Below are 44,667 nucleotides of genomic sequence, written 5' to 3'. Positions count from 1 at the left end.
CGCGGGATCACCGGCCCGAGCTCGTCGGCGCAGACGACCGTCGCACCATCGGGCGGACTCGTGTAGAGGCCGATGATCCGCGTCCTTTTCCCTCAGAGTCCGGGTCCTTCGACCGTGTCCAGGAGCGGGTGCGGCGCCAGCGCACGCCCTCGGCCAGGAGAATCCTGCGGACCTGGGAGCGACCGACCTCGATCCCCAGCATGCGGGCCTGTTCGGCCAGGCCGTCCAACGTCCATTCCGGCGGCCCCGCCGCATCCTCGGCGACAAGTTCACCGTCGGCCCCCGTGGTCAGCCGCCCCGGCGGAGACCGCTTGACCAGACCAATGATCGTCGAGCGCTCGGCCTCGGTGATCCGCCGCTTGCGGCCCTGACCTCCCAGATCCTCCAGACCTTCCAGCCCCATCCGGTTGAAGCGGTGCAGCCAGCACCGCACCGTCTTCTGGCTGCAGCCCAACTCAGCGGCGATCGCAGGCACCCTCCGGCCGGACCAGCTCAACTCGACCATGCGGGCCCGCATCACCAGGTCCCGCGGCGCCTTCCGAGCCCGCGCCAGCCTGCAGACCACCGCCTGCTCGTTCTTGTCACGGCTCTGCCGTGCCCGTAACACCACCGACCAGCACCCGCCCCCGAGTACCCTAATCACCCCGCCACCAGGACATATACCCAACCAAAGCGGAATCCAGCACTAGGCGTGTCAGGGGCTCGGCGGGTTCTCGGCGCTCGGCTGGCCTCCTGGGCCCGGATTTCTCGGCGCCCGGCGGGTCTCATGTACTGGGCGGCCTTCCAGCGCCCTACCGGTCCCGTGGCCCCGGCGGATACGAGTGCTCGGCAAGCCTCATGGACTCGGCGCGGTCAGGTACCGCTGGATCGTCGGTGCCAGCCATGCCACGATCTCCGCCCGCGCCAGCCCCACCGCCGGTGGCATTCCCAGCACGTACCGCGTGAGCGCCAGCCCCAGCAGCTGCGACGCCATGAGTGCCGCCCGTGCCGGGACCTGCTCGGGGTCGGGGCACACCTGCCGGGCGACCGGCAGCAGCTGGTCCCGCAGGATGCCCTGCATGCGCTCCGCCCCGGCCTGGTTGGTCACGCCGACCCGCAGCAGGGCGGTAAGGACCTCGTTGTTCTCCCACATGTCGAGGAAGTGCTCGACGAGGATCCGCCCCGCGTCCTGCCGGCGGTCCGCCCCGCTCACGTCCGGCAGCCGCAGGTCGATGGCGACGGCCGCCGCGAAGAGGCCCTCCTTGTTGCGGTAGTACCGCATCACCATCGACGGATCGATGTTCGCGTCCTTGGCGATGGCGCGGATGGTGGCTCGCTCGTAGCCGTCGGTCGCGAAGCGCTCGCGGGCCGCCGCGAGGATCGCGCCGCGAGTGGCGTCGGAGCGGCGGGGGGCGCCGGAGCCGGGAACCGTGGAGGTGCTGTCGCTGCCGTTCATGCCAACAAGCGTAGGCCAACGGACGTAGGTCAACAAGTGTTCGCCAACAGTTGTTTGCCAACGACTGTTGACATCGTCCTTGGCGCCTCGCTATCGTCGTCAACGAGCGTTGGCCAACAGTTGTTGGCAATAGGCGATGGCAAGCAAGCGTTGGCAACAGGAGGCCACCATGAACGGCACCGCCACCCACCGCACCGTGATCGTCGTCGGCTCCGGCCCCACCGGCCTCCTCCTCGCCGGTGACCTCGCCACAGCCGGCGTCACCGTGACCCTCGTCGAGAAGCGGCCGCGCAAGATCAGCAACCTCTCCCGCGCCTTCGGGGTGCACGCCCGCACCCTGGAGCAGCTCGACGCCCGCGGCCTCGCCGACGAACTCCTCACCACCGGCGACACCATCACCGGCCTGCGGCTCTTCCGCCGCCTCTCCCTCGATCTGAGCACGCTGCCCTCGCGTTTCCCGTTCCTGCTCATCACCCCGCAGTACGAGGTCGAGCGGCTCCTGGAGCGGCGGGCCCGGGAGGCTGGGGTCGAGTTCGCGTACGAGAGCGAGGTCGTGGGGCTGCGGCAGGACGACGAGGGGGTCGACCTCGACGTGCGCGGCGCGGACGGTGCGGTCGTCACCCGCCGGGCGGCCTATGTCGTCGGCGCCGACGGTCACCGGAGCGCCGTGCGGGAGGCGATCGGCCTGGACTTCCCCGGTGTCTCCGTCATCAAGTCGCTGATCTTGGCCGATGTCCGGCTGGCCGAGAAGCCTGAGGGCGTCCTCACCGTCAACGGCCGCGGCGACGCCTTCGCGATGATCGCCTCCTTCGGCGACGGCTGGTACCGGGTCATGGGCTGGAACCGCCGCAACGAGGTCTCCGACGACGCCCCGCTCGACCTCGACGAGGTCAAGGAGATCACCCGCCGTGCCCTGGGCGCCGACTACGGCATGCACGACGCCCGCTGGCTCTCCCGTTTCCACAGTGACGAGCGCCAGGCACCGCACTACCGGGTCGGGCGGGTCTTCCTCGCCGGGGACGCCGCGCACATCCACTCCCCGGCCGGCGGGCAGGGCATGAACACCGGCCTCCAGGACGCCGTCAACCTGAGCTGGAAGCTCGCCGCGGCCGTCCAGGGCCGGGCGCCCGAAGGGCTCCTCGACAGCTACGAGGCCGAGCGCCACCCGGTCGGCAGGGCGGTGCTGCGCAGCAGTGGCGGACTGGTCCGGCTGGCCCGCGCGCGGAATCCGCTGCTGCGTGCCGCCCGCGCCCTTGTCTCCGCGTTCGTCGACATGGCCCCGCCCGTCCAGCGCAAGGCCCTGGGTCAGATCACCGGGATCGGCTACGCCTACCCCGCCCCCCGCGGCGCCCACCGCCTCACCGGCACCCGCGTCCCCGACGTCGCCCTGAAGGACGGCCGGCTCTACGAGGCGCTGCGCGGCGGCCGGTTCGTGCTGATCACGCCCGGGACGTACGAAGGCCCCGGTGTCCGTGAGGGGTGGCTGACCGTGGAGCGCTGGGCGGGCGACCGCCGGACGACCGTCCTGGTACGGCCCGACGGATACGTGGCCTGGGCGGCGGAGGGTGCGGACGCGGCCGGGATCGAGGAGGCGGTGGCCCGGTATCTGGGCTAGGCCCTCTCGGCTGGATCATCCCGGCGTCGCGGGGTCAGGGCGGTCGAGAGGCGAGTCATCTCGACGGTCACACTGTGTGATCGTCAAGGCTGTTCAGGATTCACATCGGCAAGTCGCACGACGACCTCCACGACGCTATCGAGGGGCAGGAGCCCGTGGAGCTGGAACGGCATCCGGCTGCGGGTGACAGTGGGACGCGAACGCCTCTGATGAGGGCGTGCGTCGGCTTCCAGTCCCCGACACCCGCGTTGACGGGGACGTCACCCCCATAGCTCATCAAGAGGCGCACCACGCGCGCTTTCCGGTTCTGATGGAACCAAATAGATATCTTTGGTGCGAGGTATACATGAGGCCGGGTAGCGAGGAGCGCTTCTCACATCACGGGCGCGTGGGCGATCAGCCTGCGGAGATGGCTGTCCAGTTTCCTTCGACGGCGTCAGTTGGGGAAGTGGCCGCAAACATATCTCCCGGTCAGTGGGCAGTGATTGTGGATGAGGGTGGCAGGCCAACTGGGGCCGTGCTTCCTGTGACGCTGTCGGGCTATCCGCAAGATCGCCCGCTTACGTCGATTTTGTCTGAGTTGCCACCGACCGTCATCGCTCCCGCCGAAGCGCCTGTGGGTCTGTTGGCCAGTTCCTGGATGATCGAGGAACTGGAACCCGACTCGCCTGTCATCGTGGCTTACCCGGACCACCTCAGCGTATGGAGCGGTCCGGCTCTGCACAGGGCATTGGCATCTCTTGCAGGAGAGGCGGAACTGTACGGTGACGAAGATATCGATGATCTCGCCAAGAGCTGCGAGTACCGCGAGGATGACAGCATCTGCACGCACCGGGAACACTTCGTCGCTCGACCGACCGAAATGCCCGAGTGTCCGAATCCCGAATGCCTGAGCGACCACGATTTTACGTGGTGAAGTAATGTTCGGCACCCTCGTCGACAAGGCCACTGGTTGGCTGTCCAGTGAACTGATCACAACGATCCTGCTGCCTGTGCTGGCGTTTGGCGCCGGGCTCGGGGCACTCATCGCCACAGAAGTCGGCTGGGCGGAGGTCGACAACTGGTGGAAGAGCCTGACCGGTCTTCGACAGGTGCTCGTTTGTGGTGGCGCGGTCACCGCGCTGCTGATCGCTTCATGGCTTGTCGAGATTACCCTCCCCCTGATCATCCGGGCTTACGAGGGCTACAGGCCGTCGTGGATGGCGCGTCCTGGCGTGCGGTTCCAGACATGGCGGAAGCAGAGGCTGGAGTTCAAACTCAACCTACGGAAACGCCCCTCTGGGCTCCTCTGGCGTTATATGAAACGGGAAGAAGAAATCGAGAAGCGCAATCGCAAGTATGCGCGCTACTATCGGACGTTTCCGCTCGTCGGCTCTGTGCTGCCAACACGACTTGGCAATGTGATGCGTGCTGCCGAGCGCTACCCCAACCATCGCTACGGCGTGGACGGGGTGTACTTCTGGCCTCGGCTGTACGGCCTGCTCCCCGATGCACTCCTTACTCCGCTCGGTGCCGCGCGCAACAGCATCGAGCGGATGCTCGTCCTCTCGTCACTCTCAGCCCTCTTCGCGGTAGTCGCCGCAGTGTTCGCCTTCCTGACAGTCCCATTGGAGGCGTGGCTGCCGTGCGTGGGTGGCGCGATCCTGCTGAGCTTCCTGGCCTACCGGGCGGCGGTCTCGGCAGCCGTCGGATATGGGGAACTCATCCGAGCCGCCTACGACACTCACCGGCGGGAACTCTGGGCGAAAGTTGGGTGGGAAACGCAGGAGGCGTTCGACAAGGAGCGCGCGTCCTGGAGGCGAGTGAGCCAAGTCCTCTATCGCGGGGAAACAGACACTGCCCAGCCCACGATCTCTCTCCCCAGGAAGCCGCAGAATGGTGGGACCGCGTCCAAGGCCCCGCAACAAATCGTCGCCTCCGAACCTACAGAGTGGCCGGATGGCCATTCCGTCCCGAAGCGTTATTGGACAGTGGGCGCAACCGGCCTGGTGCTCGGAGGGCTCATTGGTGCACTGGGAGTGAGGCGCGTTCTCGAGCGCTGTTCCAAGTTGTCGGCATACCTGCCGTCGTCCGCACGACGGCGACGCTGACCAGAACTGCGATGAAGAGCCACAATGAGCATCTGATCGACGGGGACCAAAGGTTCCGGGTGCAGCGGAAGATCCTGACCCTGTCCATCCAACGCGCGCCCAATCCCAGGCAGAGCCGATCCAGGGAACGGCACTGGGGCGCGTGGGAGTGCCCGTTCCCGGGCTCAGCAGACAACGCCGGGTGCCGACACGGATGTTCACCGCTACGGACAGCGAGCATTGCTCACAGAACGCCGGACTTGCGCCTCGACTGCATCCTCAGCCGACAGTGCGCATCGAGTCGCGGACCCTGCAGCTGCTGTTGCGTCGGCTGATCATTAGCAGAACCATCCGCCGAGACGTCTTCGTTGGTCACTGTGAGTAGCGGGCCGGCGGGCTTGGAAACTTGGTATCCATGGTCGTGAAGCGGTGCAGGTAGTCATGTACGCCCCAGTCGAACTCCGCCAGGTCGAACCCGACGGCACCGCGCCCCATGACGTTCTGGTCCTGCAGGGTCAGCAGCGCCGCGAAGCGGAAGTCCCAGTCCTCGGAGGCGAGATCCGGACACGGCCAGCATCAGCACGTCGATGAACACCGCGGTGGCGCCATTGGACAGGTCCAGGTCGTGGCTACCGCCGGAGAAGATGTTGCTCACCGACCTATGATGCGATCCCGGCCCTCCACCTGCTTGGAGAAGACGCATGACGGATGCGAGCACCGGCAAAGTGGTCGTGAACAGGGTGATGTCCCTCGATGGGTTCATCGCCGGTCCCGGCCACACGATGGACTGGATCTTCGAGCACATGACGTCGGCGACGTTCCCGGAGGTCATGGCGGCCACGGGCGCCATGCTCATCGGCCGGGGCACGTACGAGGTCGGCAAGCGCATGTCCGACGAGAACACCGACTACGACGGCGGGGCGCAGTTCGTCCTCACCCACCGCCCGCCCGACGAGCCGGACCCCAACGTCACCTTCCTCACCTGCGACATCGAGGAAGCCGTGGCCACGGCATGCCGCGCCGCCGGCGACAAGAACCTGGAGATCCTCGGCGCCGACGTGGCCGCCCAGTGCCTGCAGCGCGGCCTCGTCGACGAGATCCTGGTGTACGTACTGCCGGTGCTGCTCGGCGACGGCGTCCGCTTCGCGCCGCCGGGCCTCGACCGGATCGACCTGGAACCGTTCAGCAACGTCCAGTCGGGCGGGGTCACCATGCTGCGCTTCCACGTGCGCAAGTAGGCACGGTCGCAACTACTAGCCTGCTGTCATGGCCCCCATCCCGTGGGGCAAGTTCCCCACGCTCGCTGAACATCAACTGGCCCGACGGTGGCTGCAGTTCATGGCGAACATCGGTCGGGCTTCCAACACGATCGACGCGTACGGGCGGGCGGTCGAGGACCACCTGCGGTTCTGTGCAGTTGAAGGCACAGATCCCGTACTGGCCGGTGCGGACACGGTTGCCGCCTGGATCGGGGACATGCTCGACCGTCCCCGCCAGCGATCAGCGAAGGCGCCACTGCATCCGGAGACGGGACTGGCGAACGTGACCGTCCAGCAACGTGTGGTGGCCGTGCGGTCCTTCTACGAGTACCTGGTGGAAGACGGGCTGCGCGAACGGAATCCCGTACGTCGAGGGCAGTCGAGCCGCCGTGGCCGTCCTCCTCGGCAGGGGCTCGTGCGGCGCCTCGAGCAGGCACCTTGGATCCCCAACGAGGACGTCTGGCAGCGGATCCTCTTTGCGTGCGCCGAGCAGTCACTACGCAACAGGCTCATGGTCACGCTCGCCTATGACGGTGCCTTGCGCCGAGAGGAGTTGGTCCAACTCGATGTCGGGGACTTCGAGCACGCGCACCGCCTGATCCATCTGCGGGCAGAGACGGCCAAGTTCCAGAGGGCCAGGGAAGTCGCCTTCGGCGTCACCTCGTCTCAGCTGTTCTTGGCCTACCTCAACGAACGACGCGGCATGTTCGGCCGTATCGACGGACCGCTCTTCCGATCCGCCTCCAACCGCAACTACGGCAAGCCGCTGGGGCCTTCCACCTGGTCAAAGGCCGTCGAAGGCATCGCCCGCAGGGCTGGTGCCGCACGGCTGTCCACAGGATCGCGGTGATCGTCCTGGCCGTGCTGCGGCACGACCAGCGCCTGGCCGACATGGCCGGCGGCAACGACATCTCCGCCACCACCGTGCGCCGCTGGCGCGACGAGCTGATCCACCTACCGGCAAGGCGAACCGCCCGAACTACTCCGGCAAACACCACCGCCACCGCCTGCACGTCCTCGCGCTGACCGACGGGCGGGGCCGTCTGATGTGGATATCGGCCGCCCGGCCCGGCCGCACCCACGACATCACCGCCGCCCGCCGCGACCGCATCCTGGCCCACCTGCGTGCTGCCAGCCTCGGCGCCCTGGTCGTCACCGGCTTCAAGGCCACCCGCGCACCCGCAGGCTCGCATCCGCCGAGAAGGAGGCCAACCGGATCCCGGCCGCCGGACGCGTCCCCGTCGAACGCGGCTTTGCCCACCTGAAGAACTGGCGGATCCTCACCAAGCTCCGTGCTGACCCCGCCCGCGCCACCCACCTGTTTGGCGCGCTGCTCGTCCTGACGAACACCGCGGCCACTACCGACAATTGATCTCTACCGCGGTAGCCCACGACCAGCACAAGCACCGCGGAACAGCGTCACCGGACCGGGATCGGCTGAGTGAGGTTCACCGGGTTGCCGTCGGGGTCCCGGATGTGGGCGACGCGCTGTCCCCACGGCATGTCGTTGGGGCCGCTGCGGGCCGAGCCGCCCAGCGCCACCACCCGGCCGAGCGTCTCGTCGACGTCGTCGACACCGATGCTGAGCAGGATCCGCGACCCCGCCCCAGTCCCCGGGTTCGCCTTGGCCACCAGCCCGAGGTCGGTGTCGCCGATGCGCAAGCCGAGGTAGAAGGCCGGGCCTTCCGCCGGTACCCGGAAGATCTCCTCAGCGCCGAACAATTTCGTATAGAAGCCGAGCAGAACGTCCTGGTCGGCAGTAATGATCACTGGCTGGATGGTGGACATGGCACTCCTGTCGAGAACGGTCGTGTCGCTGGGTAGACCGTTCGAGGACGGTGAACTCATCGGCAAACCACCCCGCCGGACGATCTACAACACAGACTGCCGCCCACGACCAGCACGAGCACCCCGAAACGAGGTCACGCCACCCCGCTGACCAGCCACTTCAAGATGGCGGAGCTTCAGTGAAAGCCACCTAGTTGGACTCCGTCAGGGTCTCAACCGGTTGCTTGCAAGAGATCTTGGGGATCTCGCGGGCCACGGCCTCATTGCTCGTGCTGGGTGGCGTCGGAGCTGTTGCCTAGGACTTTATCGATGTAGGCCGCGAGCGAGGCCCGCAGGCATTCGGGGGCCGTCTTCTGATCGTTGATCAGGTGCACCACAAGGTCGGCTCGGATGGCGGCCAGCAGTGCGTGGGCGGTGAATTCTGCGTCGTGGACGCCGGGCACTTGATCCAGTGCCACGCGTAGGGTTTCGTGCCACCAGCCGTAGTGCGCGGCCTGGTACGGGTTGCTGAGTCCGGCGTCCTCTGCGGCCGACATCAGCTGCAAGTTCTCGATCTTGAAGCGCAGTGAGGCGTCGAGGAGGTCCCTCACCCGCTGCCGCGGTGAGGACCGGCCTACGTCCTGCGCTTCCTGCACGGCTTGTTGCAGGGGTTCGAGGCGGGCGGCGATCACGGCTCCGATCAAGCCTGCCCGGTCGCCGAAGCGACGGAAGAGGGTGCCCTTGCCCACACCCGCGGCCGCGGCGATGTCGTCCATCGACACGCTGTGGGGGCTGCTGCTGTCAGCGAAGAGGGCGTCGGCGGCAGCCAGGACGGATTCTCGGTTGCGCAGGGCGTCCGCGCGCTCCGTGCGCTGGGCCACGGGTCCTCCTTGGTCTTCAGGCCGTCCCGGAGAACCGGGACGAGGGGCGTCGTATTCGGTGGTCTGGGTGTGTGGTTCGCACCCGGCGGCACTTCCCCAAGGGTAGTGGCGGCAGCCGGGCGATCCGCGTGACGCGAACAGGTCAGATCGTGTCGTCGAGCCAGTCAAAGATGCGCGCTACCGCCAGACGGAGGGCGCCCGGGTGGCAATGGGCGTCGCCGCCTTCCTCCTCGGTGAAGCTCAGGAGCTTTTTCGGTGCGGTGACGTACCGGTAGAGCTTGCGCGGATCGGATTCCTCGGTGACGGAGTAGAACAGGTCGGCGGTCGCCTCGCACACGAGCACGGGGCAGGTGATCTTCTCCGCGCTCCCGTCCTTGAAGCTGTAGCGGGCGTACTCGGCCAGGAACTCCCGGTCGGTCGAGGTTCCCGTGACGTAGCGGCCATGGTCGCAGGCCCAGCGCACGATCGGGCTCTGCGCACGAACGTCGGCGATCATACGGTCCATCTCCTCGTCGTGCTCGGCTGCCGCGCGCCGGACCGCTTCGTCGTGCGGCAGCGGGAGGTGCGCGGTCACAGCGGAGACGGCGTCGAAGACACCGTCGACGGCCACGACGGCTGCCAGGCGCGGCTCATAGGCCGCCGCACGGGGCGCGAGATAGCCGCCGAGGCTGACGCCGAGCAGCGCGATACGGACCGGATCGACGCCCGGGTCCAGGATGAGGAAGTCCAGGACGGGGCCGACCACGTTCTCCCAGTCCGGCCGGAAGGTCCGCCCGTCCAGGTGGATGGCCGCGGGCTGCCCGGGGCCGTCGAACGTCAGGACGTGGTAGCCGCGTTCCTGTCCGCCGATGGCACCAAAAAAGTGCAGTTCCTCCGCTGCGCCGTCGAATCCGTTGTGCATCACCACTGCCGGCTTTGGGCCCTTGCCCGCAGCCCGGTAGAAGTAGCCGCGCAGCACGGTGTCCTCGTAGGGGATCTCCACGGGCGTGACGTCGGGGAAGTGGGCGATGGCGTCGCGGAAGCAGGCGACACTGCGCTCGTAGGCGTGGTCGATGCGCGGGTCGTCGGGGTTGCCGTGCAGGAAGAACTCGGCCGCCCGGTAGTAAGTGGAGGCGCGCAGCAGTCCGTCGCGTGCGCTGATGGGGTGGCTTGCGCGGGCCTCGGTCTCCAGGCGCTCGGCGGTGGCCCGCCAGGCGTCGTGCCAGCCGTCGTAGTCGCCGGGGGTGACGCGGGAGGCGGTGGCGATGACTTCGCCAATGTCCGACCCGCCGTAGACGGCGAGGCCTAGGTTGCGCAGGGTCTCGAACCAGAACGGTGGGTCGTCCTGGAACATCAACTGCTTCATCACACCTCCCTTTCAACGAAGGCGCGGAGAGTGCCCGGAGGGCGGCCGGTGATGCGCTGGACGGTGTCCGACGTGCGGTCCTCGGCCCCATCGGCGATGGCGCGGTCCATGCCGGCCAGCAGGCTGGCGAACTCCAGCGGTATCTCGGCCGCCCAACGGTCGCGCAGCTGTTCAAACGTCAGATGCCGGTGCACCACGGGCCAACCGGTTGCCTCGGTGATGATCGCGGCGACATCGTCGTAGCTCAGCGTCTGCGGCCCGGTGAGGATCAGGTCGGTGTTGGGGGCCTGTTCGTCGGTCAAGGCGTGTACGGCGACGGCGGCGATGTCCTCTGCGTCGATGAACCCGACGCGGCCGTCTCCCGCAGCGGTCAGGATGGCGCCGTCCTCGCGAATGCTGCGCGCGTGGGGAGTGGAGCCGGTGAAGTTCTGCATGAACCAGGAGGGCCGCAGCACCGCCCACTGCTCGAACAGGCGGGGCAAAGCCTGGTGGACCTGTCCCACCGCCGGACCGCCGGCGGGGATCGCCGATGAGCTGAGTAGCACGGCGCGGTGCACGCCTGCTGCGTAGGCCTGGCGGAGGAAGGGCAGCATGACCTCGGCCGGGGCCGAGGCGCCGATGGGCGGGATGAGGTAGACGCGGTCGGCGCCGTCGAGGGCCTCGCCGTAGGTCGCTGGCTCGTTCCAGTCGAAGCGGACAGTCTGTGTGCCCTCGACCGGGGTGGCACTCCGGCTGGCGGCCTTGACACGGTAGCGCTTGGCGATCAGTCCGGCCGCGACGCGGCGGCCGGTGGTGCCGGTGGCCCCGATGACCAGCGTTGCGGCGGGGGTATTCATCGGTTCGCTCCTGCGAAGTCGGCGCCGGGCTGCTGGACGGCGAGGGGGTTCCAGTAGTCGCGGTACGACGTGATGCGCCCATTCTTGACGGTGACCACAGCGATGTAGGACATGTCGAAGGGGCTGTCCGTCTCCACCAGGCGGCCGACTCCGCGCATCTCGACCACGATTGCCTCGGGGGCGGTGGTCTGGTGGATCTTCACGTCGGGGAAGTCGTGGACATCGACGTGGTCGGGGTAGTGGCGCATGTACTCCGCGACGGCCTGCCGGCCCTGCAGCCGCTCGGGCCAGCCCTGGGGGGCGAAGGGGAACTCGAGGACGCCGTCCTCGTCCCACAGGTCCACCCAGGCGGGGATGTTCTTCTCCAGCAGCAGTTGCAGACCGTGGCGGTACAGCTCCGCAGGCGTCATGGGCATTGTCATGATCAAGGTTCCGTCCTACTTGAAGGCGCATCGATCCTGGCGCGTCGGGTTACGGCCTCTCGTCACGAGATGTGCGGTATCTCCAGTGATGGCGATTCTCATGACGGGGCACCCCACACAAATACGGACCGTCAGTCCGCTTGGAAGGATCATACGGACCGCCGGTCCACTTTGTAAACCCGAGTGCGGCCGGTACTACAACCAGCCGTTCAGCGGCCTGCTGGGCAACTCCGCGACCTCGCGAATCGGGGACCGGGCAACCGCGGTGAAACAGACTCCTTGGCCGCGGCCGCTGATTTGGCAGGTGCGTCAGGGGGACCTGGGCGACACGTAGCTCGACACGACTATCAAGATGGTGCCGTGCCCCCCCGGACGCGAAGGGCTTCGGCGTGTTCCCGCGCAGATAGGTATGAGAACGATCTTGGTCGTGGTGATGCGCGCCCGACTGCACTGCCAGGACCACGAAGGAATGCCCGCGGTCAGCGAATCGCTGATCACGTGGGCCGCGATCACGCTCATGACCCGGCGGCTCACCCGTCGCAAGGCCTGTCCCGCCGACCGGGGCCGTCCGGGTTCTCAGGGCAGGGGCCTGCATCGCCAATACTGCGTTTCTTCGCGGCGACGATGGCGCCGTGTGGCTGTGCTGTTTCTCAGCCATGCCTGCCAACAGGGGCACGCCCGGAACTGTGATTTCCGGGCGTGCCCCTGCTGATCAGTGTGTGGGTCAGCCTCCCTGGGCGGCTGCTTCGGCTTCGGAGTTCTCGATGCCGAGGTTGGCGTAGGCGACGGGGTTGGCGTACTCCCAGACCTTGACGACCTTCCCGTCCTGGACGTCGATGCGGAAGATGTAGACGTTGTTGTAGACGAGCTTCTCCGCGGTGGACAGGATGTCGCCGTTGGCCTGCAAGAAGACCGAGCGGGCGTCTTCGCTGACGGTCCACACCTTGTCGAGGAACGCGACGTGGTCGAACTTCGCCGCGACAGACTCGATGTAGCCCAGCACGCTCTGCGGGCTGTCAAAGACGTACCAGGGCTCAGGGGTGCCCTCGATCGACAGCGGGATGGTGAAGGTGGCGGTGGGCGCGAGCAGGTCTGCGACAGCGTCGCGGTCGCGGCCCTCGAAAGCGGTGATGAAGCCCTTCGCAGTGTCGAGGGCCTTCTGGTGGGTGGTGTCCATGATGACTGCCGTTCTCTACATAGGGCGCGGGGCGCATTCGGTCCGTCCGAAGCGCCGTGCTCCGACCCGGCAACCACCACGCTAGGCTCGCCGGACACCGTGTGCCTGGCACGTGCTGTGCCTGGGCCTGCTAGTACCACCCACATCTGCGGCACGCGAAGCACACTGGGGGCATGACCTCCCAGCCCCATGAGTTCGCCCAGCTTCTGCACGCCTGGCGCGACCGCGTCCAGCCGGGCGACCTGGGCCTGCCAACAGGCGGGCCGCGCCGGGTGCCCGGGCTGCGCCGCGAAGAGCTTGCCGCGTTCTCCAACCTCTCGGTCGACTACATCGTGCGCCTGGAGCAAGGACGGGCGGAACCCTCTGCCAGCACGGTGGCGGCTCTTGGCCGCGCCCTGCAGCTCTCTTCGGCCGAGCTCAGCCACCTCTACCGGCTCGCTGGCCATCTGCCGCCCTCGGACCTGGTCGTCCCCTCCCACATCTCCCCGGGCGTCCAGCGGCTGCTCACCCGCCTCGCCGACACCCCGATCGCGGTGTACGACGCCGCATGGACCCTCCTGACCGGCAACGAGCTGTGGACCGCGGTCTTCGGCCACACACCCGCCGGACGACAGGGAAACGTCGCCTGGACAGCCTTCACCCGCTCAAACCCCGCCATCCTGGTCGAACAGGAAGAACTCGAACGCTTCCAACAGGCCCTGGTCGCCGACCTCCGCATCACCCGCGGCCGCTACCCCCACGACCCCTTCCTGCAACAGCTCGTGACCGACTTGACCGACACCAGCACCCTGTTCGCCACGCTGTGGGACCAAGGCACAGCCAAACCTTTCACAGCGGAACGCAAAACCATCCACCACCCCACCGTCGGACAGCTGCACCTGGACTGCGACGTCCTCACCGCCGCCGACAACGACCTGCGCATCGTCGCCTACACCGCACCGCCCGCCTCCGACACCGCCAACAAACTCCAGCTCCTAGCCGTCGTAGGCCACACCACCCCCGCACGCTGAGCTTGACTCTGTCGGGGATCTTGGGGTTTCCCAGTGCGGCTGCATGATCAACGGGCATGCTCGGGCTGTTCCGAAGATCGATACATGCCGAGGTGTCTGTTGTCGCTCCGTCTCGTTCCGGTGAGCAAGTTCCGTCTCTGACCGCGCAGATCGCGCGGGCGAGCAAGCCGGGCGGTACGACGGCGATGTGGGTGAGAGACCGCCTTGACGGGTTGTGGCATGAGGAGGACTTCGCCGCTGGTATCCGCGTGACGGGCGGCCGGGCCTCTCGCCCGTCCAGCTGGCCACTGTCTGTGTGCTGCAGTTCCTGCTCGGTCTGTCGGACCGGCAGGCTGCGCTGCCGCATCGACTTCAAATACGCCCTGGCCCTGGAGCTAGACGGCCCCGGCTTCCACCACAGCGTGCTGGCCGACTTCCGCGAACGCCTCGCGCAGGACGACCGGGCCGATCGTCTCCTGGACCTCGGGCTGGCCCGCCTCAAGGAGGCCGGGCTGGTGCGTGAACGCACCACGCAGCGCACTGATTCCATCCATGTCCTGGCTGCGGTACGCGACTTGACCCGGCTGGAGCTGGTCGCCGAGGCGGTGCGGGCCGCACTGGAAGAGCTCGCCGACACCGTTCCGCATCTGCTGGATGGGCGCTGGTCGACCAGGAGTGGGAGCGCCGCTACGGCCGCCCTGTCCGGCTGGGCAAGAACCCCACCCGGCCCAAGACCAGGATTCTCGCCACCGGCGAGGACGCCATGCGGCTGCTCGAGCAGCTCCGCCGGCTTGGAGCAGGTCGCGCGTTCGGCCCCCCGGTCCAGGCCCTGCGGCAGATCATGGTGCAGAACTACTACCGCGACGCGGCGGGCCGCCTGCGCTGGCGGACCGCCGACGACGGCGGGCTGCCGACGACGGCGGGCTGCCGCCCTCCTCCTCAGCGATCGTCTCCCCCTACGACCCCACGGCCCGCTACGCCCGCCGCGGGCAGATCACCCGCTGGAAGGGCTTCCTCACGCACCTCACCGAGACCTGCACTTCCGACGGCACCAACGTGATCACGGACGTGGCCACCACCCCGGCCACCACATACGACGCCCAGGCCCTGCCCGGCATCCACACCCGCCTGGCCCGCCGCGGGCTGCTGCCCGCCGAGCACCTGGTCGACGGCGGCTACACATCCCTGGTCCACCTGGAACAGGCCGCCCAGAAACACCAGGTCAGGGTCACCGGACCGCTGCCGGGCAACCCCACCCGCCAGCATCGCAAGAACGAAGGCTTCGGCCGCGACGACTTCCACATCGACTTCGACCGCCAGCAGGTGACCTGCCCCAACGGCCAGGTCAGCAAGGGGTGGCACGGCCCCTACCCGACGTCCTCACCCACCGCGGCCCCGCTGATCGTGGCACGCTTCACCAAGAGCCGGTGCCGCCCGTGCCCGGTCCGCACCCGCTGCACCGCCACCTCCGACAGCGCCCGCACCGTGGGCTTTCCTCCGCGTGAACTGCGCGACCTGCAACTCCGCGTCCGCGCCGAGCAGCAGACACCCGACTGGCAGGCCCGCTATGCGATTCGCTCCGGAGTGGAAGGCACCGTCAGCGAATTCGCTCATGGACACGGCATGCGCCACTGCCGCTACCGGGGACAGTCCAAGGCCCACCTGCAGCACATCCTCACGGCCATCGCCGTGAACATCGAGCGCCTGAGCGCTCTGACGGCCACTAGCGAAGCACCCCCGCCCAGGCCGCCGACCGCCTTCCAGGACTTCCTGGATCAGCACGGGATCCCTCGTCGGAAGTCCTGACGGACCGCCAGCGACTGACCTTGACGGCTACAAGATCCCCGACAGAATCAAGCTGAGCGGTCCGCACCGTCCGACGGGTCTTGATCGCTCCCTGCGGGCGGCCAGGAGCAAAAGGGTAAGTGGGGCCGTGACTCGGAAGTCCAGCGGCTCCTCGACCAACTCATCGCGGCCCTGCCCGCCGAGGGCTGACCCCTCGGACGGGCTGACTCGGTCCGCGGTTGGTACGCAAGACTGGCGTGCCCCTGGCGTAACGTCGCGTCGTCCGCCTGGGGGCTAGAGGATCACTGCCGTCACAGCATTGCACTGGATTCGGCCACACAACAGGGTCGTGACTGGAACAAGGTGTTCGCCATCACAGCCCAGAAATGGCGGGAAGGCGAGCCGGCCCGAGTACTGGACTTCACGCCGAGCCGTAGAAGGCCGCGTCCGTGGACGCTCGGGTGCTTCGGAGGCTGGCTGACGAGCTGGCCGGCCGTTGTGCAGGTTCAGGCAGCCGCGCGATGGAGCTGCGAGAGGGGTTTAACCCTGCTGACCCGTAGGGGCCGCCGCCTGCACGAACGTGCAGACGCCTCCGTGGGGGGATGGTCGCGTAAGTGGCTGTGAGCCGAGCTGACCGGAGGTAGAGGGCATTGTTCTGCGAAAATCTTGCAGATGATGTTCTCTGACGTCGTGTATGCCGCCTTGGGAGGAGGCGCTCTGGCCGCGGCTGTGCTGCCACGGCTGGTGTTCCGCCGTCCTTTGTCGATGCCGATGGTGTTCTTGGCCGCCGGCGCGGCTGTGGCGCTCTTGCCGCTGCCGCTGCCCGTGGTGGATCCGGTGCAAGACCGTCTGTGGGTGGAGCACGCGACGGAGGTCTGCCTGATCGTTTCGCTCATGGGTGCGGGTCTGGCACTCAACCGTCCCTTCGGCTTGGGCCGGTGGGCAGGGCCATGGCGTTTGCTGGGCCTGGCGATGCCGCTCACGATCGCCACGACCGGCCTGCTTGCCGTCGTTCTGCTGGACTGGCCGCCGGCTGCCGCGCTGCTGGTTGCGGCCGTGCTCGCTCCCACCGATCCGGTCCTCGCCGCGGAGGTACGAGTCGGGGAACCCGCTGATTCCGAGCGCGACGACGACGAGGTGCGCTTCACCCTGACCGCAGAGGCGGGACTCAACGACGGCCTGGCGTTCCCCTTTGTCCTGGCCGCCGTCGCCATGGCCGCTGCATCCGGCGGCGGCTGGTCCGCCGACTGGATCGGCCCGTGGGTCCTGGGCGACCTGCTGGCCAAGACCGCGATCGGCATCGTCGCCGGCCTGGTGACCGGGCGTCTTCTGGGATGGATGTTCTTTCGCGCCAAGCCTTCCGCCGTCCGGCTCTCCGAACACCTGGAAGGATTCGTGGCCCTGGGAGCAACCTTCGTCTCCTACGGCATCGCGGAAATCGCGCACGGGTACGGCTTCCTGGCAGTGTTCGTCACGGCTTGCTCCGTACGGGCCGCCGAACGCAGCCACGGCTACCACAAAGTGCTGCACGAGTTCACCGAGCAGATCGAGCGACTGCTGACCGCGTTCCTCCTGTTCCTGCTGGGCGGCTACCTCGTCAAGAGCGGCTTTGACCACCTCACCTGGCCCGCCCCCCTCTTTGGACTTCTACTGGTCCTGGCCGTCCGTCCGGTCACCGCATGGGTGTCACAGATTGGCCTGTCGACCGGACCGCGGGAGAAAATTGTCACCTCCGCATTCGGCGTCCGCGGTATCGGGTCGCTGTTCTATCTGGCCTACGCCCTGGGGCACAACGACTTCAACGGCCTCGCCGATCAGATGTGGTCGCTGATCGCCTTCACCGTCCTCGTGTCGGTCGTCGTGCACGGGATCACGGCGACCCCTGTCATCACCCGCCTGGACCGGCTGCGCCGCACGTCCAGGAAGCCACCGTGAAGCGGTGGATCCGTTCGCGCGCCAGCGGCCCGGACGGCGCTCCGCTGCTGGTGACGGAGAGAGCCAACTGGCGCCGGTGAAGGACGAAGGAGTTGAGGACCCTCGGCATTGGACCGTGCACCAGCCCGCCCTGGCCGTGGGGGGCCGCGGGTGTGTCGTGGATGGCCGGGAAGGAGCCGGCTGCAACTACTCCGGCCCCCCAACAGTCCTGCGGTGTGTGACCTCGAACCTGCGGCGCCGGGCCGAACGGCGCTGCCTACGCCTTTGGCCCCTCGGCACCGTCTTTGTTTTTCGCCCGGTGGGACCTGCTTGGCGCCCAGGCTCTCAAAGCCCGACGGCCTGGCGTTCCCCTTTGTCCTGGCCGCCGTCGCCATGGCCGCTGCATCCGGCGGCGGCTGGTCCGCCGACCTATTGGCCAAGATGTCAAGACCGCGATCGGCATCGTCGCCCGCCTGGTGATGGCGCGTTCTGGGATGGATGTTCTTTCGCGCCAACCTGATGAGGTCCTCGGCTAGCTACTTGCCCCTGAAGAAGTCGGGGCTGTCAGTGGTGTGACGCTCTGGGGAGAGCTGGTGCGGGCGGTCGGTGGGCCGGGACAGTTGACGCGGGTCTTCGGCCGCCGGGGGTGGTGGCGATGTTGCGTGTCGCGGGAGTGCCGGACACGTGGTGGGAAGTGCTGCCGGAGCAAGCACAACAGTTGCCCGCCGAGCTGGCCAGGATCGATGCGTTCTTGGACGACGAACGGTTCATCGTTCCGTGGCGGACGGTGTTCGCCGAGCGGCTGGGGCGCCCCTCGGTCCCGGTCGAAACGCTCTTGCGTCTGCTCTACCTCAAGCACCGCTACCAGCTCGGCTACGAAACGTTGTGCCGCGAGGTGGCCGACTCGCTCAGCTGGCGGCGGTTCTGCCGGATCCCGCTGACCTCCCCGGTGCCGCACCCCACCACGCTGATCAAACTGGTTCGCCGCAGTGGCCCGCAGACCGTGGAACACCTCAACGCCGCGCTGCTGGGCAAGCTGGTCGAGGACAAGCTGCTGCGGTCCCGCAAGCTGCGCATCGACACCACCGTGGTCGAGGCCGATATCGACCACCCCACGGATGCCGATCTGCTGGAGCACTGGGTGCGCAAGCTGGGCAGGCTGGTGCGGCGGATCAAGGCCGCGGGCGCGGCCGGGCGCACCCGTTTCCGGGACCGCAGCCGGTCAGCCGGCCGCCGCCTGAAGGAGATCTCCCGCACCCTGCGGCGCCGCACCGGCCAGGCCATGGGAGAGATCGACCGGCTTACCGGCGAGATTGCCACCGTGGCCCGCGCGACACTTCGGGAGGTGACCGCAGTGGAGCGCAACGCCCGTCGGACACTGGGCAAACGGCCGTCAGGACGGCTCGCGCATGTGCTGGGGGAGCCGTGCGGTCATAGACGTGGAGCCCGTCACCGGATGACAGCGATCTCCGGAAGAGGCTGCTGCCATGCACCCAGATCCGCAACGAGAACCCGGCGGGCCAACCGCCGGGCCAGAGCCCATCCCTCATCGGTGGACAGCGCATCTTTTGTCCATCGATCAGCGTTCTCTCCACCGCTCATCCCGCTAAGGATCACATCGATCTCCTGCAGGTCGGCCACGACTCCGCGGTCGAGTCGCCCCTCGGCCACCCGGGCCTCGGCCATGCGGAAGGCGTGATCGAAGTCCAGGGCGATCTCGTCCGTCATCACGCCATGCTTGTCCAGCCAGGCCACCTGGGTCTGGGCATCAGCCGCCAGCACGGTCAGCGACTCGATCAACAGGCGCCGACGGAACGAAGGATCAGGACTCTCCACACGACGATCGTCGCACGCGCCCAGTTCTCCCGAGCGCACAGGCGAACATTCGGCTGAGCACGTTCATCTGTACTTACTTGAGCACTTTCGCAAGTACGCCGACATCCGCGTCGGTGGGATAGCAGCGGGCAGCCGCTGCGACGGGCGCAAAGTGTGCGCGTCTGGCATCGGGTGGAGACTGGTGACGCGGGACTGGGCGGTGAGGACCTATGCGAGCGGCTTATCACGAGGAGCTGGCGTCGATCAGAGACAGCCTCGTGGAAATGGCACACCTGGCCGGTTCCGCCATGGGCCGGGCCACCAGCGCTCTACTCGATGCGGATCTGCAGCTCGCGGAGAGCGTGATCTCGGCCGATGTCCAGGTCGATGCTCTTCAGCGGGATCTGGAACACCGGGCGATCGCACTGCTCGCGCGGCAGCAGCCAGTCGCCACAGATCTCCGTGTCGTGGTCACCTCACTGCGCATGAGCGCGGATCTTGAGCGCTGTGGTGATCTTGCCCAGCACGTGGCCAAGCTGGCCCGGCTTCGCCATCCCGAACATGCGGTGCCCCGCGATCTGCGCCGCACCATTTTGGAGATGGGCCAGCTTGCACAGCGCCTGATGGCGCAGGCCGCCGAAGTGCTCATCACCCAGGATGTCGACGCGGCGCTGCAGCTGGAGAAGGACGACGACCGTATGGACGAGCTGCACCGCATGATCTTTCAGCGCCTGATGGACGACCGGTGGCAGCATGGGGTGGAAACGGCCGTGGACGTCACGTTGGTCGGCCGCTATTACGAGCGTTTCGCCGACCATGCCGTCTCGGTGGCCCGCCGCGTGGTCTACCTGGTCACGGGCCAGTACGCGGACGAACTGGCCAAGGACCTGCCCGAGCCTGCGTAACCACGCCGAGCCCCCGGACAGCAGCGTCGGGGGAATTGCGGGACGCAGTTGAGCGGCCGCAGACGTGGAAAGGCCGGAGTCCATGGCTCCCTGCCCCACCGGGAAACTCCCCGCGTCGAACATTCACCGTCGCCGCCTTGGATGCTCAGGGCAGCATCCTTGTGATCTCGAAGGTGTACGCCTCCTCGCCAAGAATCCTATGGAGGGCGCGATCAGCCTGGCCCGGGCTTTGTATAGCCCCTCGGGCGCCTGGACCACTGGGCAACCGTTCCGCAGGAAGGACCACCTCATAGGGCTCGCCCACCCTGAAGTCCGCCAGCAACACCTCACGCCTGGCAATCTCCGTGCCCCCCTTCCACCATCCGTGCACGACCTTCAGACCACGACGGCGTCACCTGTTACCCGGAACGTCAGCACAGCCCGGCATTCCGCACCAAGAGGCTGCTGTCCGGAACAGCAACTACGGGGGCAAGCTGCGTGCGCGGTGAGCGTTTTTCCGCTCGGGCACGGAGTCCACCGTCCTCCGTGCCCGAGCTCCGCCACCCTCACCGCGCGGCCGCTCAGCCGCACCCCCACGAGTCCCCCTGACGACTGGGACGAAACCCGTCAGCCACGATCAAGAGACCTGAGCGTTCACGCGGCCGTCGCTGTCCGCGCCTCCTGGACAGCGGCGGCCGGGCTGTCCCGGAGATGTGTACGCCAGGGCGCCCCAGGCGTTTCACTGGTTGGCTTCGGCCGAGCTGATGTCGCCCAGTGGGGAGCCGGAGTCGCGTTCGACGGCGAGGTCGCCGAGGGAGACGATGCCCACCGGACGGCCGTTCTCGATGACCGGAGCCGGCGTACTGCCCGTTGCCTCATCAGCTGCACGGCGCGGTCGATGTCGTCGTCGGGTGAAGCGGAGACCAGGTCGGCGCTGCAGGCCGCCGACACGGTGGTGTCGTTGATGTTCTTCCCGTCGGCAAGGACCCGCAGCACCAGGTCCCGGTCGGTGACCAGACCGCGCAACTGTTCGTCCTCCACGACGAGGACCGCCCCGATGTCTTCCTCACGCATCCGCCGGGCGACCTCGGTCACTGACGTCTGCGGTCCCACCGCGGCGGGAGTTCCCGTCATGATCTCGCGAACATGCTGAGCCATTGTTCCACCCTTGATCGGCAAGGAAATCCGGCCCGCACAGCGAGCCCGCTGGTCGGGTACCCCCACCACGCAATCCACGCCCCGAAAAATGGAAGCCGCCGCCAGAAGGCCCGCTGTGAGCGGAAAGCCCAGCAGGCCCGGCCCGACGGAGGGGAGCCGGGGCCTTCAGCACGGGAGAGAACCTGGAGGAGCCACCGCTCCCGCGTTCCGCGGACACTACAGATCCCTGGATGACTGACCACAGGCAGCCGCGGGTTTGCGACGAACAATGATGCTGCGAAGCCCAGGGCACTCCTGATGCCCAATCAGGTGCCGCCTGCGTCCTGGTCATGAGGCCCACGCCGCTGATGGCGGCTTGGGACACCGTTCCGCGACGCCTGCCGTTCGCGGTAGGCGCGCACCCGGCGCCGCGGCGAGCAGCACCAGGGACGGCGGTCGAGGGGAAAGCCATGCTGATTCGCCCGACGTCGAGATCAGGGCGCCGCTTCCAGGACACCGAAAAGTACGGTGCGCAGGCTTTGCAACTGACGAGCCGTGGAGAGTAGGCCCAGGCCGTGCTCGTGGACCTGGCCTGGACAGTGGACGTCGGTGCCTGCGTCGACCTTCACGTCTCCGCCGGACCCCTCCATGCGCAGGCGTGGCATGGGCACCGGCCCGTCGCAGCCCTGGGAGGAATGTGCGGCACGGCGGGCGAGCCCACAGGCAGGGTGGCTCCCGTTGGGGTGCTAGCCCGCTCGAATATCCTGCTGCCCGCTCGGCCCCCACTGACCGCAGCACACCAGCACCGGACCACCGGGGCCCCGAAAAGCGCAAAGAGACTCACTCAGGGGAACTCGCGCACTACGACACACACCACCGCGGCGATAACGGTGGCCACGGCGATGCCGATTCCCCCGGCGCGTCCGCCCCGCGACGTCAGCCGGACTGTTACGTGTTGGCGCTTGGCGACAGCGCTCTCGTGGTCGGGCCAGGGCTGGCGCCAATAGGCCGCCAGCAAGGCCGGACCTGCCGCGGCGTCATCACGGTGAACATCCATGCGCTGCCCAACGAGTGACAAAAGGTTCAGAAACATTCTCTCGGGGGCGGGGGCACCGTCAGCCCGCCGTTCACAGCTTCGAGCCGGATCTCCAGGACACCGCTGGTTCCGACGGTGCGGGTGGCTTCGTCGCAGGTGCAGCACCATTCACCGTGGGATAGGACCGCCTCATGGATGACGTGCCGAAGGCCGAGCACCTCCCGCAGCCGGACATCTGCGATCTGTGCCACCAAGCCATCGCGGGTAGCTTCAGCGGCGTGGCCAGGACCTGTAGGTGAGGAAGAAGGAGTGCTGCCGGATGACGACCGCGCGAGAGGTCATGACGGCGGGCGCCGAGTGCATCGGCGCCCAGGAGACGGTGCTCGAGGCCGCGAAGAAGATGACCGAGCTGGGGGTGGGTGCGCTGCCGATCTGCGGCACGGACGAGAGGCTCAAGGGCATGCTCACCGACCGCGACATTGTGGTGAAGGTTCTCGGGGTGGGCAAGGATCCGGCCGAGGCGAAGGCCGGTGACCTCGCCCAGGGCAAGGCGGTCACCATCGGGGCCGATGATGATGCCGAGGAGATCCTGCGCACCATGAGTGAGCACAAGGTCCGGCGTCTGCCCGTCATCGACGGGCACATTCTGGTCGGCATGGTCGCCCAGGCCGACATCGCCCGTGCCCTACCGGACCCGAAGGTCGGTGATCTCCTCCAGGCGTTGTCCACCGACTGATCGGCCCGTGTGCGCGCGAGGGGCGGCAAGACGCCCCGGTAGCACGGGGCGTCGGGGACTCCCTCCTGCGGATGGAGTCCCCTGCCCCGGGGTTCACTCCTGCTACATGTGCGGCTGGCCGTAGTAGCGGCCGAACTGCTCCAGGTAGCTGGGCTCGCCGGCGTGCTTGCCCTCGTCGAATTCGGGAGCGTCTTTGATCTGGTCTTTGGTCCGGCTGACGTAGACGGTTTCTGCGGCCGTGTCGATGCGCTCGATGATCCCGGCGGGCAGCAGTACGCGTTTGCCGAAGATCCACACTCCGGTATCGACCACGAGGTAGGAGGACCCGACGCCTTCGGAATGCTTGTCGATCTTGCCGATGTGGCCGTCGCTGGCCTCGACCCTGTAACCGACGAGGTCGATCCCCTTCTGGTATCCCGCGGCCGGTTGATAGCCCCAGATGTCTTCGCTCACAGCTGTGCCTCTCGGTGCATGACAGATAGGAGAATCCGCCGCTCGTCGCCGAACGTACGTCCGCAGTACCGGATCTGCCACTCGGCCAGTGCGCAGCCGTCGGCCCTCCCGTGGGGAGGCCGGGAGGGACGGCGCGGCCCGGCCCAGGTGGCAGCACACGGGCGGGGCCAGGGGTGGGGCGCCTCCGCCGGGGGGACTGGAGGGTCACCGCCGCCACAGCATTGCACTGGATTCGGCGACCGGCTCGCCGCGATCGCAGCGGCGGAGGGTCTGTCGCTGCGCGCGTATCTCGCCCGTCTCGCTGAGACGCTGCTGACTCCGGATGAGCGTGCCGAGCGTGCGGAGAAGGCCCTGGCCGCGTTGAAGGAATGGAACGGCTACGCGCCGACCGTGGCAGAGGAGCAGGACCTGGACAGCGAGCTGGACCGGCGCCTGGCTCAGGTGACCGGCCAGTGAGCGACGCCATGCACATCGTCCTGGACGACACCGCGATGGCCGCAGCCGGTCAGGGCAACGTCCTCGCCTCCCGCCTCATCCACCGCGCCCACGCCGAAGCAGGCTGGTTCCTGTACGCCCCGGCGTGCGCGTTAGTCGAAGCCGATCGCGCCCGGCCCGGCACGGCCGAGCACCTGGCCTCCCTGCCCGGCATCACCGTCCCCGATCTGGACCTGGCTGCCGCCCTCGCCCTCGCGCGGCAGGAGACCTGGGCCGCGGCGCACAGCCAGTACGCAGCCCACCCCGGACCGTCCCGACGGAGCGATCATCGCCACAACCGCCCCGCACCGGTGGGCAGGGGAGCCGGTCACGTACTGGACCTCACCCCCTGATCACAGCAGAATTGCAGGCCCCGCCGGATCCGGCGGGACCACCAGTCCGCGCAGCACCTCGTTCTGCGCGACCAGGACCGCACCGATGGCCCCATCACGCATCAGGCGGGCGACTTCGACCGCCCGCCGCCGCGGCGGCGGGCCTGAGGTCAGTCGGCCAGGTCCGCCTTGCCGAAAAAGACGGCGTAGCCGGACGGCAGCTGGCTGATGATCTGGTTCAGCTCCCCGCCGGAGACGGCATCGGCCAGAGTGGACAGCACTGCGCTGGCATCCCACTCGGCCGTGCGGGGACGGGCACCGATGCGCTCAGCGACGCGCCGGCGGAACTCCTCCACTCCGAAACGCTCCGCCTGCCGCTCCCCGTCGCCCGTCAGCGGCGCACGGAGTGGTTCAGGCAGCTGCGCGGCCACGTCCGCCGCCTCGCCCGGCGTGATCCGCTGGGAGAGGACCTGAAGAACGCCGGTGGTGACCGTCTCGGCCTCCTCCTGGTCGGTGTACTCGCCACGCTCGCGGACCCGGGCCAGAAACTCGTCGTACCTCATAGCCGTGCTTCACCTCTTGATCTTGTCCGGTGCCCACTCACACGGAACGCGTGGAATATGGGCCGTAATGCGCCGAGTATGGGTAGTGGAGGTCCCGGTCAGGGGGACTTCCGAACGCAAGCTGGCCGTGGCGTGCCACCGACCGAGGAGCCTTTCGGAAGGAGACGATCGGAAATGACGCTTCCCGTGCGACGTCAGCAGAGCAGTCCGGCGTGGGACCCGTTCAGGGAGTTCCACGACCTGTACGAGCGGATGGGGCAGCTGTGGCAGTCCGCCGTTCCAGGCGGCGGCGGCCTGCTCGGTGATGCGTGGGCGCCGCTGGCCGACCTGGAGGAGACCCACGACGCCTATGTCGTCGAGGTCGACCTGCCCGGGGTGAAGAAGGACGACATCACCGTCGAGCTGAACGCCGGTGAGCTGTCCATACACGGCGAGACCAAGGAAAGGGAACGCACCGGCACACTCCGCAGCCGCACCCGTCGCACCGGCCAGTTCGACTACAGGGTGACGCTGCCACAGGATACCGTCGAAGAGCACGTCACCGCCGAACTCGCCGACGGCGTGCTCACCGTCAAGGTCCCCAAGGTCGAGAAGGCCAAGCCCCGGCGCATCGAGATCACCAGCTGACCCCACCAGGTACGCACCGACGAGCCCGCCCATCGCGACGGGCTCGCCCCGTTCGAGCACCATGCCCGGCGCTGGACGGTGACAGCCGCCCCGGACGGACGTGAGACGTTGGCGACGAAGGGGCTCCGCAGGATGATGAGGCCGGCTCATGGTGGCAGACGAACGGCCAGGGCCCGGTGCGGGCCTCCGGCGGAGCGACTCCCATGGAGGGATCCTGCGTGCACAGCCATCTGCCCTGCGGTGACGAGAACACATCTCGGCTGACGACTCGGTCCGTGAAGAAACCGTGCCGATACGGTTGGCGAATAGTCATCAATTCTTCAGCAGGGGAAACATATGGGAACATGTGAACTCGCCTTCAAATATTTCCAGTTCACGCTCTTCTCTCGATCACCTCCTCAAATGCATGAAGTATTGGTGAAGTTCGATTCTTATGAGCCCCGAGGGAATGGCTTGATGCCAGCGTCGTGAAAGGAGGACGAACATGCCGAGGGGTAAGGCAGACAAAGTGAACCGGAACCTGGATTACAACGCCGAACAACCCGTCACTTGGCCCGTACGGGAAGAAGCGGAGGGTCGGGGTATCGGGGATGCCTGGCGATGGGCTCCCGACGAGGACCAGCAAATTGAGGAAAACGGTGCTGACAAGGACGACGACCCTGATGGCCAGAAGGGGACGGATGAGCCTTAGGCGAGCTTGAAGGGGCCATGACGCCTCCCTAGCCTTCCGTGGTGACCCAGCACGAAAGCCACAGAACGGCAGGAGGAAGCGCGTGTTAAAACGAGCCCGGGCAACCCTGGCGGCCCTGTTGGCGGTCATTGCCGCGATGGCGATGATGGCCTCGTCGCCCGCGGCCGCCGCCCCCGGCGGATCGGACATCGATATCGACGGCATGCCGTCGAACGTCCAGGAGAAGATCGCGCAGATCGAGGAAGGGGGAGGGCATGTACGCGACGTGCATTCGGCGCCCTTCACGCCAACCGACGCCCGAAGCGTGGGCGACGTCGACTACCGCAAGTCGCGGCCGATGGCCGACACTTCGTCGTCGGACGAGCCGTCGACCAAGCAGTTCCCGACCGGCTGCGGGCTCTGGGTGATCGTCTATGACCAGGGCTACGAGGTCTTCAACAGCTCGCTGACGTCCTGTCGCATGGCGGTCGACGAGATCCAGATGCTGGCGGGTCTGGCCGGCACCGAGGACTTCCTGTGGTGGGACGAGGCGTACTGGACCGAGGAGGCCCAGGACGAGGACGGCGCGACGTTCACGTCTTCCCTCCCGCTCGACATCTCCTACCACTGCGCTGGCGATGGCAACCGCCACTTCCGCGGCGTGACCAACGGATACGTCGAGATCGGCGGCCGGGGCTTCCAGGCCAGCGCCTACGACCAGATCGAGAACAAGGACTGCGGCTGACCGAGCGGCGTGCGCCGAGCCTCGCAGCCGGCGCCGTTCCCGGGGTACCGGCGTCCACCAGATGCCGATACCCCGGAAGGCGCACGGGCGACACCGGTGAACTCGCCTTCCTCGCCCCAGCAGTGGCCGCCGCGCTGCGCTTGCTCGCCGACGTCATCCAGCGTGGAGCCGAGCGCGACATCGTCGTCCGGCCCTGAATGACGTCGGCGTTCACAACGGGCGGACGCCGACGTCCTGGACTCCGCCTCGACAGCCGTCATGAACGGCATCGACGACCCGTACAACTTCGACGAACGCCTGGAGGCCGACAACCTGAGCGGTGCGGCATCTCAGGTCCGCGACGCCGTCCGTTGGCTCGAACCGGCATGGGTCCGCGAGATAGGACGCATCGTCTGACCCCCAAGCGACTGGCCGCCCTCCGCGCCGCAGCTGCGCACCCGATGGGCAACACCCCGCGTATCGAGATGGCTCCCGGGGGGAAGGGCTGGCTGACGGCCGCGGATGGGATCGCCTCGAAAAGCCCGGCCTCGGCGCTCTCGATCGACGACTGCGGCCACGTCCAGGGCAGCGCCGGCCCCAGCGGTGAACACCGCACGCGCCCGCACTTCTTCCGCGTCACTTCCGCGGGCCGCCGGACCCTCGCCGACGCCGCCTGACCCACCCGGAACGCGTAGGCCCGAACAAAGACAGAAGGACCCGCCAGCGGCGGGCCCTTCCTCGTGAGGCTGTCCTCAATCCCCGTGTGCTCACGCGCCTTTGCGCTTGCTCTGGACGTCCTTCTTGGCCACGCCGTCGTCTGCCGACGCCGCGACGGCGCGGGGCATGCTGGCGCTGGTACCGGCCTCTGGTGCTCCTAGACGGAAAGCGGCACAGGATGGATCTCGGTGGCCGGGTGACCAGTGCGCTCGTGTACGCGCTGCACCGCTTCTGCGGAGGGAGCCTCGGACAGGCAGTACACGACTCCCGCCTCTGGGTCGGCCCACGCCCGCTCGAAGTGCACCCCCTCCTCCGCCTCGATCTCCAGATCCGCTCGGTGGGCCGCCGAGAGCTGCTCGGCCGTGATGCCCTTCATGCCGTGGTGGACATCCATGAATGTGGTCATCGTCCGCCGCCTCCGTTCATCTCATCGCCTCGTGGGCTGCGGCCGCGACCCCTGGGCATCGTTCTGCCCTAGCCGGGGCCTCCTTTCCACCAGCGTGCGCCCGCACCTCCCCGGCGACGACCTCTGTTGCCGGGCGGCCCCTCCCCCCACGCCGCTGGCCAATGCTGGAGTTGCTCGAGGCACCTGACACAGGCGCTGGAAGCCGTACGGGCTGCGGAGACGCGGCACGGCTTTACCATCGTCGAGCAGGGGCAGAATGCCGCGTGAGCACTGGGTACCTCCTCGACCACACCGCGTTGGCGCTCTCGATCAGGGCAATATCTACATGGCCGCGCGCGTTTTCCGGTCGGTCAACGTGCCGGCGGTCTCGTTCGCTCACGGGACCGGCAGCGCCTTGGGTGTGTCGCGCAAATGCTGCAGGACGCCCTCGCGGCCACTTGTTTCGTCTTCCGGCCTCTGGGCGAAGCATCCTGCTGGGCGGTCGCGCAGATGATCGCCCAGGAACGGCCGGCCGACCTTCCCACCGCCCATGCCGCACATCTGGCGCTCGACCTCGGGACTACCTGTTCTGACCCGGCAGGCTGCGGCCTACAAGAAGATCGACTCGCGGATCACCGCCGAAGTCATCAGCTAGGGCGGCGCGGGCACCGCTGCTCCGCAGTCGCCCGCGTCGCCGAGCAGCTGCGTTCCTGGCCAGACTTGAACCTCCTGCGCAGGCTTCAGGATGCGTGGGCCTTGCGTCGGCCCCGGTTGCCGCGGAGGGCTTTGATGAGTTCCTCGCGGTTCATGGAGGAGCGGCCGGGGATTCCAGCGTCCGTGGCGCGCTGGTAGAGCTCTGCCTTGGTCAGGGAATCGAATGACGAAGCCTTCGTCTGCTTCTTCGCCTTCGTTGTCTTGCCGGCTCGGCGCCTGTCGGCGGCGTCCTTGATCCCCGCAGGGGGAGCGCCGGTGGATGCGGCCTTCTCCGTGCCGCGGTCCTTGGGACTCTTGGCCCGGTCGACGCTGGCCCGCAGCGTCTCCATCAGGTCGACCACGTTCGTGGCCTTCGCGGGCGCTTCTGCCTTCTCGACCGTCTCACCGGTCCGCTTGGCCTCGATGAGCTTGGCGACCTGTTCCTGGAATGTGTCGTGGAACTCCTCGGGCTTCCACTCCATGCTGAGCGCGTCGATCAGCTGTTGGGCCATCTTCAGCTCGCGGTCGCTGACGCGGGTCTGGCGGCCGGGCAGTTCGTCGATCTCCGTGCGCGGGTCGCGTATCTCATCGGCCCAGTGCAGGGTGTGCAGCGTCAGAAGGCCGGCCTCGGCCTTCACCGCGACCAGATACTCACGGTTGCGCATGACGAACGTGGCGATCCCGGCCTTGCCCGCGCCGGCCAGTGCCTGCTCCAGCAGCGCGTAGACCTTGGCGTACTCCTTGCCTTTCGGGCCGAGGTAGTACGTCTTGTCGAAGAAGATCGGCTCCACCTGTTCCAGGTCGACGAACCCGATGATCTCCAGGGCCTGCGAGCGCCCCGGGGCGATGTCGTCCAACTCGCCGGGCTCGACGAGCACGTACTCCTCGCCCGCATCGAAACCCTTGACGATCTCGTCCAGGGAGACTTCCTCGCCGGTGCGCTCGTTGACCCGCTTGTTGCGCACCCGGTCCGACGTCCCGCGCTGCAGCTGGCGGAAGTGGATGGTGTGGCTGTCCGTCGCGGTGAACAACTTCACCGGCAGCGACACCAGACCGAAGGTCAGAGCACCACTCCACACCGGACGCCCCATGACCGCTGCCACCTCCTCATGACTTCTTCCATGGCACCCCCACCCGCGGCATAGCGCATCCCGGAATCCGCCGGACGCCGGGTCGACCGAGAACCGGGGGGCGCCTCGTCTTACGTGTCGTCGGCTGCGAGACGTTCTGCCCGCGCGGCCGCCTTTGGGGCGTGGCCGCACGTTTTCCCGCCGCCGTCTCGAATTCCCGGGCGCGGTTCCTTGCCTCGGCTACACCGTCAAGGACGGCCCTCTGGCGTTCCTTGGCCGCCTCGAGCTGCTCGGCCAGCGCCGCGGTCTCCTTATCCGCCGCCTGCAGGCCCGCGTAGCCCTCCACCACCACCGCCGCACCCACTCAGCGGCACACCGGTCCGTGCCGCGCGGCTGCCTGGACTGCCGGTCCGAAGCGGGTCGCCGCCCGGAGGGTGTCTGGTTTCTGCGACGCGCTCTTCTCTGAGCTGGAGTCATCGGGGGAAGGCGTCGGGGCATGCAAGCACTTCTGATCAACTGCACCGGCAATCGCTACGGCACTGGCAAGGCCCTTACGGCGACCCGATGCGACTTCGCTTTCCCATGCGACCTGAGGCTCGAAACTCCCTGTCTCGGCTGACGCTCCTGTCGAGGAGACACCCGAGTGGCAGCCCCATGGTCTCGGAAGTACGTTCGCGGCAATCGACGGATTCTCGTATCTGTCACGCACCGGAGAGGCATAGCTGTGAGCGACGACATCTGGGCTATCGCCCGGCCGCGGGATACCAGAAGGGATCGACCTCATCGGTTACAGGGTCGAGGCCACCGACGGCCACATCGGCAAGATCGCATTCCGAAGACGTCGGCTCCTCACACCTCGTGGTCGATAGGCGAAGTTTCGCACAGCGGTTCGGAGGGGCCCACGTACGACCAGCTGCACGCGGAGGCCAAGAAGCGCAACATCCAGGGCCGCTCTTCCATGAACAAGGCCGAACTGAAGCAGAAGCTGGGCCACTGACAGGAAGCGAACGCACGCCATGGAGCACTGGTGCCGTGCCGCCAGTGGGCGTTCAGCGTCCGATGCCGGCGAAGTTGTAGGGCGCGCCTCCTGGCGTGTGGATGCGGATGAGCCGCGTGGGCACAGGTAGACCGACAGGATCGCCATCGACGCTAGGGTGAGGAACCTCGTCCGGCCGAATCCGGCTGGCGAGCTGTTAGCAGCTGCCGCCTTTGGGCACCCGTGTCCTGGCTGACCGCATCGGTCGCCAGGTGAGGAAGGGTGTGCAGCATGGGCCACGGCGGAGATGTCATCAACGAACTGACCACCGATCACCGCGAGGTGGACGACCTTTTCCAACAGATCGAGCAGGCCATGCCCGGCAGCGCGGAGCGCAAACAGCTGGCCGATCAGCTGACCATCGAGCTCGTCCGGCACTCGGTAGCGGAGGAGGAGCACCTGTATCCCGCGGTACGCAAGCACCTGCAGGACGGCGACGCACTCGCCGACAAGGAGATCGCCGATCACGCACGCGTCGAGGAACTGCTGAAGGACCTGGAGGGGCTCAACGCCGACGATCCCGAGTTCAATCACGTCATTGTCAAGCTCAGGACCGAGGTGGAAGCTCACGTCAGGGACGAGGAGAACAACCTCTTCGTCCAGCTGAGCAACGCATGCGCACCCGGCGATCTGGAACAACTGGGAGACAAGATCCGCACGGCGAAGAAACTCGCCCCCACACGGCCCCACCCGAGTGCCCCGAGCACCCCGCCCGGCAACAAGCTCCTGGCACCGGGGACCGGTCTGGTCGACCGCGCCCGCGACTTCGTCACCGGCCGCGGCAAGTAACCGCCGGGGCCGCCGGGCATCCACGGTCAGGTTCGCGGCCTGCGGCCGAACCGGTAGATGGCGTACGTAATGCCCAGGACGAGGTCACCGGCCCCCGATGACGCGGCCGACGCCGAACCGGGCACGGAGCCCGCACTCCGTGCCCTTGTCCCTCTTCACCGCGGCCGCTCAACCGCATCCCTCGGGTGCCCCTGGCGGCTGGCACGAAACCCGGCAGACATGATCATGAATCGGCGAGGACTACTCGCGGCGAGCTGTCGGCATGTCGCAGCCAGCATGACGGCCAGCCTGCCAGGGCTGCATGCTGGTCCCCTGCAGGCTTCCGAGGCGTTTCACTGGTTGGGTTCAGCCGAGCTGATGTCGCCCAGCGCGGAACTGGGGTCGCGCTCGATGGCCAGGTCGCCGAGGGAGACGATGCCCACCGGGCGCTCATTCTCTACGACCGGTAGCCGGCGCACTGCCTGCTCTCTCATCAACTGCACGGCTCGGTCGATGTCGTCGTCGGGGGATACGGCGACCAGGTCGGCGCTGCACGCCTGCGACACGGTCGCCTCGTCGACGTTGCGGCCTTCGGCCAGGACCCGCACCACCAGGTCCCGGTCGGTGACCAGACCGCGCAACGGCCCCGATGGTGACCGCCTCGGCCCGGAGAAGGTGACCCGCTGGTCCAGTCCTTGTGCCGCTCTCTGCGGCTGGAGGTGGGCGGCGGCCGGGGCCTTGAGGCTCTCGATGCCGCGCGGGCTGCCGGTAGGACGGCTCTGATGCCGAGCGGCCGGGCGGGTGTCAGGGCCGCCGACGCCCACGAGTCCGGCGTGGGGTTGCCAGAACGTGTCATCTCACCGTCTATGGAGAGATCATCACAGCTCCTGCAGGCCGAGCAGCCGCCGCATCCTCGCGTACTTCTCGCCGAGCTGGGTCCGGGTCGGTTCGTCGAGCAGGGCGAGCCGGGCCGGGTCGGCGTTGTGGGCGAGGTCGGCCTCCTTGATGAGGCGGGTGCCCGGCGTGGCGAGGATCCGCTGCGTGTACGACTCGTCGCCTTCGCCCGGGCGCTTGGTCATCGCGTCGACCAGGTCCTTCACGTTCTGCGGAAGTTCGGCTGACTCCAGCCACTCGCGGGAGAGCACGTCGTCCTCGATGGTGTCGTGCAGCCAGGCGGCGGCAATCTGTTCGTCGGAACCGCCGCGCTCCCTCACTCCGTCAACCACCGCCTGGACATGCTCCAGGTAGGGCCGTCCCGCCTTGTCCCTCTGGTGCGCATGGCCTTCGCGGGCGATCGCCTCGACCTGGTCGAGCGTGAGGTCCGGCATAGATACGACTCTACGGGCGCCGGGTCTTCGCCGCCCGGCTCACGGCTGCTTGCGGCCAGCAGCCCAAGGCAGCTCCGACCCGCGCTCGGCACGCACCTTCCGGGCAGAGTCACGGAGACGGTGGGCGCAGCTGGTAGCAGCAAGTCAAGTGCTCTCGATGACCGCGTCGAGAACGTGGCTGCGCCGTGCCTGCCCCTTGGGGACGTAGACCACATCAACAGCGAGAAGCGTTAGAGCCGTGCCGAGTCCTGTGATGCGCGCCCGGGAGAGGGATTCGGATGTCGGGCTGGACAGCAGCAGGCTCCAGCCGCAGGTGATGAGGAGCCCTGCCACGGTTTTCACCAGCCAGTCCTGCTCCTCCCGCATCCCCCTGGGCCCGAAGAAGTGCTTGAAGCTGCGCAAGTGCAGCAGTGGCCAGGCTCCACCAGTCGCGTTGAACAGTCCTTGGGTCCTGGCGACGAGTAGCGGATCCATCAGGGGGTCTCCCCTCGTCAGCGTGCCGGACTCGTCCAGCGGTGGCAATCGCCTCCGTCAGCCGCAGTTCACCGGTCCTCGCTCAGGCCGTCTCCGCACTGCGTTTAGACAGCCCGGAGTTCAGGAAGAACGTGCCGACCGCGAGCCTGAGCGGCAATTGTCGTGCCGCAGACCGCCATGCAGATCCGGATACCGCCTCCAGCGCCGGCGCCCGCGACAAGCCTCCCAACCAGGTCCCGCCTACCACCCTGCCATCCGTCCGACGCATGTCAAACGCACAGTTCCGTGCGGGACGGGCTACTTCCACCTTGACGAGGCATCTCACGCATCTCAACACCAGCGCGCCCACGAGGCGAGATGTTTGGTTTCGGCGACCCGCAGACTGCCCGCTCGCGCAGCTCGTCGGGGACTTCCGCCGAGTGCACGCTGAACTGTGCTCTCATCAGCCGCGGTGATCATGCCTGACTGCAGGACAGGTCCTGCAGTGAGGACATCCGGGGGGAAGGCCGGCGCAAGCGGATTCAGAGAGCAAGGCTCAGCGCCATGGCGAGGAAAAGCGCCGCGCAGAGGGCAGCAACAACAAGAATGACGATGACCGGGCCCTTGGCCCAGCCGCGCGGCGGCTCGTTGCGCGGGCCTGTCCCCGAGGCGGTACTCGCCTCACCCGGAGGTGTCTCTCCAGGGGGGACGGAGCCTCCAGGTTCGAGTCCTGGGGTGTTACGTGGATCAGGATCAGTATTGTCGGGGCTCATAAGCGGCGCGTGCCCTATATGGCGCCATTTATGCCGGGACGAGGCCCCCAGGGCGGGTGCGGGGTGCGCAGCGGAGTCCTCCGGCCGAGGAGCCACGTGCGCGGGCGGAATGCGTGTACCCCGAGGCCAAACGCGCGGAGAGCGCTATTTTCTGCGACGGTCAACCGACTGGCTGTAGCTCAGGGGCCCCAGCGGCCTCGGCTGGTGGCAAAATGAAGACAGGCCGTTGCCCAGCTGATTGGCGTGATCTGCGCCCCGCTTCAGCCGGGGCGCCCGCCCAGCATCGTGCGTACGCCGATGGCACTGAGGGTCAAGGCGTCGGGAGAACTGGCGTCGATGGTCAAAGACAGCTCGCCGGGTGGCCACTGGGCGGCGAGCGCGCCCAGAGGCACTCGCCGATAGCGTGAGATGGACGGAAATAGCTCGATCATGCGCAGTTCCGAGGTGAACACCGGCACAAGGTTTTCACCGCCGGGCTGTTCAAGGAGCGGCAGGATCACGGCTCCGGGATCCAGGTCCGGCTCCGGGCCCAGATCATCAGGAACGGGAATCAGCACGTCGCTGTCGGCCAGGGTCTCGAGTGCAGCCTCGTCACGCTCAGGCGTTTTCCTTTGTCCGCCTTCGACTCACCTGGTGTTGACCGTACTTTTTGCCCAAGGAAGGCGACCGGCTCGGTGTATGCAAGCCACGCCGTGCAATGCGACAGGCGACCATGCCCATGGTGGAGCACATGGCAGCCGGGTCTGGACGGGCGCCTTCACCGGCACTATTCGTGCGGCCGAATCAATCTCGCAGGGCATGTCTATGGCGGGTTTCTCCCGGACGCAGAGAACCGGTCGGAGAGCAGGAACGAAGCCTTCGCGACCGAGCCGTGCCGGGGGGAGCGGCTGAGGCAGCCCGCACACGGTTCCCGCCCAGACAGGTGACACGAGGTGCGGTTGAGCGGTCGAGGTGGAGGACGAAAGACCAGTGGCAACCGGCTGGCCAGCTGGGCGGGTTGTACGGCGAAACCCGGCCTGGGTGAAATGGTTTGGGAGTCGCAGTCGCGATGGGCTGCGGTCGGCGTCGGCGAATCGGCGCCGTGGCGTGGCGGGGGACGAAGGATCGGTTCGACGAATACCTGCCGCACGATCAGGCCCTCTCCGGCGGCCGTGCCGAAACAGGTCAGCCGGGCGGTGGGCCCAATGGGTTGGCGTACATCGCCCGGGCTACGCCGATGAGGTTAGCCGCCATGGCCCTGCCGGTCTTCGTCGACCAGTCGTGTCCACGGTGGTCATCGAGAAAGTTCGGCCCGGGGCCGGGCCCGAGGTGCCAGTAGGTCCAGGACTGGCCCGGCACTGTGTAGCCGATGTCGCACAAGGCTCCGCTGATCTCGCTGATGACGTGATGGGCCGCGTCCTCGTTTCCGGTCACCACGGCTCCGGCGACCCGGTTGTACGCCACCGGCCTGCCCCGGTCGTCGGATTCCGCCAGCATCGCGTCTATCCGCTCCAGAACCCGCTGCGCCACCGATGAAGGTCGTCCCAGCCAAGTGGGCGATGCCATGACGAGGATCTGGGACTCCATCAGCTGTGCGTGGACACCAGGCCAGGCGTCCCCTGGCCCCATGTCGGTTTCGACTCCCGGTTTGATGTTCAGATCAACCGCGCGCACCATCTGCACGTCCACGCCACCGCCCTCACAGTGGACTCGTGTGATGGCAGCCCCGACTCCGTGCCGGCGTCAGGACTGTCGTCGCTCCCCAGGGTCTGGCGGAGGGGCGGCGGCGGTCGGTGCTGCCTGGTCGGCGGGTTGGTCCAGTCGCTGCTGGCGGCGCCGCTGTACGTCGCGGTGGTCCTCAACGCGTTGGGTGAACAGCTTCAGCGCCTCATGCTCCCGATCGGTCCCGAACTCGCGGTAGGGGCCGAGGGCTACGGCGTTGACCTCTTCCTCCATGGCGTCCGCTGTCTGGACAACTCCCTGGCCGAGGTGTGCCCGGATGCGCGCCGCATCCAGCCTCACGGAACCGGGAAGTCCGGCGGGCCGCTCGCGACGCGGGGCCGAGGGCGGTGAGCAGGAGGCGCGGACTCCGCGCTGCTCGCCGGTGCTATATGCGCCTACAAGAACCCCGCCAGTCACCGCGCTGTCGCCTTCGACGACCCGATCGAGATCATCCAGTTTGCCGACCTGCTGCTGCCCCAGGTCATGCGCCGAGGGCCGCGCCGGGCCAAGCGCCGCCAGGCCCCATCAGGCGCGTAGAAGGGGGACCCGGCGTAGTCACCGTCCCTCCGTGGCGGAGGAACCGGGAGGGACGGCGCGGCCTCGCCCAAAGTGGCAGCACACGGGCGGGGTCAGGGGTGGGGGACCTCCGCCGGGGGCTAGAGGATCACCGCCGCGAAACAGGGGTGTGACTGAAATAGCTTGATACGGGTACGTACCCGTACCCGTATCCTTGAGGATGGGAAGGAGCACGACGATGTCCGATGCCAACGTCCGTATCCCAGAGGAAGCCAAGGACCGGCTGGCCGCGATAGCTGCTGCTGAGGGTCTGTCGCTGCGTGCGTATCTGGCCCGTCTCGCTGAGACGCTGCTGACTCCGGATGAGCGTGCCGAGCGTGGAGAAGGCTCTGGCCGCGTTGAAGGAGCGGAACGGCTACGCGCCGGCCGTGGCCGAGGAGCGGGACCTGGACAGCGAGCTGGACCGGCGCCTGGCTCAGGTGGCCGGCAGGTGAGCGACGCCATGCACATCGTCCTGGACGACACCGCGATGGCCCCCACCAGGCAATCCACGCCCCGAAAAATGGAAGCCGCCGCCAGAAGGCCCCCTGCGAGCGGAAAGCCCAGAAGGCCCGGCCCGACGGAGGGGAGCCGGGGCCTTCAGCACGGGAGAGAACCTGGAGGAGCCACCGCTCCCGCGTTCCGCGGACACTACAGATCCCTGCCCGGAGAACTGCGCATCCTTGTGTACTCCGAATGACTGACCACCGGCAGCCGCGGGTTTGCGACGAAAAATGATGCTGCGAAGCCCAGGACATTCCTGATGCCCAATCAGGTGCCGCCTGCGTCCTGGCCATGAGGCCCACGCCGATCTGGAGCAGCTTGGCGATCCGGTCGGCGAGGTTGTCGCGGATCTCGACCAGCCGCGGCCTTGGTTACTGGTCGTCGGCGGGGTGCGCGGTGAGGGTGGCGATGAACGGTGCCAGGGTGGTGCTGAGGAGGGTGGCGGCGGTGATCGCGCTCAGGGTGATGCCCCAGGCGATGGGGCCGAGGGGTGTGGAGCCGAAGAATTGGCTGATGCCGGGGGTTTGGATAATGGCGACGAGGACGAACGCGGAGCCGAGTCCTGCTGTGAGGACGTTGCGGTCCAGTCCCCCGGTGGTGAGTGTTTGGGCGAGTTGGGTGCCGACGACGGCGGCGAGGGCGATGGTGCTGGCCCGGCGTCGGCGGCCGGTCAGGCGGGCTGCTCCCCAGGCCAGGCCGGCTCCGGTGGCGGTGATGGCGCCGCGCAGGAGCATTTCGCGGGTGAGGGCGGTGCCCAGTGAGCGGTGGGGGCCTTCCTTGAGGAGGCGTTCGCCGGTTTGGCTGGAGGGCTCGCGTACGGCGATGGCGAGGGAGGGGGCCAGGTCGGTGAGAAGGTTGACGAGCATGATCTGGCGGGCGTTGAGGGGGGTGGTACCAGTGAGTCCGGACGCGAGGACACTGAAGGTGACTTCGCCGAGGTTGCCGCCGATGAGGATCGCAAGCGCGGCGCGGACCGAGGCCCACATGGCGCGCCCCTCCATGAGGGCGGAGACAATGGTTTCCAGCCGGTCATCGGTGACAACGAGGTCGGCTGCGGCGGTTGCGGCGGGGGTGCCCCTGCGGCCGAGTGCGATGCCGACATCGGCGAGCCGGATGGCGGGAGCGTCGTTGGCACCGTCGCCGGTCATCGCGACGACGCGGCCGAGTCGCTGGTAGGCCTGGACGATACGGACCTTGTGGCCAGGGCTGCAGCGGGCGATGACATCCACGGTGGGCAACAGTTCGTCCAGGTCGTCGTCGTCGAGTTCGTCGAGTTCCGGGCCGGTACAGATTTTGGGTTCGTTGATGTCGCTGATGCTGGAGGCGATGGCGTCGGCCGTGGCGGGATGGTCGCCGGTGAGCATGACGGTCTGCACACCGGCTTCGCGCAGCTGGGCCGAGGCGGGTGCGGCGCTGGTGCGTACGGGATCGGCGAGTGTGATGAAGCCGAGGAAGACCAGGTCGCTCACCCCCTCGTCGGCGAGTTCCTCGCCTGGTTCCATGCGGCGTTCGGCCACGGCCAGGACGCGGCGTCCCGCTGCTGCAAGTTCCTCGGCTGCTGCGGCAAGGGCTCTGCTTGCTCTCTCGTCGAGAGGCGCGACGGCGCCGTGCGGCCGCCGACGGCGGGTGCATCGGCTGATGACGTTCTCCGGCGCGCCCTTCACGCTGAGCAGGGCGCCGCGTCCGGTATGGCCGGCGGTTGCGTGGTAGGCCCGGGCTGGTTCGAAGGGGAGGGTGTCTGTGCGGTGCCAGCGGGCGAGACCCACGCGTGCGGTGACACCCGCCCTTCGCGCCCCGTCGATGACCGCCCGGTCAGTCTGGTGGGCCATCGGTTCGGCCTGCCGGGCGGGTGGGGTGGCGCGCAGTGCTGCGGCAAGGATGTCCTTGCGATGCGTACCGAGCCGGTCGAGTGGCTCCGTGCTGTCGCCGTCGCTGACTTCGGCGAGCCGCAGTGTGCCTTCGGTGAGAGTGCCGGTCTTGTCGAAGCAGAGCACATCGGCGCGGCCGAGCGCCTCGATGGTGCGGGGGTTGCGTACGAGCGCGCCCGCGTCGGCCAGGCGACGGGCGGCGGCCAGCTGGGCGGCGTTGACCAGGAATGGCAGGCCCTCGGGGACGGAGGCGACCGCCAGGTTGACCGCAGAGGCGAGGTTGTCGGAAAGGGGACGGCCGTGCAGGAGGCCAGACAGAGCCACTGCGGCGGCGGAGCCGAGAGCGACCGGGATGCTGTAACGGGTGAGGGAGGACAGCCGCGCCTCCACACCGGTCTCGGGTGCGGCCTGCCGGGCGGTGGCGAGACTGCGCCCGGCCTCCGTGGCCGATCCGGTGGCCACCACGACCGCCACGGCCCGTCCGGCCGAGACCGTTGTGCCCTCGTAGAGCATCGAGCGGCGGCCGGTGATGTGTGAGGCGACCACGGGAGCCGGGTCCTTGCTCACGGCGAGGGATTCGCCGGTGAGTGGGGACTCGTCGACTTCGAGGCCTTCGGCTTCCAGCAGACGGCAGTCCGCGGGCACAACGTCCTCGGGCCCCAGGATGACCAGGTCACCCGCCACCAGCTCTCCGGCAGCCACCAGCCGTTCCTGCCCGGCCCGGCGCACCCGGGCACCGATCGCGGAGCGGGCGAAGAGTTCCGCGAGTGCCCGCTCGGTCCGCACTCGCTGAAAGCCGCCCACCAATGCAGATGCTGCTGTGATAGCGGCGACCAGCGCGGCGTCCGTACGGGACCCCACCGCCGCAGCCAGCGCGGCACCTGCGGCAAGGATCGGGGTGAGGGGATTGGACAGTTCTTCGATGAAAGCGTGCGGCAGGCTGAGCTTCGCCGGCCCACCCGCATGCGCATCGCTCTGGCGCTCTGCCGCCTCTTGCGCGGAAAGCCCCTCAGGGCGGGTCTGCAGACGCTCCAGGACACGCTCGGCGGGCATCAAATGCCAGGGAACACTCACCACCGATGGAGCGAGCGGACGGGCCAGCAGCTGCCGGGCACGCCAGGCACCCAGGCAGAAGGCCACACCCCCGGCCGTGTTGCTCACCGCCAGGACCCGCGCGGTCGCCCGCGATGCGGCCGCCTGCAGTGCGGCGACCGCGCCGACCCCGCTGCCACCGGCGGCCAGATAGTGGCTGTCGCGGTCCACTACGGCGGCCGTCCCGACCGCATCGACGATCAAGGCCGCCGCCTCGAGATTCGTACCGACCAAGAAATGCGCCCCCCAGGGGGTGTGCTCCTCGTCGCGGTGCACGCCGATCGCACAGTCGGCCGCGGCCAACGGCCGGCGATTGCCGGAGACCAGCAGCACGACCGCACCGTCGGCCTGCAGACTTCGCACGGAAGCGACCAGGCTGCTGCCCGCCGGCATCACGGCGTCAGCGAACGAAAGCTCAGGGCTTTCCCGGTCGGAGGCCACCACCACGCGAGCTCCCGCCCGCCGCGCAGCCGCCGCGACGGCCTCGGCGCCGGGAGCGGACTGGGTGCCCAGACCGGCCACGGCTCGGAGACGTCGGCCGTGAGCCAGACCGAGCACCTTCTCGCTGCCGCGGCGCCGGAGCCGTTCCGCGGCCTCGCCACCGGTGGGGCCCTCGCGCTCGAGCTCGTCCAGGGGCCCCAGGACCCAGCCCTCGGCGCGGCGCACCGCCAGAGGGGTATCGGCGTCAAATAGCGCAAACAGCCGCTCGGAAGCCTGTTCAGGATCGGCCTCATCGAGCAGCTCGAGGTCGAACGGCTCGTACCGGTCGCCGCGCAGAGCCTCTTCCTCGAGGAGGATCGTGTCCACCTGGCCCAGCCGCCGCAGCGCGGTGCGGTCCATCGTGACCACACCGCGCAGAGCCAAATACCGTCCCAGGCTCGTGGCGAAGCCCTCACGGCCGGCGTTGGGTGCCTTGGGCACAGCCGCGATGGCGACGGCGATCGCGCGCCGAGCCCCTGCGAGCGGCAGTATGGCCGCACCGGCGGCAAGGCCCGCCGCCATCGATCGTTCGGCATAGCGGTCGGCGCCATCTTGGGGCAGTGGACCGGCCCGGTCGACCGCCATCGCGGTGGCCGAGGCCTCTTCCGGGCTGCGAACGAGCCGGCCCTCGCTCTCCCGCCATGCCGCGCGCTCCGCGCTCGCCTCTCGCCACACCGCCAGGCGCTGCAGTACATCGAGGGCGAGCCCCCCGCCACCCGTCGCTACCCCCTGCACCAGGGCCCCGACCACCGGGAGCAGCGAGTCGGCGTGATCGTCGTTGCTGACGTCCTCGACCAGATGCCGAAGTCGCGGATGGTACCGAAGGGCATCGACAACGCCGGCCACCTCCGGTGGCAGCCCGAACCACGGAGCGAGCCGCCGAAACGTCACGACAGCCAGCCCCAGCATGTCCGCCGCAAGCGCCGGCACCGACGGGAAGGGTGGACCCTCTGCCGGATGATGCGGCTCCGGCTGCCATTCGTCGAACGCCTCCGCTTCCGCAGCATGGTCGCCCTCGGCCTGCTCCACCAACGCGACCAGCTCGTGCTCGGCCGGAGGAGGGGAAACCACCGACACAACCACCCGTTCCATGGGCGCGTTCACCCGCGCCCACAACACCCCTGCATGCCGTTCCAGCGCCCGCTCGACACGACGGCCGACGGTCTCACCCCCGGCCCCGTGTACACCGGACACCGCGATGTAACAGCGCCCGGCGCCCCACCACACCTCGCGGCGCGGTGCCCCGAGAAGGCTCTCTGCCACCCTCCAGGCAGCCTTTGCCCCGGCGGCCACCTGTGAAGCCAGTTCCGGGAAGATCGGCGCGAGAAACGGAGGCATCCACGCAGAGGAGGCGGGCTCCGACGACATCAACCTGCCTCCTCGATCTCAGCGGCGAGGGCAAAGTGACATGTAAGGAGCTTCAGTCTGCTCGAGGCCCATAAAACCGGCTATACGGGAAATGCATCCTATGAGGAGTAAAAGCACCATTCCACTTGGAGTACGATCCTGCTCGACTCATTGAGGTGAGACCGTGTCCAGCAAGAAAAAGTCCCCCCGCACCCACAGCTCTCCCAGTGCCGAGGCCACTGCCGCTGGCGAGCGTGCGACCCCGCCACCTCCCGAGCCGACCGCACCACATCCCGACCAGGGCCGGCGCACGATCACCTTGACCGTCCCCTCACTGGACCGCGTGGCGAACGGCGCCCTGAACGCCGCAATGCTGCCCGTCGCTGTTGCCCGTCAGGTACTGCCCGCCAAACAGGGCCTCCCTCTCTATCTCGGCCTGGGTGTCCTCGGGGCCGCAGATGTCCTGGAATGGCCCGTAGCCATTGGCATCGGCGTCGGTTACGCCGTCCTACGGCGAGGCGGCGTCCTCGCCCCTCCGCCACGCCGAACCGAGCCTTCCGCTGCCTGAACCCCCGGAAGCGAGGACGGCATGTAGACCCGCATCCGGGATGAAGTGACAGGTCGAGGCAAGGCTCACCACGTGCTGGCCAGGCACGAACCCATCGCGGTTTGGTGCGCGTCGCTACAAACCATCGGCCGAAGCCTACGGCTGCGGCAGGAGGATGCAGGCGGCACCTCTCAGCGGTCGCGCAGGAGGGCCCGCGTCCCGCGTCTCGCGGGCGACTTGCTGTGCTTCTCCGGTGGGTACGACGAGGACCGGGATCTCGGCCCCCGGCGGACTGATGATTTCCCACTGGCCGTTGGCGGGCGTGCGCAGGTCGCCCGCCAGGCCGAGGATGGTGAGCCGACCGCACACCTCCGGCTGGTCCTCGCCGATCTCCCCGGTGAAGACAAGGGCGCCGAGCCTGGTTCCACGTTCGCGGCTACGTCGAGGAGGGCACCACCCACGACCTGCTGATCAGCAACGGCACCTCGCGGCACGCTCTGACAGTCACCGCACTGGGCCACCTGCGCGGCCGTCCGGCCGCCACTGGCGACCTGTCGACCCACTACGCCAGCCGCCGCGACGAGGTCCGAAAAGAACTACCGCGTACCGGCGTTCGACATGCCCGAGAGCACCGAATGGGCATGGCGGTCATGACCAGCAGCATTCGCCGCCGCAGAGGGTCGGACGCGTACCGCCACGGGTGGGGTGGGCCGGTAGCTGCGACAGGCGATAGACCGGGGCCGCCACCGCTCCCGGGTAAAGCTCCGGGCGCAGTCGGTTCCCTGCGCGGGTCGGTTCCCTGCGCGACGGCAGCGCCGTACGGCCGCCGTCACGTCTCTGAGAAGGCGCAGCCAGAGCCGATCGCTCCCTGCTGGCAGGGAGTGTCCAGCGGCCGAGGGCTTGACGCAACTGCTGTCGGCCGGGTGCGGGCGGATGAGTGAGTTCTTCGACCGTGCCGCTTCGAGCCTGGCGGGTGGGGCATGCGTTCCCTCAGCAATGGCAGGTCGAGGGAGAGTGGAATCATGACCGAATATGAACGCTCACGGACGATGCCTGCTCTGCCCGAGCACGTTTTTAACCAGGCGTCCAGCGTTGATCAGATGGACGACTGGCTTCCTCGAAGCCTGCATGTACGGGCCGATGACCTCCCCGCGGTGACCGTTCATGAGGACCGCAGCAGCGAAGACATCTCCGCATTGCTCCGTGCCCAGAAGGACCAGATGCGACTGGAGTGGGGAACGCGAGAGCAGGGTAGCTACGCAGGGTGGCTTCAAGTGGCCGGGATCGGCAGCGGAGCCAGTGAGGTAACGGTGCACCTCTCGTTCTTTGACGAGGCCGACGATCCCGGGGCCGAGGCGGTGCACGATGCCCTAGACCAGAGCCTTGAGCGTCTCGAGCAGAATGTACGCCTGAGAGTGGATGACGGAACTGGAGGCTGAGCACAAGGCGCTCCGCTGGGACTCTCGGCACCATGCGATCTGCCGAGGGGCCGTCGGACATTGGTGCGGTGCTGGTTACCGAGGCCGACGAGCTGCGTGGTCTGGTCACCGACCATAGGTTTGCCGTGCGGATCCTGAGCGCAGGGTGGCCGACACCTGCAGCGAAAAGGTGACTCCCCTCGGCCTCCTTGCGTGCGTGGAACACTTTGGACGCGGGGCAGTGCTGGGCGGCGATCGTCGCGCTGGCGGGCATCCTCTACGTGCTGCGCACCTGGCGTGGCCTGGCGCGATGTCCTCATCAGCTGGCGGGCTGAGACCTTGTAAATCGGACCCAGGATGAGGTCATGGACTCGCCCGCATAGCTCTTGACGGTCTCCTCGAGCGGCACCTCCTCACCGGTGCGCTCGTTGACCCGTTTGTTGCGGACCCGGTCGGCGGTGCCGCGCTGCAGCTGATGGAAGTGGACCGTGTGGCTCTCCGTCGACGTGTAGGGCTGCACTAGCACCGTGACCAGTCCAAACGTCAAAACGCCGCTCCACATCGCACGCGCATCACCCTCACCTCCCGGTCCCCTCCCATCGCACTGCGACCGTCCGCTGATCGCATCCGCTGGAACAGGTCGCGCGCGCCACCATGAGCATCCCCGCCCCACGGGTTGGCGCTAAGGAGTGATGCTGGAGCCGAGCAAGGCGCCCCGCCGGCGCAGGTGAAGGTCGCCCTGTTTCCCGACCTGGGCTGACGCCTTGAGGCTCAGCTTTCGATGCCGGTCGCGGTGTGCGGGGCGCCGACGGGCTTGGATTCGGGTGAGCCGCGCTGGCGGAGGTAGACGGACAGGATGGCCATGGAGGCCACGGCCAGGAGCTCGGACTGCCAGTTCTGCAGGGAGCGGCTCCAGAAGTCCGCGGAGATCAGGTACTTGGTCCAGCCGATGGGGGCCTGCAGCTGGCGCAGGCTCTGCTCGTTGTA

The 44,667-nt window shown here is 67.9% G+C and carries 42 protein-coding genes and 9 pseudogenes; 27 read left to right on the top strand and 24 right to left on the bottom strand.

Features of this window, described 5'->3' with window-relative positions; all coding sequences use genetic code 11:
• Positions 1 to 7: 7 nt before the first annotated feature.
• Together ACH492_RS38645 and ACH492_RS38640 are read right to left on the bottom strand one after the other, a co-directional pair.
• Entirely contained in the window at positions 8 to 610 is a 603-nt protein-coding gene (locus ACH492_RS38645) for a transposase (protein ID WP_398993911.1), read from the bottom strand.
• 225 nt (positions 611 to 835) lie between these two features.
• Positions 836 to 1,435, bottom strand: coding sequence for a TetR family transcriptional regulator (locus ACH492_RS38640; RefSeq protein ID WP_398993909.1), 600 nt, complete (start codon positions 1,433 to 1,435; stop codon positions 836 to 838).
• 169 nt (positions 1,436 to 1,604) lie between these two features.
• On the opposite strand from ACH492_RS38640, the gene ACH492_RS38635 reads away from it, so the two are divergent.
• From ACH492_RS38635 to ACH492_RS38600, 8 genes are all read left to right on the top strand, one after another.
• Complete coding sequence (locus ACH492_RS38635) at positions 1,605 to 3,050, top strand: FAD-dependent monooxygenase (RefSeq protein WP_398993907.1); 1,446 nt, start codon at positions 1,605 to 1,607, stop codon at positions 3,048 to 3,050.
• A gap of 409 nt (positions 3,051 to 3,459) precedes the next feature.
• Positions 3,460 to 3,966, top strand: coding sequence for a hypothetical protein (locus ACH492_RS38630; protein ID WP_398993905.1), 507 nt, complete (start codon positions 3,460 to 3,462; stop codon positions 3,964 to 3,966).
• Between the two features lie 4 nt (positions 3,967 to 3,970).
• Positions 3,971 to 5,140: a hypothetical protein gene (locus ACH492_RS38625; RefSeq protein ID WP_398993903.1), complete on the top strand. Its 1,170-nt coding sequence runs from the start codon at positions 3,971 to 3,973 to the stop codon at positions 5,138 to 5,140.
• 680 nt (positions 5,141 to 5,820) lie between these two features.
• Positions 5,821 to 6,357: a dihydrofolate reductase family protein gene (locus ACH492_RS38620; protein WP_398993901.1), complete on the top strand. Its 537-nt coding sequence runs from the start codon at positions 5,821 to 5,823 to the stop codon at positions 6,355 to 6,357.
• 28 nt (positions 6,358 to 6,385) lie between these two features.
• Positions 6,386 to 7,228 carry a tyrosine-type recombinase/integrase gene (locus ACH492_RS38615; protein ID WP_398993899.1) on the top strand — a complete coding sequence of 281 codons (843 nt, stop codon included), beginning with the start codon at positions 6,386 to 6,388 and terminating at the stop codon, positions 7,226 to 7,228.
• Positions 7,225 to 7,404 (top strand): hypothetical protein, encoded by a 180-nt coding sequence (locus tag ACH492_RS38610; protein ID WP_398993897.1) that lies wholly within the window; start codon positions 7,225 to 7,227, stop codon positions 7,402 to 7,404. The genes ACH492_RS38615 and ACH492_RS38610 overlap by 4 nt, the downstream gene beginning before the upstream one ends.
• Positions 7,386 to 7,643, top strand: coding sequence for a hypothetical protein (locus tag ACH492_RS38605; protein ID WP_398993917.1), 258 nt, complete (start codon positions 7,386 to 7,388; stop codon positions 7,641 to 7,643). Before ACH492_RS38610 ends, ACH492_RS38605 begins: the two co-directional genes overlap by 19 nt.
• On the top strand, positions 7,595 to 7,750 hold the full coding sequence (locus ACH492_RS38600; RefSeq protein WP_398993915.1) for a hypothetical protein: 156 nt from the start codon (positions 7,595 to 7,597) through the stop codon (positions 7,748 to 7,750). Before ACH492_RS38605 ends, ACH492_RS38600 begins: the two co-directional genes overlap by 49 nt.
• Positions 7,751 to 7,797: 47 nt before the next feature.
• On the opposite strand, the gene ACH492_RS38595 is transcribed toward ACH492_RS38600, so the two are convergent.
• From ACH492_RS38595 to ACH492_RS38570, 6 genes are all read right to left on the bottom strand, one after another.
• Positions 7,798 to 8,166 (bottom strand): VOC family protein, encoded by a 369-nt coding sequence (locus ACH492_RS38595; protein WP_398993895.1) that lies wholly within the window; start codon positions 8,164 to 8,166, stop codon positions 7,798 to 7,800.
• 260 nt (positions 8,167 to 8,426) lie between these two features.
• On the bottom strand, positions 8,427 to 9,026 hold the full coding sequence (locus tag ACH492_RS38590) for a TetR/AcrR family transcriptional regulator (protein ID WP_398993893.1): 600 nt from the start codon (positions 9,024 to 9,026) through the stop codon (positions 8,427 to 8,429).
• A 142-nt stretch (positions 9,027 to 9,168) separates the two neighbouring features.
• Positions 9,169 to 10,371, bottom strand: a complete 1,203-nt coding sequence (locus ACH492_RS38585) for an alpha/beta hydrolase family protein (RefSeq protein ID WP_398993891.1) — start codon at positions 10,369 to 10,371, stop codon at positions 9,169 to 9,171.
• Entirely contained in the window at positions 10,371 to 11,207 is an 837-nt protein-coding gene (locus tag ACH492_RS38580; RefSeq protein ID WP_398993889.1) for an NmrA family NAD(P)-binding protein, read from the bottom strand. The genes ACH492_RS38585 and ACH492_RS38580 overlap by 1 nt, the downstream gene beginning before the upstream one ends.
• Positions 11,204 to 11,629, bottom strand: coding sequence for a nuclear transport factor 2 family protein (locus ACH492_RS38575; RefSeq protein WP_398993888.1), 426 nt, complete (start codon positions 11,627 to 11,629; stop codon positions 11,204 to 11,206). The genes ACH492_RS38580 and ACH492_RS38575 overlap by 4 nt, the downstream gene beginning before the upstream one ends.
• Positions 11,630 to 12,353: 724 nt before the next feature.
• Positions 12,354 to 12,806 (bottom strand): nuclear transport factor 2 family protein, encoded by a 453-nt coding sequence (locus ACH492_RS38570; RefSeq protein ID WP_398993887.1) that lies wholly within the window; start codon positions 12,804 to 12,806, stop codon positions 12,354 to 12,356.
• 173 nt (positions 12,807 to 12,979) lie between these two features.
• Between ACH492_RS38570 and ACH492_RS38565 the strand changes: the two genes are divergently transcribed.
• Positions 12,980 to 13,816, top strand: coding sequence for a helix-turn-helix domain-containing protein (locus tag ACH492_RS38565; RefSeq protein WP_398993885.1), 837 nt, complete (start codon positions 12,980 to 12,982; stop codon positions 13,814 to 13,816).
• A 56-nt stretch (positions 13,817 to 13,872) separates the two neighbouring features.
• Positions 13,873 to 14,217: pseudogene (locus ACH492_RS38560) on the top strand (IS1182 family transposase); the annotation flags it as partial.
• On the opposite strand, the gene ACH492_RS38555 reads toward ACH492_RS38560, so the two are convergent.
• A complete protein-coding gene (locus ACH492_RS38555) occupies positions 14,191 to 14,442 on the bottom strand; it encodes a hypothetical protein (RefSeq protein ID WP_398993883.1) in 252 nt (83 codons plus the stop codon). The pseudogene ACH492_RS38560 and the gene ACH492_RS38555 sit on opposite strands and share 27 nt — an antisense overlap.
• Before the next feature lie 409 nt (positions 14,443 to 14,851).
• On the opposite strand from ACH492_RS38555, the gene ACH492_RS38550 reads away from it, so the two are divergent.
• The 4 genes and pseudogenes from ACH492_RS38550 (at position 14,852) to phoU (ending at position 20,214) form a co-directional block, all read left to right on the top strand.
• Positions 14,852 to 15,601 carry a transposase gene (locus ACH492_RS38550; RefSeq protein ID WP_398993881.1) on the top strand — a complete coding sequence of 250 codons (750 nt, stop codon included), beginning with the start codon at positions 14,852 to 14,854 and terminating at the stop codon, positions 15,599 to 15,601.
• Between the two features lie 651 nt (positions 15,602 to 16,252).
• Positions 16,253 to 17,515, top strand: coding sequence for a cation:proton antiporter (locus ACH492_RS38545; protein WP_398993879.1), 1,263 nt, complete (start codon positions 16,253 to 16,255; stop codon positions 17,513 to 17,515).
• 634 nt (positions 17,516 to 18,149) lie between these two features.
• Positions 18,150 to 18,917: pseudogene (locus tag ACH492_RS38540) on the top strand (transposase); the annotation flags it as partial.
• Between the two features lie 622 nt (positions 18,918 to 19,539).
• Positions 19,540 to 20,214, top strand: a complete 675-nt coding sequence (phoU, locus tag ACH492_RS38535) for a phosphate signaling complex protein PhoU (protein WP_398993877.1) — start codon at positions 19,540 to 19,542, stop codon at positions 20,212 to 20,214.
• A gap of 718 nt (positions 20,215 to 20,932) precedes the next feature.
• On the opposite strand, the pseudogene ACH492_RS38530 reads toward phoU, so the two are convergent.
• Positions 20,933 to 21,351 (bottom strand): annotated as a pseudogene (locus ACH492_RS38530) (CBS domain-containing protein).
• A 1,334-nt stretch (positions 21,352 to 22,685) separates the two neighbouring features.
• Here ACH492_RS38530 and ACH492_RS38525 point away from each other — a divergent pair.
• Positions 22,686 to 23,102, top strand: a complete 417-nt coding sequence (locus tag ACH492_RS38525) for a CBS domain-containing protein (RefSeq protein WP_398993875.1) — start codon at positions 22,686 to 22,688, stop codon at positions 23,100 to 23,102.
• A gap of 102 nt (positions 23,103 to 23,204) precedes the next feature.
• On the opposite strand, the gene ACH492_RS38520 is transcribed toward ACH492_RS38525, so the two are convergent.
• Positions 23,205 to 23,555: a PRC-barrel domain containing protein gene (locus tag ACH492_RS38520; protein WP_398993873.1), complete on the bottom strand. Its 351-nt coding sequence runs from the start codon at positions 23,553 to 23,555 to the stop codon at positions 23,205 to 23,207.
• 252 nt (positions 23,556 to 23,807) lie between these two features.
• On the opposite strand from ACH492_RS38520, the gene ACH492_RS38515 reads away from it, so the two are divergent.
• Complete coding sequence (locus ACH492_RS38515; protein ID WP_398993913.1) at positions 23,808 to 24,011, top strand: hypothetical protein; 204 nt, start codon at positions 23,808 to 23,810, stop codon at positions 24,009 to 24,011.
• An 8-nt stretch (positions 24,012 to 24,019) separates the two neighbouring features.
• Positions 24,020 to 24,382: pseudogene (locus ACH492_RS38510) on the top strand (hypothetical protein).
• Between the two features lie 149 nt (positions 24,383 to 24,531).
• On the opposite strand, the gene ACH492_RS38505 reads toward ACH492_RS38510, so the two are convergent.
• Complete coding sequence (locus ACH492_RS38505) at positions 24,532 to 24,924, bottom strand: DUF2267 domain-containing protein (RefSeq protein WP_398993871.1); 393 nt, start codon at positions 24,922 to 24,924, stop codon at positions 24,532 to 24,534.
• Positions 24,925 to 25,098: 174 nt separating this feature from the next.
• Here ACH492_RS38505 and ACH492_RS38500 point away from each other — a divergent pair, with 174 nt between their 5' ends.
• The 4 genes from ACH492_RS38500 (at position 25,099) to ACH492_RS38485 (ending at position 27,622) form a co-directional block, all read left to right on the top strand.
• Positions 25,099 to 25,551 carry an Hsp20/alpha crystallin family protein gene (locus ACH492_RS38500; protein WP_398993869.1) on the top strand — a complete coding sequence of 151 codons (453 nt, stop codon included), beginning with the start codon at positions 25,099 to 25,101 and terminating at the stop codon, positions 25,549 to 25,551.
• A gap of 773 nt (positions 25,552 to 26,324) precedes the next feature.
• The gene (locus tag ACH492_RS38495) at positions 26,325 to 26,966 is read left to right on the top strand and encodes a hypothetical protein (RefSeq protein ID WP_398993867.1); all 642 of its coding nucleotides are present in this window, start codon (positions 26,325 to 26,327) and stop codon (positions 26,964 to 26,966) included.
• A gap of 258 nt (positions 26,967 to 27,224) precedes the next feature.
• Positions 27,225 to 27,362, top strand: coding sequence for a hypothetical protein (locus ACH492_RS38490; RefSeq protein WP_398993865.1), 138 nt, complete (start codon positions 27,225 to 27,227; stop codon positions 27,360 to 27,362).
• Between the two features lie 44 nt (positions 27,363 to 27,406).
• Positions 27,407 to 27,622, top strand: coding sequence for a hypothetical protein (locus tag ACH492_RS38485; protein ID WP_398993863.1), 216 nt, complete (start codon positions 27,407 to 27,409; stop codon positions 27,620 to 27,622).
• Between the two features lie 197 nt (positions 27,623 to 27,819).
• On the opposite strand, the gene ACH492_RS38480 is transcribed toward ACH492_RS38485, so the two are convergent.
• Together ACH492_RS38480 and ACH492_RS38475 are read right to left on the bottom strand one after the other, a co-directional pair.
• The gene (locus ACH492_RS38480) at positions 27,820 to 28,068 is read right to left on the bottom strand and encodes an SCO4226 family nickel-binding protein (RefSeq protein WP_398993861.1); all 249 of its coding nucleotides are present in this window, start codon (positions 28,066 to 28,068) and stop codon (positions 27,820 to 27,822) included.
• A 719-nt stretch (positions 28,069 to 28,787) separates the two neighbouring features.
• Positions 28,788 to 29,831 carry a Ku protein gene (locus ACH492_RS38475; protein WP_398993859.1) on the bottom strand — a complete coding sequence of 348 codons (1,044 nt, stop codon included), beginning with the start codon at positions 29,829 to 29,831 and terminating at the stop codon, positions 28,788 to 28,790.
• A gap of 847 nt (positions 29,832 to 30,678) precedes the next feature.
• Between ACH492_RS38475 and ACH492_RS38470 the strand changes: the two are divergent.
• Both ACH492_RS38470 and ACH492_RS38465 read left to right on the top strand, forming a co-directional pair.
• A pseudogene (locus ACH492_RS38470) lies at positions 30,679 to 30,807 on the top strand (plasmid stabilization protein); the annotation flags it as partial.
• Between the two features lie 270 nt (positions 30,808 to 31,077).
• Complete coding sequence (locus ACH492_RS38465) at positions 31,078 to 31,635, top strand: hemerythrin domain-containing protein (RefSeq protein ID WP_398993857.1); 558 nt, start codon at positions 31,078 to 31,080, stop codon at positions 31,633 to 31,635.
• A gap of 332 nt (positions 31,636 to 31,967) precedes the next feature.
• Here ACH492_RS38465 and ACH492_RS38460 read toward each other — a convergent pair whose 3' ends face one another.
• From ACH492_RS38460 to ACH492_RS38435, 6 genes and pseudogenes are all read right to left on the bottom strand, one after another.
• A complete protein-coding gene (locus ACH492_RS38460; RefSeq protein ID WP_398993855.1) occupies positions 31,968 to 32,438 on the bottom strand; it encodes a CBS domain-containing protein in 471 nt (156 codons plus the stop codon).
• Positions 32,439 to 32,492: 54 nt separating this feature from the next.
• Positions 32,493 to 32,942 (bottom strand): HD domain-containing protein, encoded by a 450-nt coding sequence (locus ACH492_RS38455; RefSeq protein WP_398993853.1) that lies wholly within the window; start codon positions 32,940 to 32,942, stop codon positions 32,493 to 32,495.
• A gap of 144 nt (positions 32,943 to 33,086) precedes the next feature.
• Positions 33,087 to 33,416 (bottom strand): hypothetical protein, encoded by a 330-nt coding sequence (locus tag ACH492_RS38450; protein WP_398993851.1) that lies wholly within the window; start codon positions 33,414 to 33,416, stop codon positions 33,087 to 33,089.
• Positions 33,417 to 33,937: 521 nt separating this feature from the next.
• Positions 33,938 to 34,168: a DUF6480 family protein gene (locus ACH492_RS38445; RefSeq protein ID WP_398993850.1), complete on the bottom strand. Its 231-nt coding sequence runs from the start codon at positions 34,166 to 34,168 to the stop codon at positions 33,938 to 33,940.
• Positions 34,169 to 34,428: 260 nt separating this feature from the next.
• Positions 34,429 to 34,767 (bottom strand): annotated as a pseudogene (locus tag ACH492_RS38440) (SseB family protein); the annotation flags it as partial.
• A 565-nt stretch (positions 34,768 to 35,332) separates the two neighbouring features.
• Positions 35,333 to 35,839 (bottom strand): annotated as a pseudogene (locus ACH492_RS38435) (flavodoxin family protein); the annotation flags it as partial.
• Between ACH492_RS38435 and ACH492_RS38430 the strand changes: the two are divergent.
• Together ACH492_RS38430 and ACH492_RS38425 are read left to right on the top strand one after the other, a co-directional pair.
• Positions 35,744 to 36,220, top strand: a complete 477-nt coding sequence (locus ACH492_RS38430) for a hypothetical protein (protein ID WP_398993848.1) — start codon at positions 35,744 to 35,746, stop codon at positions 36,218 to 36,220. The pseudogene ACH492_RS38435 and the gene ACH492_RS38430 overlap by 96 nt on opposite strands.
• A gap of 403 nt (positions 36,221 to 36,623) precedes the next feature.
• A pseudogene (locus ACH492_RS38425) lies at positions 36,624 to 36,879 on the top strand (hypothetical protein).
• A 420-nt stretch (positions 36,880 to 37,299) separates the two neighbouring features.
• On the opposite strand, the gene ACH492_RS38420 reads toward ACH492_RS38425, so the two are convergent.
• Complete coding sequence (locus tag ACH492_RS38420; protein ID WP_398993846.1) at positions 37,300 to 41,631, bottom strand: HAD-IC family P-type ATPase; 4,332 nt, start codon at positions 41,629 to 41,631, stop codon at positions 37,300 to 37,302.
• A gap of 268 nt (positions 41,632 to 41,899) precedes the next feature.
• Between ACH492_RS38420 and ACH492_RS38415 the strand changes: the two genes are divergently transcribed.
• Positions 41,900 to 42,283 (top strand): hypothetical protein, encoded by a 384-nt coding sequence (locus ACH492_RS38415; protein WP_398993844.1) that lies wholly within the window; start codon positions 41,900 to 41,902, stop codon positions 42,281 to 42,283.
• A 135-nt stretch (positions 42,284 to 42,418) separates the two neighbouring features.
• Here the strand turns inward: ACH492_RS38415 and ACH492_RS38410 are convergent, their stop codons facing one another.
• Complete coding sequence (locus ACH492_RS38410; RefSeq protein ID WP_398993842.1) at positions 42,419 to 42,631, bottom strand: hypothetical protein; 213 nt, start codon at positions 42,629 to 42,631, stop codon at positions 42,419 to 42,421.
• Between the two features lie 653 nt (positions 42,632 to 43,284).
• Between ACH492_RS38410 and ACH492_RS38405 the strand changes: the two genes are divergently transcribed.
• Positions 43,285 to 43,701, top strand: a complete 417-nt coding sequence (locus tag ACH492_RS38405) for an SRPBCC family protein (protein WP_398993840.1) — start codon at positions 43,285 to 43,287, stop codon at positions 43,699 to 43,701.
• A gap of 358 nt (positions 43,702 to 44,059) precedes the next feature.
• Here the strand turns inward: ACH492_RS38405 and ACH492_RS38400 are convergent.
• Both ACH492_RS38400 and ACH492_RS38395 read right to left on the bottom strand, forming a co-directional pair.
• Positions 44,060 to 44,242: pseudogene (locus ACH492_RS38400) on the bottom strand (Ku protein); the annotation flags it as partial.
• Between the two features lie 209 nt (positions 44,243 to 44,451).
• The coding region (locus ACH492_RS38395; RefSeq protein ID WP_398993838.1) for a DUF6766 family protein at positions 44,452 to 44,667 on the bottom strand (216 nt) is incomplete at its 5' end.

This window comes from Streptomyces sp. NPDC019443 (genome assembly GCF_044389785.1).
GTDB lineage: Bacteria > Actinomycetota > Actinomycetes > Streptomycetales > Streptomycetaceae > Streptomyces.
The sequence above is the reverse complement of the archived record's forward strand: the minus strand, read 5'-3'. Positions and strand labels throughout refer to the sequence as shown.

What these genes read in the sequence shown, in the direction of transcription:
- ACH492_RS38405 (WP_398993840.1), top strand. Translation starts at nt 43,285, where the DNA reads ATGACCGAATATGAACGCTCACGGACGATGCCTGCTCTGCCCGAGCAC.
- ACH492_RS38625 (WP_398993903.1), top strand. Translation starts at nt 3,971, where the DNA reads ATGTTCGGCACCCTCGTCGACAAGGCCACTGGTTGGCTGTCCAGTGAA.
- ACH492_RS38525 (WP_398993875.1), top strand. Translation starts at nt 22,686, where the DNA reads ATGACGACCGCGCGAGAGGTCATGACGGCGGGCGCCGAGTGCATCGGC.
- ACH492_RS38555 (WP_398993883.1), bottom strand. Translation starts at nt 14,442, where the DNA reads ATGCGGAACGGTGTCGGCGAGCTCTTCCAGTGCGGCCCGCACCGCCTC.
- ACH492_RS38595 (WP_398993895.1), bottom strand. Translation starts at nt 8,166, where the DNA reads ATGTCCACCATCCAGCCAGTGATCATTACTGCCGACCAGGACGTTCTG.
- ACH492_RS38465 (WP_398993857.1), top strand. Translation starts at nt 31,078, where the DNA reads ATGGGCCACGGCGGAGATGTCATCAACGAACTGACCACCGATCACCGC.
- ACH492_RS38585 (WP_398993891.1), bottom strand. Translation starts at nt 10,371, where the DNA reads ATGAAGCAGTTGATGTTCCAGGACGACCCACCGTTCTGGTTCGAGACC.
- ACH492_RS38485 (WP_398993863.1), top strand. Translation starts at nt 27,407, where the DNA reads ATGGGCAACACCCCGCGTATCGAGATGGCTCCCGGGGGGAAGGGCTGG.
- ACH492_RS38640 (WP_398993909.1), bottom strand. Translation starts at nt 1,435, where the DNA reads ATGAACGGCAGCGACAGCACCTCCACGGTTCCCGGCTCCGGCGCCCCC.
- phoU (WP_398993877.1), top strand. Translation starts at nt 19,540, where the DNA reads ATGCGAGCGGCTTATCACGAGGAGCTGGCGTCGATCAGAGACAGCCTC.
- ACH492_RS38580 (WP_398993889.1), bottom strand. Translation starts at nt 11,207, where the DNA reads ATGAATACCCCCGCCGCAACGCTGGTCATCGGGGCCACCGGCACCACC.
- ACH492_RS38455 (WP_398993853.1), bottom strand. Translation starts at nt 32,942, where the DNA reads ATGCCGGACCTCACGCTCGACCAGGTCGAGGCGATCGCCCGCGAAGGC.
- ACH492_RS38480 (WP_398993861.1), bottom strand. Translation starts at nt 28,068, where the DNA reads ATGACCACATTCATGGATGTCCACCACGGCATGAAGGGCATCACGGCC.
- ACH492_RS38445 (WP_398993850.1), bottom strand. Translation starts at nt 34,168, where the DNA reads ATGAGCCCCGACAATACTGATCCTGATCCACGTAACACCCCAGGACTC.
- ACH492_RS38635 (WP_398993907.1), top strand. Translation starts at nt 1,605, where the DNA reads ATGAACGGCACCGCCACCCACCGCACCGTGATCGTCGTCGGCTCCGGC.
- ACH492_RS38475 (WP_398993859.1), bottom strand. Translation starts at nt 29,831, where the DNA reads ATGGGGCGTCCGGTGTGGAGTGGTGCTCTGACCTTCGGTCTGGTGTCG.
- ACH492_RS38575 (WP_398993888.1), bottom strand. Translation starts at nt 11,629, where the DNA reads ATGACAATGCCCATGACGCCTGCGGAGCTGTACCGCCACGGTCTGCAA.
- ACH492_RS38490 (WP_398993865.1), top strand. Translation starts at nt 27,225, where the DNA reads ATGAACGGCATCGACGACCCGTACAACTTCGACGAACGCCTGGAGGCC.
- ACH492_RS38620 (WP_398993901.1), top strand. Translation starts at nt 5,821, where the DNA reads ATGACGGATGCGAGCACCGGCAAAGTGGTCGTGAACAGGGTGATGTCC.
- ACH492_RS38505 (WP_398993871.1), bottom strand. Translation starts at nt 24,924, where the DNA reads ATGAGGTACGACGAGTTTCTGGCCCGGGTCCGCGAGCGTGGCGAGTAC.
- ACH492_RS38500 (WP_398993869.1), top strand. Translation starts at nt 25,099, where the DNA reads ATGACGCTTCCCGTGCGACGTCAGCAGAGCAGTCCGGCGTGGGACCCG.
- ACH492_RS38565 (WP_398993885.1), top strand. Translation starts at nt 12,980, where the DNA reads ATGACCTCCCAGCCCCATGAGTTCGCCCAGCTTCTGCACGCCTGGCGC.
- ACH492_RS38615 (WP_398993899.1), top strand. Translation starts at nt 6,386, where the DNA reads ATGGCCCCCATCCCGTGGGGCAAGTTCCCCACGCTCGCTGAACATCAA.
- ACH492_RS38545 (WP_398993879.1), top strand. Translation starts at nt 16,253, where the DNA reads ATGATGTTCTCTGACGTCGTGTATGCCGCCTTGGGAGGAGGCGCTCTG.
- ACH492_RS38450 (WP_398993851.1), bottom strand. Translation starts at nt 33,416, where the DNA reads ATGGATCCGCTACTCGTCGCCAGGACCCAAGGACTGTTCAACGCGACT.
- ACH492_RS38570 (WP_398993887.1), bottom strand. Translation starts at nt 12,806, where the DNA reads ATGGACACCACCCACCAGAAGGCCCTCGACACTGCGAAGGGCTTCATC.
- ACH492_RS38630 (WP_398993905.1), top strand. Translation starts at nt 3,460, where the DNA reads ATGGCTGTCCAGTTTCCTTCGACGGCGTCAGTTGGGGAAGTGGCCGCA.